Source organism: Arthrobacter sp. YAF34 (assembly GCF_052113245.1).
Classification (GTDB): Bacteria; Actinomycetota; Actinomycetes; order Actinomycetales; family Micrococcaceae; genus Arthrobacter.
This window is the reverse complement of sequence record NZ_JBFRCV010000007.1, coordinates 56086-111450: the sequence shown is the minus strand read 5'-3', so window position 1 is coordinate 111450 and position 55365 is coordinate 56086. Positions and strand designations below refer to the sequence as shown.

At 68.1% G+C, this 55365-nt stretch carries 53 protein-coding genes (2 of these 53 cut by a window edge); 22 read left to right on the top strand and 31 right to left on the bottom strand.

The window, feature by feature from the left end:
• Both AB4Y72_RS10495 and AB4Y72_RS10490 read right to left on the bottom strand, forming a co-directional pair.
• On the bottom strand, positions 1-506 hold the beginning of the coding sequence (locus tag AB4Y72_RS10495) for an aldo/keto reductase (RefSeq protein WP_441426101.1). It extends 526 nt beyond the left edge of the window; only the first 506 of its 1032 coding nucleotides appear in the window; its start codon is at positions 504-506; its stop codon lies off the left edge, out of view.
• Positions 507-557: 51 nt separating this feature from the next.
• Positions 558-1430, bottom strand: coding sequence for an NAD-dependent epimerase/dehydratase family protein (locus tag AB4Y72_RS10490; RefSeq protein WP_441426100.1), 873 nt, complete (start codon positions 1428-1430; stop codon positions 558-560).
• A gap of 185 nt (positions 1431-1615) precedes the next feature.
• Between AB4Y72_RS10490 and AB4Y72_RS10485 the strand changes: the two genes are divergently transcribed.
• Both AB4Y72_RS10485 and AB4Y72_RS10480 read left to right on the top strand, forming a co-directional pair.
• Positions 1616-2089 (top strand): universal stress protein, encoded by a 474-nt coding sequence (locus tag AB4Y72_RS10485; RefSeq protein WP_441426099.1) that lies wholly within the window; start codon positions 1616-1618, stop codon positions 2087-2089.
• Between the two features lie 10 nt (positions 2090-2099).
• Complete coding sequence (locus AB4Y72_RS10480; protein WP_441426098.1) at positions 2100-2795, top strand: SRPBCC family protein; 696 nt, start codon at positions 2100-2102, stop codon at positions 2793-2795.
• A gap of 59 nt (positions 2796-2854) precedes the next feature.
• On the opposite strand, the gene AB4Y72_RS10475 is transcribed toward AB4Y72_RS10480, so the two are convergent.
• Together AB4Y72_RS10475 and mgtA are read right to left on the bottom strand one after the other, a co-directional pair.
• Entirely contained in the window at positions 2855-4219 is a 1365-nt protein-coding gene (locus AB4Y72_RS10475) for a phosphoribosyltransferase family protein (RefSeq protein ID WP_441426097.1), read from the bottom strand.
• A gap of 118 nt (positions 4220-4337) precedes the next feature.
• Positions 4338-7073: a magnesium-translocating P-type ATPase gene (mgtA, locus tag AB4Y72_RS10470; protein ID WP_441426096.1), complete on the bottom strand. Its 2736-nt coding sequence runs from the start codon at positions 7071-7073 to the stop codon at positions 4338-4340.
• A 246-nt stretch (positions 7074-7319) separates the two neighbouring features.
• Here mgtA and AB4Y72_RS10465 point away from each other — a divergent pair, with 246 nt between their 5' ends.
• Entirely contained in the window at positions 7320-8054 is a 735-nt protein-coding gene (locus AB4Y72_RS10465; RefSeq protein WP_441426095.1) for a GAF and ANTAR domain-containing protein, read from the top strand.
• Here AB4Y72_RS10465 and AB4Y72_RS10460 read toward each other — a convergent pair.
• The 6 genes from AB4Y72_RS10460 to AB4Y72_RS10435 form a co-directional block, all read right to left on the bottom strand.
• Positions 8051-10129 carry a putative bifunctional diguanylate cyclase/phosphodiesterase gene (locus AB4Y72_RS10460; protein ID WP_441426094.1) on the bottom strand — a complete coding sequence of 693 codons (2079 nt, stop codon included), beginning with the start codon at positions 10127-10129 and terminating at the stop codon, positions 8051-8053. The two genes, AB4Y72_RS10465 and AB4Y72_RS10460, sit on opposite strands and share 4 nt — an antisense overlap.
• 170 nt (positions 10130-10299) lie before the next feature.
• The gene (locus tag AB4Y72_RS10455; protein ID WP_441426093.1) at positions 10300-11121 is read right to left on the bottom strand and encodes an alpha/beta fold hydrolase; all 822 of its coding nucleotides are present in this window, start codon (positions 11119-11121) and stop codon (positions 10300-10302) included.
• Complete coding sequence (gene glgX / locus AB4Y72_RS10450) at positions 11118-13172, bottom strand: glycogen debranching protein GlgX (RefSeq protein WP_441426092.1); 2055 nt, start codon at positions 13170-13172, stop codon at positions 11118-11120. The genes AB4Y72_RS10455 and glgX overlap by 4 nt, the downstream gene beginning before the upstream one ends.
• 106 nt (positions 13173-13278) lie before the next feature.
• Entirely contained in the window at positions 13279-13488 is a 210-nt protein-coding gene (locus AB4Y72_RS10445) for a hypothetical protein (protein ID WP_441426091.1), read from the bottom strand.
• 8 nt (positions 13489-13496) lie between these two features.
• A complete protein-coding gene (locus AB4Y72_RS10440; protein ID WP_441426090.1) occupies positions 13497-13910 on the bottom strand; it encodes a VOC family protein in 414 nt (137 codons plus the stop codon).
• A 275-nt stretch (positions 13911-14185) separates the two neighbouring features.
• The gene (locus tag AB4Y72_RS10435) at positions 14186-14752 is read right to left on the bottom strand and encodes a type 1 glutamine amidotransferase domain-containing protein (RefSeq protein WP_441426218.1); all 567 of its coding nucleotides are present in this window, start codon (positions 14750-14752) and stop codon (positions 14186-14188) included.
• Between the two features lie 209 nt (positions 14753-14961).
• Here AB4Y72_RS10435 and AB4Y72_RS10430 point away from each other — a divergent pair, with 209 nt between their 5' ends.
• The 4 genes from AB4Y72_RS10430 (at position 14962) to AB4Y72_RS10415 (ending at position 19831) form a co-directional block, all read left to right on the top strand.
• Positions 14962-16836: a Na+/H+ antiporter gene (locus AB4Y72_RS10430; RefSeq protein ID WP_441426089.1), complete on the top strand. Its 1875-nt coding sequence runs from the start codon at positions 14962-14964 to the stop codon at positions 16834-16836.
• Positions 16837-17001: 165 nt separating this feature from the next.
• Entirely contained in the window at positions 17002-17253 is a 252-nt protein-coding gene (locus AB4Y72_RS10425) for a DUF2630 family protein (protein ID WP_441426088.1), read from the top strand.
• Positions 17254-17285: 32 nt separating this feature from the next.
• Positions 17286-18287: a CapA family protein gene (locus AB4Y72_RS10420; protein WP_441426087.1), complete on the top strand. Its 1002-nt coding sequence runs from the start codon at positions 17286-17288 to the stop codon at positions 18285-18287.
• A gap of 227 nt (positions 18288-18514) precedes the next feature.
• Positions 18515-19831 carry an ammonium transporter gene (locus AB4Y72_RS10415; protein WP_441426217.1) on the top strand — a complete coding sequence of 439 codons (1317 nt, stop codon included), beginning with the start codon at positions 18515-18517 and terminating at the stop codon, positions 19829-19831.
• Between the two features lie 133 nt (positions 19832-19964).
• Here the strand turns inward: AB4Y72_RS10415 and AB4Y72_RS10410 are convergent, their stop codons facing one another.
• Positions 19965-21068 carry a hypothetical protein gene (locus AB4Y72_RS10410; RefSeq protein WP_441426086.1) on the bottom strand — a complete coding sequence of 368 codons (1104 nt, stop codon included), beginning with the start codon at positions 21066-21068 and terminating at the stop codon, positions 19965-19967.
• A gap of 321 nt (positions 21069-21389) precedes the next feature.
• Between AB4Y72_RS10410 and AB4Y72_RS10405 the strand changes: the two genes are divergently transcribed.
• The gene (locus AB4Y72_RS10405; protein WP_441426085.1) at positions 21390-22718 is read left to right on the top strand and encodes a S8 family serine peptidase; all 1329 of its coding nucleotides are present in this window, start codon (positions 21390-21392) and stop codon (positions 22716-22718) included.
• A gap of 42 nt (positions 22719-22760) precedes the next feature.
• Here AB4Y72_RS10405 and AB4Y72_RS10400 read toward each other — a convergent pair whose 3' ends face one another.
• Together AB4Y72_RS10400 and AB4Y72_RS10395 are read right to left on the bottom strand one after the other, a co-directional pair.
• Positions 22761-23441, bottom strand: a complete 681-nt coding sequence (locus AB4Y72_RS10400) for a response regulator (protein ID WP_441426084.1) — start codon at positions 23439-23441, stop codon at positions 22761-22763.
• On the bottom strand, positions 23434-24531 hold the full coding sequence (locus AB4Y72_RS10395; RefSeq protein ID WP_441426083.1) for a sensor histidine kinase: 1098 nt from the start codon (positions 24529-24531) through the stop codon (positions 23434-23436). The genes AB4Y72_RS10400 and AB4Y72_RS10395 overlap by 8 nt, the downstream gene beginning before the upstream one ends.
• A 370-nt stretch (positions 24532-24901) precedes the next feature.
• Between AB4Y72_RS10395 and AB4Y72_RS10390 the strand changes: the two genes are divergently transcribed.
• From AB4Y72_RS10390 to AB4Y72_RS10380, 3 genes are read left to right on the top strand one after another with little or no spacing between them, the layout of a single operon-like run.
• Positions 24902-26245: an LssY C-terminal domain-containing protein gene (locus AB4Y72_RS10390; RefSeq protein WP_441426082.1), complete on the top strand. Its 1344-nt coding sequence runs from the start codon at positions 24902-24904 to the stop codon at positions 26243-26245.
• Between the two features lie 51 nt (positions 26246-26296).
• The gene (locus AB4Y72_RS10385; protein ID WP_441426081.1) at positions 26297-26440 is read left to right on the top strand and encodes a hypothetical protein; all 144 of its coding nucleotides are present in this window, start codon (positions 26297-26299) and stop codon (positions 26438-26440) included.
• 47 nt (positions 26441-26487) lie between these two features.
• Positions 26488-27129 carry an NADPH-dependent F420 reductase gene (locus AB4Y72_RS10380; RefSeq protein WP_441426080.1) on the top strand — a complete coding sequence of 214 codons (642 nt, stop codon included), beginning with the start codon at positions 26488-26490 and terminating at the stop codon, positions 27127-27129.
• Between the two features lie 103 nt (positions 27130-27232).
• Here the strand turns inward: AB4Y72_RS10380 and AB4Y72_RS10375 are convergent, their stop codons facing one another.
• The 6 genes from AB4Y72_RS10375 to AB4Y72_RS10350 form a co-directional block, all read right to left on the bottom strand.
• Positions 27233-28096: a phosphogluconate dehydrogenase C-terminal domain-containing protein gene (locus tag AB4Y72_RS10375; RefSeq protein WP_441426079.1), complete on the bottom strand. Its 864-nt coding sequence runs from the start codon at positions 28094-28096 to the stop codon at positions 27233-27235.
• Position 28097: 1 nt separating this feature from the next.
• The gene (locus AB4Y72_RS10370) at positions 28098-28916 is read right to left on the bottom strand and encodes a sugar phosphate isomerase/epimerase family protein (RefSeq protein ID WP_441426078.1); all 819 of its coding nucleotides are present in this window, start codon (positions 28914-28916) and stop codon (positions 28098-28100) included.
• Positions 28913-29806 (bottom strand): triose-phosphate isomerase family protein, encoded by an 894-nt coding sequence (locus tag AB4Y72_RS10365; protein WP_441426077.1) that lies wholly within the window; start codon positions 29804-29806, stop codon positions 28913-28915. The genes AB4Y72_RS10370 and AB4Y72_RS10365 overlap by 4 nt, the downstream gene beginning before the upstream one ends.
• Positions 29790-30260, bottom strand: a complete 471-nt coding sequence (locus AB4Y72_RS10360) for a ribose-5-phosphate isomerase (protein WP_441426076.1) — start codon at positions 30258-30260, stop codon at positions 29790-29792. Before AB4Y72_RS10360 ends, AB4Y72_RS10365 begins: the two co-directional genes overlap by 17 nt.
• Entirely contained in the window at positions 30257-32032 is a 1776-nt protein-coding gene (locus AB4Y72_RS10355; protein WP_441426075.1) for a dihydroxyacetone kinase family protein, read from the bottom strand. Before AB4Y72_RS10355 ends, AB4Y72_RS10360 begins: the two co-directional genes overlap by 4 nt.
• 96 nt (positions 32033-32128) lie before the next feature.
• A complete protein-coding gene (locus tag AB4Y72_RS10350) occupies positions 32129-33487 on the bottom strand; it encodes an MFS transporter (protein ID WP_441426074.1) in 1359 nt (452 codons plus the stop codon).
• A 213-nt stretch (positions 33488-33700) separates the two neighbouring features.
• Here AB4Y72_RS10350 and AB4Y72_RS10345 point away from each other — a divergent pair, with 213 nt between their 5' ends.
• Positions 33701-34456, top strand: coding sequence for a FadR/GntR family transcriptional regulator (locus tag AB4Y72_RS10345; RefSeq protein ID WP_441426073.1), 756 nt, complete (start codon positions 33701-33703; stop codon positions 34454-34456).
• A 57-nt stretch (positions 34457-34513) separates the two neighbouring features.
• Here the strand turns inward: AB4Y72_RS10345 and AB4Y72_RS10340 are convergent, their stop codons facing one another.
• Positions 34514-35224 carry a hypothetical protein gene (locus tag AB4Y72_RS10340; protein ID WP_441426072.1) on the bottom strand — a complete coding sequence of 237 codons (711 nt, stop codon included), beginning with the start codon at positions 35222-35224 and terminating at the stop codon, positions 34514-34516.
• A 244-nt stretch (positions 35225-35468) separates the two neighbouring features.
• On the opposite strand from AB4Y72_RS10340, the gene arfB reads away from it, so the two are divergent.
• The gene (gene arfB, locus AB4Y72_RS10335; RefSeq protein WP_441426071.1) at positions 35469-35891 is read left to right on the top strand and encodes an alternative ribosome rescue aminoacyl-tRNA hydrolase ArfB; all 423 of its coding nucleotides are present in this window, start codon (positions 35469-35471) and stop codon (positions 35889-35891) included.
• A gap of 58 nt (positions 35892-35949) precedes the next feature.
• On the opposite strand, the gene AB4Y72_RS10330 is transcribed toward arfB, so the two are convergent.
• Positions 35950-36555, bottom strand: a complete 606-nt coding sequence (locus tag AB4Y72_RS10330; protein WP_441426070.1) for a J-domain-containing protein — start codon at positions 36553-36555, stop codon at positions 35950-35952.
• Between the two features lie 222 nt (positions 36556-36777).
• On the opposite strand from AB4Y72_RS10330, the gene AB4Y72_RS10325 reads away from it, so the two are divergent.
• Positions 36778-37011 carry a hypothetical protein gene (locus tag AB4Y72_RS10325; RefSeq protein ID WP_441426069.1) on the top strand — a complete coding sequence of 78 codons (234 nt, stop codon included), beginning with the start codon at positions 36778-36780 and terminating at the stop codon, positions 37009-37011.
• A 66-nt stretch (positions 37012-37077) separates the two neighbouring features.
• Here AB4Y72_RS10325 and AB4Y72_RS10320 read toward each other — a convergent pair whose 3' ends face one another.
• Both AB4Y72_RS10320 and AB4Y72_RS10315 read right to left on the bottom strand, forming a co-directional pair.
• The gene (locus tag AB4Y72_RS10320) at positions 37078-38010 is read right to left on the bottom strand and encodes an MBL fold metallo-hydrolase (protein WP_441426068.1); all 933 of its coding nucleotides are present in this window, start codon (positions 38008-38010) and stop codon (positions 37078-37080) included.
• Between the two features lie 9 nt (positions 38011-38019).
• Positions 38020-39708 carry a long-chain-fatty-acid--CoA ligase gene (locus tag AB4Y72_RS10315; RefSeq protein ID WP_441426067.1) on the bottom strand — a complete coding sequence of 563 codons (1689 nt, stop codon included), beginning with the start codon at positions 39706-39708 and terminating at the stop codon, positions 38020-38022.
• Between the two features lie 328 nt (positions 39709-40036).
• On the opposite strand from AB4Y72_RS10315, the gene AB4Y72_RS10310 reads away from it, so the two are divergent.
• The 5 genes from AB4Y72_RS10310 to AB4Y72_RS10290 all read left to right on the top strand — a co-directional run bounded on the left by AB4Y72_RS10310 (position 40037) and on the right by AB4Y72_RS10290 (position 46207).
• Positions 40037-41635 carry a PucR family transcriptional regulator gene (locus tag AB4Y72_RS10310; protein ID WP_441426066.1) on the top strand — a complete coding sequence of 533 codons (1599 nt, stop codon included), beginning with the start codon at positions 40037-40039 and terminating at the stop codon, positions 41633-41635.
• Positions 41632-42576 carry a glutaminase gene (locus AB4Y72_RS10305; RefSeq protein ID WP_441426065.1) on the top strand — a complete coding sequence of 315 codons (945 nt, stop codon included), beginning with the start codon at positions 41632-41634 and terminating at the stop codon, positions 42574-42576. The genes AB4Y72_RS10310 and AB4Y72_RS10305 overlap by 4 nt, the downstream gene beginning before the upstream one ends.
• Positions 42577-42649: 73 nt before the next feature.
• Complete coding sequence (locus AB4Y72_RS10300; RefSeq protein WP_441426064.1) at positions 42650-44164, top strand: amino acid permease; 1515 nt, start codon at positions 42650-42652, stop codon at positions 44162-44164.
• Positions 44165-44234: 70 nt separating this feature from the next.
• Positions 44235-44381, top strand: coding sequence for a hypothetical protein (locus AB4Y72_RS10295; RefSeq protein ID WP_441426063.1), 147 nt, complete (start codon positions 44235-44237; stop codon positions 44379-44381).
• A 98-nt stretch (positions 44382-44479) separates the two neighbouring features.
• Positions 44480-46207, top strand: coding sequence for a thiamine pyrophosphate-dependent enzyme (locus AB4Y72_RS10290; RefSeq protein ID WP_441426062.1), 1728 nt, complete (start codon positions 44480-44482; stop codon positions 46205-46207).
• 152 nt (positions 46208-46359) lie between these two features.
• Here the strand turns inward: AB4Y72_RS10290 and AB4Y72_RS10285 are convergent, their stop codons facing one another.
• Positions 46360-47139: an SDR family NAD(P)-dependent oxidoreductase gene (locus tag AB4Y72_RS10285; protein WP_441426216.1), complete on the bottom strand. Its 780-nt coding sequence runs from the start codon at positions 47137-47139 to the stop codon at positions 46360-46362.
• 68 nt (positions 47140-47207) lie between these two features.
• Here AB4Y72_RS10285 and AB4Y72_RS10280 point away from each other — a divergent pair, with 68 nt between their 5' ends.
• Positions 47208-47864 carry a TetR family transcriptional regulator gene (locus AB4Y72_RS10280; protein WP_441426061.1) on the top strand — a complete coding sequence of 219 codons (657 nt, stop codon included), beginning with the start codon at positions 47208-47210 and terminating at the stop codon, positions 47862-47864.
• 5 nt (positions 47865-47869) lie between these two features.
• Here AB4Y72_RS10280 and AB4Y72_RS10275 read toward each other — a convergent pair whose 3' ends face one another.
• Both AB4Y72_RS10275 and AB4Y72_RS10270 read right to left on the bottom strand, forming a co-directional pair.
• The gene (locus AB4Y72_RS10275) at positions 47870-48409 is read right to left on the bottom strand and encodes a DinB family protein (protein WP_441426060.1); all 540 of its coding nucleotides are present in this window, start codon (positions 48407-48409) and stop codon (positions 47870-47872) included.
• Positions 48406-49173 (bottom strand): DUF2306 domain-containing protein, encoded by a 768-nt coding sequence (locus AB4Y72_RS10270; protein ID WP_441426059.1) that lies wholly within the window; start codon positions 49171-49173, stop codon positions 48406-48408. The genes AB4Y72_RS10275 and AB4Y72_RS10270 overlap by 4 nt, the downstream gene beginning before the upstream one ends.
• A 120-nt stretch (positions 49174-49293) precedes the next feature.
• Here AB4Y72_RS10270 and AB4Y72_RS10265 point away from each other — a divergent pair, with 120 nt between their 5' ends.
• The gene (locus AB4Y72_RS10265) at positions 49294-50022 is read left to right on the top strand and encodes a TetR/AcrR family transcriptional regulator (protein WP_441426058.1); all 729 of its coding nucleotides are present in this window, start codon (positions 49294-49296) and stop codon (positions 50020-50022) included.
• A gap of 31 nt (positions 50023-50053) precedes the next feature.
• Here AB4Y72_RS10265 and AB4Y72_RS10260 read toward each other — a convergent pair whose 3' ends face one another.
• The 4 genes from AB4Y72_RS10260 to AB4Y72_RS10245 all read right to left on the bottom strand — a co-directional run bounded on the left by AB4Y72_RS10260 (position 50054) and on the right by AB4Y72_RS10245 (position 53976).
• The gene (locus AB4Y72_RS10260) at positions 50054-50842 is read right to left on the bottom strand and encodes an alpha/beta fold hydrolase (protein ID WP_441426057.1); all 789 of its coding nucleotides are present in this window, start codon (positions 50840-50842) and stop codon (positions 50054-50056) included.
• 106 nt (positions 50843-50948) lie between these two features.
• Positions 50949-51446 (bottom strand): SRPBCC family protein, encoded by a 498-nt coding sequence (locus tag AB4Y72_RS10255; RefSeq protein ID WP_441426056.1) that lies wholly within the window; start codon positions 51444-51446, stop codon positions 50949-50951.
• Positions 51447-51465: 19 nt separating this feature from the next.
• Positions 51466-51867, bottom strand: coding sequence for an ArsR/SmtB family transcription factor (locus AB4Y72_RS10250; RefSeq protein WP_441426055.1), 402 nt, complete (start codon positions 51865-51867; stop codon positions 51466-51468).
• Between the two features lie 120 nt (positions 51868-51987).
• Positions 51988-53976: an ATP-binding protein gene (locus AB4Y72_RS10245; protein WP_441426054.1), complete on the bottom strand. Its 1989-nt coding sequence runs from the start codon at positions 53974-53976 to the stop codon at positions 51988-51990.
• Between the two features lie 270 nt (positions 53977-54246).
• Here AB4Y72_RS10245 and AB4Y72_RS10240 point away from each other — a divergent pair, with 270 nt between their 5' ends.
• Positions 54247-54819 (top strand): MOSC domain-containing protein, encoded by a 573-nt coding sequence (locus tag AB4Y72_RS10240; RefSeq protein WP_441426053.1) that lies wholly within the window; start codon positions 54247-54249, stop codon positions 54817-54819.
• Between the two features lie 93 nt (positions 54820-54912).
• On the opposite strand, the gene AB4Y72_RS10235 is transcribed toward AB4Y72_RS10240, so the two are convergent.
• Positions 54913-55365, bottom strand: partial view of a hypothetical protein gene (locus tag AB4Y72_RS10235; protein ID WP_441426052.1) — the 3' portion only. The gene runs 231 nt beyond the window's last position; the window shows 453 of its 684 coding nt (coding positions 232-684); its start codon lies beyond the right edge, outside the window; its stop codon occupies positions 54913-54915.

Sequence of the window (55365 nt, the reverse complement as noted above, 5' to 3'; positions counted from 1 at the left end):
TGGGCCTTCGCCACGTGGACGGCCTTGGTCAGCTGCCAGCCCAGAAAGTTGGAGAAGCCGTAGTAGGCAATCTTGCCGCTGCTGACGGCGTCGTGCAGGAACCGGAGGGTCTCCTCGAGCGGCGTGACCGGGTCCCAGGCGTGCAGCTGGTAGAGATCGATCTGCTCCACGCCCAGCCGGCGCAGCGAATCATCCAGCGCGCGGACCAGGTGCCGGCGGGAAGTCCCGACGTCGTTCGGGGCCTGGCCCATCGGGAAGCGGCCCTTCGTGGCGACGACAGCCCGGTCTCGGACCTCGGTCCGGTCTGCCAACCAGCGGCCGATGATTTCCTCCGAAACCCCGGAGCTGTACACGTCCGCGGTGTCGATGAAGTTGCCGCCGGCCGCGAAGTAGTCGTCCAGGATGGCGCGGGACTGCTCCTCGGTGGCCTCGGCGCCGAAGGTCATGGTGCCCAGTGCGTAGGTGGAGACAACGGCGCCGCTGTTGCCCAGGGTGCGGTATTGCATGGAACTCCTCAGTGGTCGGGATCGGTCTGCTTGGTGGATGAGCCGGGTGCTTCAGTCTTCGGTCGGGGTGGTCCGGTTGGGGTGGTAATTCCGCCAGCTGTGCTCCGGCGCATAGCCCAGGACCCGTTTGGCCTTGTCGATCGAGAGCAGCGTCTCGTGCTCGCCCAGGTCCTTGACCACTTTGACGTCGGGGAAGACCTCGGCGGCCAGGCTGGCACTGGAACGGCTCATCACGGTGTCCTCGTTGGCGATGATGAACGCCTCGAAGCCGGGCTGGGCATGCTCCAGTGCCCGGGCCACCGCCTGCGCGCCGTCGCGGCCGTCAATGTAGCCCCAGAGGTTCCACTTGCGCAGCCTCGCGTCGTGGTCGAAAGAGGGGAACTCCTCGTAGTCCTCCGGGTCCATCACGTTGGAGAAGCGCAGGCCCGTGATGCTCAGTTCCGGGTCCCAGCGGGTCAGCTGGATGGCCATCTGCTCCTCGAGGTGTTTGACCAGGGAGTAGGTGCTTTCCGGCCGCGCCGGGTATTCCTCGTCCACCGGGATGTAGGGAGGGTCGACGTCGAACGGCAGCCCCAGCACCGTCTCGCTGGAGGCGTAGACGATCTTCTTGATCCCGGCCCGGCGGGCGGCCTGGAACACGTTGTACGTGGACTGCATGTTGTTCTCGAACGTGGCGGCATCGGGCGCGTGCCCCGGGGCGGGAATCGCGGCCAGATGCACGACGGCGTCGAAGCCGGCATGGCGGTCCTCCAGGCCCAGGAGCACATCCACCGCCTGGCCGTAGTTGCGCAGGTCCACTTCCGTGAACCCGCGGCCGCGTGCGCCCGTCCGGTCCAGGTTGGTCACCTCGTGGCCGTCGTCACTGAGCCGCCGCACGACGCTCCGTCCCAGTTTTCCGCTTCCTCCGGTAACAGCAACTCTCATCAGGATCTCCTCGGTTGGCAGGCTCTGCGGACCGTCATGGTCCGGCAGGTGGTCCGGTGGCGGGCCGGCGCCTGGTCCGGCACCGGCAGTCACTGTTCCACCCTAAGGGGAGGCCCGCGCGGGGCCCAGCCCCGCGTGACTTTCGGCCCTAGGCAGGCCCGGGAGCAGGGGGAAGGCTGGGGAGCATGAACGGTGATCAGCGCATTGTCGTGGGCGTGGACGGTTCCGAGTTTTCGACGACGGCGCTCCGCCTCGCCGGGCGCATGTCCACGGGGCTGAACGTCCCTCTGGAGGTCATCACGTGCCTGGGCACGTCCGATTTCTTCCTTGCCTCCCATCTGCCGGAGGACAGCATGCCAACCACGACGCAGCTGGAGGAGACCGCCAAACGCCTCGTGGACCAAGCCTTGGAGCGCGCGTTTGGTGACTCGCGCCCGGAAGGGCTCACCCGCTCGGTCAAGTTCGGGCCGCCGGCCAAGGTCCTTATCGATGAAAGCCAGAACGCCGAAATGCTCGTGGTGGGCAGGCGCGGGAAGGGCGGTTTCCTCCATCAGGTCATGGGCTCGGTGAGCGGGGCCTGCGCGGCCCACGCCCACTGCCCGGTGGTGGTGGTCGGCGAGGGACCGGACGACCGTCAGGGCGCTCCGGCCGCCGGATGAGGTCCGTCGCGTGAACGGCCCGCACGTTCCGGAACGGATGCGCGGACCGCTCGCGGCACTCGTTGCGGCGGGGGCCGGGGCCGCGTACGTTCTGGCTGTCCGGCCGCGGCTCCTGCTCTGGGGCGCCACCACCCAGGAGGCTGCGGGGCCGCTCGCGGGGGACGAGTTCGTGCCCACCCCGCGCATGCAGAGCACCCGCGCCGTGACCATCGCGGCCCCGGTGTCAGGCGTCTGGCCGTGGCTTGTCCAGATGGGCGCCGGACGCGGCGGAATGTACTCCTACGACTGGCTCGAGAACGCCGCGGGCCTGGGCATCCACAGCGCAGACAGGATTCACCCCGAGCTGCAGCAGCTGAAGGTGGGCGACACCGTTGCGCTGTCCCCCGACGGCGGCCTGTCGGTCCGGCTTCTCCAATCCCCTACAGTGCTGGGCCTGGGCGGAACCATCGATTTGCGCACGCGGAGGATGTCGCCCGACGGCGTGCCTCCGGCCGGCCCCCGGGTGGAGGTCGGCTGGACGTTCGTGCTGCGCCCGGTGGGGAGCCATGCCAGCAGGCTCGTCTCACGCACCCGGTACGACTATTCACCCCTGGCCGCGGGGCTGGTCCTCCGCGCGCTTCTGGAACCGGCGCAGTTCCTGATGGAGCGGCGGATGCTGCTGGGCATCCGGAACAGGGCTGAAGGCCGCAAGACGCGCCGCATCTGACAGTTCAGACAGTTCAATTCAGACAGTTCAGTTCAGGCAGCTCAGACAGTGCAGGCAGTTCAGACGCCCGCAGCCCGCGGACTGGCCCCGTCCGGGAGCAGCATGTAATCGACAAACCAGTCCCGTGCGAGGATGGCCGCCGCAGCGAGCGTGCCGGGTTCTTCGAACAGGTGTGTCGCGCCCTGCACGACGGCGAGCTGGCTGGGGCTCCGCATCATGGCCTTGGCCTTGCGGTTGAGTTCCAGGACCTCGTAGTCCAGGCTCCCCACGATCAGGAGCGTGGGCGCAGTCACGGCGGAGAGCCGCGGGCCGGCGAGGTCGGGGCGCCCCCCACGCGACACGACGGCCGCGATCCGCGCCGAGGGCTCGGACGCCGCCCACAGCGCCGCTCCAGCGCCCGTGCTGGCACCGAAGTAGCCGACAGCGCACGAGGCCGTGTCCACCCGGGTGGCTAGCCAGTCCGTTGCCGAGGACAACCTGCGGGCCAGGAGTTCGATGTCGAAGACGTTGGCGCGTTGGCGTTCCTCCGCGGGCGTCAGGAGATCCAGCAGCAGCGTCCCCAGGCCGGCCTGCTGCAGGACCCCGGCCACGTAGCGGTTCCGGGGGCTGTGGCGGCTACTGCCGCTGCCGTGGGCGAACAGCACCACGGCCCGGGCCGGGACCGGGAGGTGGAGCTGGCCCTGGAGCCGCACCCCGCGGGACGGGATTTCCACTTCCTCGTCGACGTCGGCGGCGCTCCCGGCGCGGGTCCCCGGCGCGGTCCGGTATGGCTGCGGCGCAGTTTCCAGCCGTTTGGCCGCGAGATCGAGCAGCCGCACCACCTCGTCGTCGTCGGTGGGCGAGAAGTCCCGGTAATGGTAGCCGACGGCGGTGAACTGGCGGGGGGTCGCCAGGCAGACCACCTCATCCGGTTCGGCCAGGGTCGCAAGCGTGTCCGCCGGGGCGACCGGAACGGCCAGAATCACCCGGGCCGCGCCCAGCTTGCGGGCGATGCGGCAGGCGACGCGGGCCGTGGAGCCGGTGGCGATCCCGTCGTCGACGATCACCGCGATGCGTCCGGTGAGGTCCTGCCGGCTCCGGCCCTTGCGGAACAGCACCACCCGGTTTTCCAGCACAGCGCGTTCGCGCTCTTCAACCGCCTGGAGTTCGGCCTCGCTGACCCGTGTATGCGCCAGGACCTGCTCGTCCAGGACCTTGGCTCCGCCCTCGCCGATCGCCCCCATGGCGAGTTCGGGCTGGTAGGGAAGCCCGAGTTTCCGCACCACGATCACGTCCAGGGGGGCGTCCAGTGCGGCGGCCACTTCAAAGGCGACCGGGACGCCGCCGCGCGGCAAGCCCAGGACCACAATGTCCTGGCCGCGCAGTTCCGCCAGACGCCGGCCGAGTTGCCTTCCGGCGTCGACCCTGTCTCCAAAAATGCTCATGGGCTATGGCTTTCCAGTCGAGACGTCGGCCATCGGCCCCATCAGTTCCTGTACTGCGGAACTGGCGTCCCGACGGGCCCTGCGGGACCGAAATGGACGACATGGCCGCTCAATCCAACTATCCGCCAGCGGCCTTAACCCGGTGAGGGCCTTTGTGCCCGGTTTTACGTCGGCGGCGCCAGCCCGGTCCGCGGTTGACGAGCAGGGGCCTTGCCGCGGGGACGCTGAAGCGTGCGGCCCGCCGCGCGATGTGGTGGCTGCGGCCGCGGCGCCGGACCGGGGCGGCCCTGGGCGGGAGGGGCTGTTGCGCGGCGCGGGCGTAGAACCAGACCTTGGCCAGTTCCACCAGCACCAGGTACACCGCAGCCATCCCGAGCAGGGCGAGGAAGAACGGGACCGGAAGCGGATCGAAACCCAGCACGCCGGCCAGGGGCGAGAAGGGCAGGTAGACCCCGAGGGCCACCACGCCCAGGGAAGCGCCGATGAGTCCCGCCGACGGCCTGCTCCGGAAGAACGGGACGCGCCGGGTCCGGATGACAAAGATGATCAGCGTCTGCGTGACGATGGACTCGATGAACCAGCCGGCGCGGAATTCGCCGGGCACCGCGTCGAAGACAAACAGCATCAGGGCGAACGTTGCGAAGTCGAAGATGGAGCTGATGGGGCCGAACAGGAACATGAAGCGCCGGATGAAGCCGATGTCCCAGTGCGACGGGGCCACCAGCTGCTCCTTGTCCACCCGGTCCCCCGGGATGGCCAACTGGCCGGCGTCGTAGAGGAGGTTGTTCAGCAGGATCTGGCCCGGCAGCATGGGCAGGAAACTCAACAGCACCGAGGCAATGGCCGCGCTGAACATGTTGCCGAAGTTACTGGAGGTGCCCATCAGGACGTACTTGATGGTGTTGGCAAAGATCCGGCGGCCTTCCATGACACCCTCGGCCAGGACCCCCAGGTCCTTGTCGAGAAGCACGACGTCGGCGGCGTCCTTGGCGACGTCCGTGGCGCTGTCCACCGAGATGCCGATGTCCGCGGCGTGCAGCGCCAGGGCGTCGTTGACGCCGTCGCCCATAAACCCCACGGCGCCGCCGCTTTGGCGCAGCAGCCGGATGATCCGGGCTTTCTGCTCGGGCGAAACGCGGGCGAAGATGCTGGCCTCCCGCGCGGCGGCGGCCAGCTCGGGATCGGACATGGCCTCCACCGCGGCGCCGCTGAGCGTTCCGCCGGAGAGAACCCCGAGTTCGTCGCAGACCTTTTCGGCCACCCGGGCGTTGTCGCCGGTGGCGATCTTGACCATGATGCCGAGCGCCTCGAGCTGGTCCAGGGAGGCCCGGGCGTTGGCTTTGGGCCGGTCCAGAAAGATGAGGAACCCGGCCAGGACCAGGTCCTTTTCGTCAGCGGGCGTCAGGTCCTCCAGCCCGTCCGCGCGCCGGGTTCCGACCGCCACCACCCTGGATCCGGCGTCGAACTGCCGGTCCAGCACCGTCTGCACCTCCGCCGGCGTGCCCACGCAGAGGGCGAGGACGTCCTCCGGCGAGCCCTTCGTGATGATGCGGGCGGGCCCGCCGGCCTCACGCACCAGCACGCTGGTCCGGCGCCGCTGGTGGTCGAAGTCGATGACGTCCAGCCGTTCGTAGCGCTCCGGCCGGAACTCCGCGGCATCGGCTGATTCCCAGAGGGCGGCATCCAACGGGTTCAGGCCGACGGTCGAGCGCCTCGCCTCGGCGTAGTCGGCCTCCGTGGCAAGCAGACCGAGGGTCAGCAGTTCAGCCGGCGGGATGCCGGGGCTGGCGGGCAGCGCGGCGGTGAAACTGATCTTGCCTTCGGTCAGCGTCCCGGTCTTGTCCGTGACCAGAATGTCCATGTCGCCCAGGTCCTCGATGCAGACCAGGCGCTTGACGAGGACCTTCCGGCGGGCCAGCTGCCGGGTTCCCGTGGCCAGGCTGGTGCTGACCACCGCGGGCAGCAGCTGCGGGGTGATGCCGACGGCGATCGCCAGCGAGAACAGCAGCGATTCGATGACGGGCCGGTGCAGCAGCAGGTTCGCGACAAAGATCAGCGACGTCAGCCCGATGGCCACCTGCAACAGCAGGAAAGAGAAGCGTTTCAGGCCCAGCTGGAACTCGGTCTGCGGCTGCCGCTCGCCCAGGCCCAGCGCGATCCGGCCGAATTCCGCCCGCCCGCCGGTGGCGACCACCACTGAGGTGCAGCTGCCCGACTGGACCACGGTCCCCATGAAGACGCAGCTGCTCAGGTCCCCCAGCGGGGCATCCGGCGGGACCGGCGCAGGATCCTTGGCGGCCGGCAGCGATTCACCGGTCAGGATGCTTTCATCGCACAGCAGGTCTTTCGCCGCGAGCACCCGCATGTCAGCCGGCACGATCGCCCCGATCGCCAGGTGGACGACGTCGCCGGGCACCAGCGCGGTGACGTCGATTTCCCCCGGCGTCCCGTCGCGGACGACGACGGCGCGGTGCGTGACGCGCGAATGCAGGGCCTCAGCGGCACGTTCGGCCCGGAATTCGTTGCTGAACCCCAGGCCGACGCTGACCAGCAGGATCACGCCGATCACGATCGCGTTCGTGGCGTCCCCTAGGAAAAGCGAAAGCCCCGCGGTGATGAGCAACAGGATCAGGATGGGGCTGGCCAGCTGCCGGCCCAGGACCGACCACCCGCTGGCCATATGGGTCCGCACCGCGTTCGGCCCCACTTCCGCCAGGCGCCGGGCTGCTTCGGCACCGCTGAGTCCGTTCTCGCCGGAGCCCAGCTCTTCCAGCACGGCGGCCGCGGGCCGGCCCGCGGCGCGGGAGATCGGCAGAGGAGCGGACTGGGAGTCCTTGAGGTCGAGCTCTGGCATGCGGAATCCGTTCGTGACGATTCGTCTAAGCCACAGCCTACGTCCCGGGCAAATAGTTCAGGAGGCTTCGGGCCCGATCACCGGGTGGAGCCCGCGTGTCCGGATGGATATACTCTCCCGGTACGGTTTTGCAGCAAGCCGTTGGATTGTTCTTCGATCCGGCCGGCAGCTGCCGTATCCGCCACTTGCCGCGGTGGGAAGCGCCGCCGGGTCGTCTTGACCTGAGTGAAACGGCGCAACAGATAAGTGGCCAGCGAGTCAACCGCAAATTCAATAAATCAGCACCTGCAGGAACTGGTGCTCAGCAGCTCCGACGTCGAAGAGTTCCTTAGCGAGCTCGCCCGCATCTCGGCGCGCAGCCTGTCGGAGCCCGGCGACGAGATCCTGTGCGGCATCACGCTCCTGCGGCACAGGAAGGCGGCCACCGTCGCCAGCAGCAGCCTCGCCGCGCAGGCCATGGACGAAATCCAGTACGCCTACGGCGACGGCCCGTGCATGACGGCGTCCCGGGAGCAGGAAACCGTCCACATCGAGGACGTTGAACGCGACGGCCGCTGGCCCCAGTACGCGGCGACGGTCCGCGGGCACGGGGTCCGCTCCATCCTGGCGCTGCCGTTCCTGCTGGAAGGCGAAACCCGCGCCGCCTTGAACCTGTATTCGCACCGGCCGGGCCGGTTCGATCACCGCGCCACGGAACTGGCCCGTGATTTTGTCCACCAGACCTCCATGGCCCTGCGGCTTGCGGTCCGGTTCGCGCACAACAGCGATACAGCTGCCAACCTCATGGCCAGCCTGGAAACCCGGACCGGGATCGACGTCGCCGTCGGGATCATCATGGCGCAGAACCGCTGCAGCCAGGACGAGGCGTTCGAGCTCCTGAAGTCGGCCTCCAGCGCCCGGAACGTCAAGCTCCACGCGGTCGCGGCCGGCGTCGTTGAGGCGCTCGGGCAGGGCCCCACCCGGACGCACTTCGAGGTCTAACGCCCGGCGCGGATCTCCCGGACCAGCCAGTCAACAATCATTTGGCCGGCGCCGAAGCTGCTCTCGGCCCGGTGCTGCTGCTCGTGCCAGCGCCCGACGTCGGAGTTCACCGCGCCGCGGATGTCCAGATAGCCGGTCAGCGGGCAGTCGTGGACCGCGTGCGGATGGGGCGATCCCAGCCGCATGAACTTCCAGTGGAAGGCCAGCGCGCCCAGGCCGGTCTGGAGTTGCCGCCCGACGCCGGGTCCGGCGAAGTCCTCCATCCAGCCGGGCACCTCGGCCGCCGGCATCGGCCGGGCGAGATGGTAGCCCTGGCCGTATTGGGCACCGAGCACCGCCGCCGCCTCCGTCATGCCCAGGTCCTCCAGCCCCTCGGCGACCACCGTCATGTCAAAGTCCCGCCCGATCTGCACCAGGGTGGCGATCAGGCTCAACGTTTCCAGGGGGTTCGTCCGCAGGCCGGTGAGCATGTCCCTGTCGATCTTCACGGTGGTGAAGGGCAGCATCGAAAGGCGTTTCAGGCTGCTGTAGCCGGCGCCAAGGTCATCCATGGCCACTCCCACGCCCAGCGCGACCAGGCGATTGAGCGGACCGCTGAGCAGATCCCAGTCCGTCGTCTCGGTCTCCAGCAGTTCCAGCACCAGGCGTTGGGGCACGATCCCGTGCCGCAGCAGCGCCTGTTCGATGAACCGGGGGCACTCGGGGTCAAGCAGCGTCGAGGGCGCAATGTTGACGGAGACTTTGGCGGCGAGCCCCGCGCTGTCCCAGGTCGCGAGCTGGGCCAGCACCTGGTCCAGACCGGTCCGGAACAGCTGGTCCGTCTCTGCGGCGGCCAGATCCGAGAGAAACGCGGCCGGCGGCAGGTGGCTGCCGTCGTCGAGCTTTAGCCGGGCAAGGGCTTCAAAGAGATAGACGCCCCCGTTCAACAGATCCACCGCCGGCTGCATGAACATCTCCAGCCCGCCGCCGAACAGGCGCTCCTTGTACCGGGCCGCCGCGTCCGCTGCCGCCGCCGGCCCGGTATCCGCGGCACGGCCAGGTTCGGTTCCCGCCGCCTGCCGGCCCGGGGCCGGCACCGGCGAAGCACCGGCGCCGCCGGCGTCCGGACCAGCGCCGCCGGCCAGTTCCCACCAGCCGCCCTCCGCAGCGCCCCGCGACTTCGCGGCCCGCAGGGGCGCATCGGCCTGGCGCAGCAGTGCCTGCAGGGTGGTTCCGTCCCGCGGCGAGAGGACCACGCCCGCGCTCATGGCTATGGAGATGCCCTCTCCTCCCCCGTCGAACGGGGCATCAATGCTGCCGCCGAGCCGTTCGAACACGGCCGGCAGCGCGGCCTGCGCCCGGGCCTCGGGAAGGTCCTCGATCACCAGGACGAACTCGTCTCCGGCGATGCGTGCCAGGAATTCCCCTGGCTGGAGACGCGCCTGCATCCGCGCGGCCCAGCTTGTGAGGATCAGGTCGCCCGCCTCGTGTCCCAGCCGGTTGTTGATGTCTTTGAACCCGTCGAGGTCCACCAAGCCCACGGCCAGGTTGACCGGGGTGCCCGGGGTGCCCGGGTGGGTCTCGGCGACGCGCGAGAAGTGGGCGTCGAGGGCTCCCCGGTTGGGCAGCCCGGTCAGGGCATCGTGGGTTGCCTGGAAGCGGAGCTGCTCATGCAGGGCCATCCTCGCGTTGATGTCCCGCTGGACGCTCACGAAGTGGGTCACGCGGCCGGACTCGTCCCGCAGTGGCGTGATCTTGAGGGCGTTCCAGAACGGCGATCCGTCCTTGCGGTAGTTGAGGATATCGCCCTGGAATATTTCACCCCGGGCCAGGGCCGCACGGATTGCGGCCGCCGTCTCCGGCGCGGTGCCGGGGCCCTGGAGAATCCGGCAATTACTTCCGAGCACTTCAGCCTCGGAATAGCCGGTGATGGCGGTGAAGGACCGGCTGGCGTGCAGGATGTTCTGTGCTGCGTCGGTGATGAGGGAAATCTCGGACGTGGCCGCAAGCGCCCGCAGCAGCAGCTCCCGGGGGACGCCGTCGGCAACGTGCGGCAAGGCAGCCGGATCCACGTTTATCATCCCGCGAAAGGACATACAGACCACCTTGAGAAGTTCAGTCCGGGGACAGAGATTGATAAGTTCACTGACAGACTAACCGCGCGGGAGCTCCCGCGGCCCGAGGCCACGCCTGGCCCGGGGCGGGCCAGGGGCCCGCGGCGGACCCGCCGAGGGTCCGCCGCGGGAATGCCCCTGCCCCCCATCGTTTACGCCGGGTTCCCCGGCAGCACCTGACCGACCGCAGCGTTCAGGCCCGCGAAAGCCAGAATCGCGTCCCGCACTTCGACGGCCCGGTTGTGCTGCACGACGTGCCCGGTTCCCTGCACTTCCAGCAGTTCCCCCCGGCGCGCGAGCCCGGCCAGCCGGCGGCTCCAGCCCGCATTCGCCACGGGGTCGTTGGCTCCCCGCACCACGAGGACCGGCGCGGTGACACCAGTGATTTTCTGCTCCGTCGGGTACTCCATCATGACCCGCAGGGTTTTGATGTACCAGACGGGCCCGCACCTCAGGTAGTCGGTGAAGACGAGCGCGTTCGAGGAGGGGCTTTCGTAGAACAGGCAGTCCCGTCCCAGCGCCAGGGCCTGCTGCGCCACCGTGCGGCGTTGGGGGTCCACCACCGGTCCCATCAGCACCAGGTGGGGAATCCGGCCGGGCTCCTGGAGGGCTGCCTCGGTCGCGAACTGGGTACCCATCGAGTGGCCTACCAGAACGAATTCGCTCACGCCCAGCTGATCCATGGCGCCCAGGATGTAGCGGGCGTACTCGGCTACGGAGAGCGTGCGCCCGGGCCTGGGCGTGGCGCCGAAGCCCGGCAGATCAATGGAATAGGTGTCCATTGAGCCGGCCAGGAGCCGGTGCAGGCGGCGCAGGTAACGGTGTGAGGCGCCGATCCCGTGGATGAGCACGACGGCGGGCGCAGTCGGACCGCCGTCCCGGGTCCCGCCGTCCCGGGACGCGACTCCCCGGGACGCGAAAACGTGGCCGGTGTGGCCCGCCGCGTGGACCTCCATGCGGACGGGGCCGCTCATGCCGTGCGTGAGCGCAGCACGGTGACGGACCGGTCCCGCACAATCAGCGAGGTCACCGGGGCCTCCACGTGCTGCTCCGGGTCGGTGGAGAGCACGAGTTCCCATTCCTGCGCGGGGGCGGCCGGGACGGTGAACTCGACGCCGTTTCCGGCCGCGTTCAGCAGCACCGCGAATGCATCGGCGCCGTCGTGCTCCAGCACAAAGGCGATGGCGCGGTGGTCCGCCGTCCAGTCCTCGGCGGTGAAACCCTCGGCGTCCGCGCGGAGCACCCGGACGGTATCGGCGCCGCCGGCCTCGGGCGCGTGCCGGAACCAGGCCGGACGGAGCGCCGGGTTCCCACGGCGGAGGGCGATCAGCTCCGTCGTGAACTGCAGCAGCCCCTCATCGATCTTGTTCCAGTCAAACCAGGAGATCTCGTCATCCTGGCAGTAGGCGTTGTTGTTGCCGCCCTGGCTGCGACCGATCTCGTCGCCGCCGAGAATCATGGGCACGCCGGTGGACAACAGCAGCGTTGCGAGGAAGTTCCGGCGCTGGCGGTCACGCAGCTCGTTGACCGCGGCGTCGTCGGTGGGCCCTTCGACGCCGTGGCTGGCCGAGCGGTTGTCGCTCTCGCCGTCGTTGTTGTCCTCGCCGTTGGCCTCGTTGTGTTTCTCGTCGTAGGCCGTCAGGTCCGCCAGGGTGAAGCCGTCGTGGGCGGTGATGAAGTTGACGCTGGAGACCGGGGCCCGGCGGCTTCCCTCGTAGACATCGGGGCTGCCGAGGAAACGCTGGGCGAAGTCACCCAGGATGTTTTCGCCGCCGTGCCAGAACTCGCGGGCGTCGTCGCGGAACTTGCCGTTCCATTCGGACCAGTCGGCCGGGAACCCGCCCAGCTGGTAGCCGGCAGTGTCCCACGGTTCGGCGATCATCTTCACGGGGGCCAGTACCGGGTCCTGTTCAATCAGGGTCAGGAAAGCGCTGTGCAGTTCGGCACTGCCGTCCTGGCGGGTCAGCGTGGTGGCCAGGTCGAAGCGGAACCCGTCGACGTGCATCTCGGTCACCCAGTAGCGCAGCGAATCCATGATCAGCCCCAGGGCCGCCGGGTGTCCCACGTTGAGGCTGTTGCCGGTGCCCGTCGTGTCGAAGTAGGCGGACTCCTCGCCCTCCACCAGGCGGTAGTAGGCCCCGTTGTCGAGGCCCTTGAAGGAAAGCATCGGGCCCATGTGGTTGCCCTCGGCCGTGTGGTTGTAGACGACGTCGAGGATCACCTCGAGGCCGGCCGCATGGAGTGCCTTGACCATCGATTTGAACTCGGCGACCTGGCCGCCGCCGTCCCCCGCGGCGCTGTAGTCCCCGTGCGGGGCGAAGAAGCCGATGCTGTTGTAGCCCCAGTAGTTCCGCAGGCCCTTTTCTTCCAGGTGGCTGTCCTGGACGAATTGGTGCACCGGCAGCAGCTCGACGGCGGTGACGCCCAGATCGGTGAGGTGCTTGATGGCGGCCGGGTGGGCCAGGCCGGCGTAGGTGCCGCGGATCTCTTCCGGAACGTCCGGGTGCTGCTGCGTGAAGCCCTTGACGTGGACTTCGTAGACCACCGTGTCGGCCAGCGGGGTCCGCGGCCCGGCGTCGGGGGTGCCCTCGTCCCAGTCGAAGGCACGGTCCGTGACCACACAGCGCGGTACGGCCGGGGCGGAGTCGGTGGGGTCGAACTCGGCGGGATTGTTCAGATCGTGGGCGAAAACCGCCTGGCCCCAGTCGTAGCCGCCCTCAATGGCGGTGGCATGCGGGTCTAGGAGCAGCTTGTTGACGTTGTGGCGCAGCCCGGCGTCGGGGTTCCAGGCGCCGTCGACGCGCAGGCCGTAGCGGGTGCCCGCGGTGACGCCGGGAATGACGCCGTGGAAGACATGCCCGGTCCGCTCCGGAAGCGTGGTCCGGGTCTCCCGGCCGTCGTCGTCGAAGCTGCAGAACTCCACGGAGTCCGCGGTCTGCGAGTAAATGGCGACGTTGGCGCCGTCGTGGCGCAGGGTGACGCCCAGCGGGTACGGGAGGGAACGCGTGGCGGCTGCCGGGGTCATGAGGGCTCGTTTCTCTGCAGGATGGTCAGGCCATTCTAGTAAGCATGCTGACTAAATGGCTGACGCCATGCGGAACGCCGGAGCCGCCGCGTCTGGTTGCGGAGGGTCAGGTGTCCCGCTTGTCCCGCTCTTCGAACTCCTCATCCAGGTCGTAGTGCCGGAATTCCGTCTCCGGGTTCGGTTCCCCTTCGGCCACATACTCGTGGTCGAGCTGGCGCTGGACCTGGCTGTCGAGGACCTGCAGGTCCTTGTCCCCGACCTTGCTGAGGTCCTCAGGGAAATCATCATCCGGGGTGAGGTGCAGCTTCTCGGTCATGGCATTGCCTAGGCGACCTCGGGCCCGACGTTGACCAGCCAGTCCACGCCGAACTTGTCCTTGCACATGCCGAAGATGTCGCCCCAAGGCGCCCTGTCCAGCGGCATGGCGACGGTGCCGCCGTCGGCCAGTTTGTCGAAGTAGCCGCGGAGCTCAGCCTCGTCGGACCCGGTCAGGGACACGGAGAAGTTGTTGCCGGGGGTGTAGTCCATGCTGTTGGGCGTGTCGGCCCCCATGAGGACCAGGCCGGCGTCGGTCCGGAGCTGGCCGTGCATGATCTTGTCCTGCTCGGCCGGGTCCTCGCTGGCGTGGTACTCGGCGAACGTACTCATGGTCAGTTCTCCGCCGAACACCGACTGGTAAAACGTCATGGCGTCCTTCGCGTTGTCGCGGAAGCCGAGATAGGGATTGAGCGTGGTCATGTCCGGGACTCCTTGCTGCTGGGAGCGTCGGCCGGGGCGGCAGCGACGACCGTGCACATTACACGGCATATCCTGCCCCAAAACCGGCACCGTGGGTAGGTGCCCTGCACATGACCGCTTCGCCCACGGGCTCCTGCGCTCCTGCCCGGTTCCTGCCTGCGCTCCTGCCCGGTTGCTCGCGGCCGGGACCGGCGCCGGCCGCCGGAAAGGCCGGAAATCCGGGCGTCGCCGTGCCTGGGCGGCGGAGCAACCGGGAAGGAGCGCGGCCACAGGAGTCAGGCCGTCTGACCCGCGTGCTCGCCCTCGGCGATTTCCTCAAGGAGCTTGGCGTTGAAGGCCGGCAGGTCGTCCGGATTACGGCTCGTCACCAGGCCTTGGTCCACCACGACCTCCTGGTCGGTCCAGTTCGCGCCGGCGTTCTTGAGGTCCGTCTGGAGCGTGTAGTACGAGGTCAGGTTCCTGCCATTGACCACGCCCGCCTCGATCAGCAGCCACGGGCCGTGGCAGATGGACGCGACCGGCTTGTGCTGGTCGAAGAACGCCCGCGTGAAGGCCTGGGCATCCTTGTCCGCGCGGAGGTGGTCGGCGTTGACCACGCCGCCGGGGATGACCAGGGCATGGAAGTCGGCGGCATCGGCCTGCCCGACGGCGAGGTCGACGGCGAACGTCTGGCCCTTCTCGGTGCCGTCGTAGCCCTGCAGCTCCCCGCTCTTGGGCGAAACCAAGGTGGGTACTCCCCCGGCTTCCTTCACGGCGTCCCAGGGGCTGGTCAGCTCCACTTGCTCCACACCGTCCGTCAGCAGGAACGCGACTTTCTTGCCCGAAATATTGTGCTGTGAAATATGCTGCTGTGAAATATCGTGCTCTGACATGTGTCCTCCTCGTGCCGGGGCGCGGGGCCGGGCCGCGATTGTCCGCAACCGGCGTCCGCGCAAAGACTCACTTCGCTTGCAGTCCCAACTCTAGGAACCGGCAAAGTAATAAGCAAGCTGATCATTAGACGTGGCCGGACGCGCCAGTCGGGGGTCCGGCGAGCTGAGAGAATGGGCCAATGAAAGTTGCCTTCGGACTGCTGGCCCTGGTCGCCATTGTTTGCGCCGGCAGCGCGCTGGGCCGCAAGATCAACGTCTCGGTCCCCCTGCTGCTGGTGCTGGCCGGCGTCGTGTGTTCCTTCCTCCCGTTCGTCCCAACGGTCGAGCTGAACCCTGAGCTCGTGCTGATCGGGCTGCTGCCGCCGCTGCTCTACGCGGCGGCCCTGCAGACCTCGCTGTTCGATTTCGGCTCCAACCGCCGCGCCATCGGCCTGCTGTCGGTCGGCTACGTCATCTTCGGCACCGTCGCCATCGGCTTTGTGGTCGCCTGGCTGTTTCCCGAAATTCCCCTGGCGGCGGCGATGGCCCTGGGCGCCGTCGTCGCGCCGCCGGATGCCGTGGCCGCGACCGCCATTGCCCGCAAAGTGGGCATGCCCCGCAGGATTGTCACCATTCTGGAGGGCGAATCGCTGGTCAACGACGCCACGGCTCTGGTCTGCCTGCGTGCCGCGATCGCTGCCATCGCCGGAACCGTGTCCGCCGCGGCAATCGCCGGCGGCTTCCTGCTGGCGGCCGGCGGGGGCCTGGCCGTGGGCATTGCAGCGGCATACGTGCTCACCGGGCTCCGCAAGCGGATCCGCAACGTGGCCATCAACACCTCCACCTCCCTGGTCGCGCCGCTCGTGGCCTACCTCCCGGCGGAAGCAATCCATGCCTCCGGCGTCCTGGCCGTGGTGGTGACCGGGCTGATCATGGGGACCAAGGCGCCGTCCATGCCGAACGGCGCCGCACGGCTGAGCCAGCGCAGCAACTGGCACACGGTCCAGTTCCTGCTGGAGAATTCCGTCTTCCTCCTGATCGGGCTGCAGGTCCGGACCATTATCGACGGCGTCCAGGGTGACTCGTTGGGGCAGGGCCGGATCTGGATCGGCTGCGCCGTGGTGCTGCTGGCTGTACTGGTCCTGCGCCCGGTCTGGGTCTTCCCCGCAACGTACCTGCCGCGGCTCATTCCCGCGGTCCGGCGCAAGGATCCCTCGCCGCCCTGGCAGTTTGCCGCGATCGTGTCCTGGGCCGGCATGCGCGGCGTGGTCACGCTTGCCGCCGTCCTGGTCCTGCCGGAAGGGCTGGAGCACCGGTCCGTCCTGATCCTGATGGCCCTCGTGGTGGTGGGCGGCACCCTGACCCTGCAGGGCTTCACGCTCCCGGCCCTGGTCCGGCTGCTGCGGGTGAAGGGACCGGACCCGCGCGAGGACGCGCTCAACCAGGCCTCGCTGATGCAGCTGGCCACGGCCGCGGGGGTGCAGCGGCTGCAGGAACTGCGCTCCGACGCCGACCCGCCGGAAGTCGTGGCGATGCTGAAGCGGCGCACGCAGGAGCGCGGGCTGGCGGCGTGGGAGAAGCTGGGCCGCCCGTCTGCGGAGGCCGCCACCCCCAGCCAGCGCTACGCCCAGCTGCGGCTGGCGATGCTGGACGCCGAGCGCGCCAAGGTCCTCGAACTGCGGCGCGGCGGCGAATACGCCCACGAGGTCCTGGCCGGCGTCCTGGACCGCCTGGACGTTGAAGAGTCCATGCTGGATGCCTCGCTGGAGGAACCGGACGCGGGCGGCGGTGGCGGCGGCGAGGGAATCGCCCGGCCGGGCGGGGTGTGCCCGCATCTGGAGTCAGCCCCGGACCCGGCGGTCCCGGCGGGCGCCTTCTGCGCCGCGTGCGATCGGGAAGGAACGACGACGGTACACCTGCGGATGTGCGTGCACTGCGGCAACGTGGCCTGCTGCGATTCCTCGCCGGGCACCCACGCCTACAAGCACTTCCAGGCCACGGGCCACCCGGTGATGCGCAGCATTGAGCCGGACGAGGACTGGCGCTGGTGCTACGCGGACGAGCTCCTCGGCTAGGCCGGCGGCTCCGGGCTCCCCGTCCGTACGGCGGGCCCCGTCCGTACCGCGGGCGCGGAAGCGTGCCGCGGGCGTGCGCCAGAGAGGCCCTGTTCACGGACGATTGCCGTCCGTAGGCTGGGAAGGGACCTGCACCCCGCCGCCGTCGGACGAAAAGAGGACATCGTGGACAACCAAGACATCCTGGAGCGCATCAAGGCACTGGTGGAGGAAGAACATGTCCTCCGCGAAGGCCCGGCCCAGCCTGCCGCGGCCGGGACCGGGGCCCCGGACATCCTGAGGCTGCAACAGGTGGAACAACAGCTCGACCAGTGCTGGGACCTGCTCCGCCAGCGGCGCGCCAAGAGGGACTATGGCGAGAACCCGGACGAGGCGGAGGTGCGGCCGGTCAGCGAGGTGGAGGGCTACCAAAGCTAGCCTTCGACCGGGGCCTGACGGCCGCTAAGACCATGCAGATCGCGCTGTTGGGAGACGTCATGCTGGGCCGGCTCGTGAACCGGCACCTGGCAACGGCCAGTCCCGCCGATCCGTGGGGTGACACGCTGGAGCTCCTCGGGCGGGCCGATCTGCGCATCGCCAACCTCGAGTGCGTCCTGGCGTCCGGCGGGGTGCCCGAGCCCGGCAAGGTCTTCCACTTCCGCTCGGACCTGAAGAACGTGGCCAGCCTGCTCGCCGCCGGGATCGACGTCGTTTCGCTGGCCAACAACCACGTCCTGGATTTCGGCCAGGACGCGTTCCGGGAAATGCTCCCGGCCCTTGATTCCCACGGCATTCTGCATGCCGGGGCCGGCCCGGACCTGGACGCGGCCAGGCGGCCGGCCGTGCGGCGCGTGGGCGCCGCCGACGTCGGCGTCATTGCCTTCACGGACAACCAGCCCGACTGGGAGGCCGGCGACACGAACCCCGGTATCTACTACGTCCCGGTGGAGGAGGATGCCGCGGACGGCGCCCGGCGCGGCGCGGGGCTCCTCGAGCTGGTCCGGCGGACCAGGCCCGGCGTCCAGCTCCTCATTGTGTCGGCACATTGGGGCGGCAACTGGGGCTCCGGGGTCCCGGACCGGCATCGGAGCCTCGCCCGTGACCTCATCGAGGCCGGCGCCGACGTCGTGTTCGGCCACTCGCCGCACATCTTCCGCGGCGTCGGTATCCACCGGAGCCGCCCCATCATCTATGGCGCTGGAGACTTCGTTGACGACTACGCTGTGGACCCGGACGAGCGCAATGACCAGTCGTTTCTCTTCATGCTCGAAACCGACGGCAGCGAGCCCCGCACGTTGCGGCTGTACCCCACTGTCATCGCCGGTTTCCAGGCCCGCCTGGCCGGACGGTCAGCGCCCGACATTGCTGCCCGGATGCGGCGGCTGAGCATGCACCTGGGCACGTGGAGCGAGTGGAACGCGGCCGAACGATGCCTGGAGATTCCGCTGCAGCAGTCCGGAAGCCCAGGGTGAAGGCGGCCGGTCCCAAGAGGTTCCGTTTACATTCCCGAAACATGGCGGTCACGCGATCTTCACGCCGCCGCGATTCCTGTAACGTGCCCGCAACTTTTCGCCTCATTGCCGGAAACATGGCTCCGCGAGGATTAAGTCCGGATCGGGGGGCCGGCGGCGACGTGTCCCGGTTCGGATGAACGACGAGAAGGGACTCACCGGTGGAACTCACTGCTGGAAGCGTCTGGATGATTGTGTCGGCGGCGCTTGTTCTGTTGATGACCCCCGCACTGGGCCTCTTCTACGGCGGCATGACGCGGGCGAAGGCCTCGCTCAACATGATGATGATGAGCTTCGTCTCGATCGGAATCGTTGGCGTCGTGTGGGTCCTCTGGGGCTACTCGATGACCACGGGCCAGGGCGTCCTCGGCGTGTTCGGCAATCCCTTCGCGAGCTTCGGCCTGAGCAACGTCATCGGCTCGCCGGACTTGATCAAGGCCGGGTACAGCGCCACGTTTGCCATTCTCACCGTCGCGCTCATCAGCGGCGCCATCGCGGACCGCGCGAAGTTCACCTCCTGGGCCCTGTTTGTCCCGGTCTGGATCACCCTCGTTTACTGCCCGCTGGCCTTCATGGTCTGGGGCGGGGGCCTCATGAGTGCGGGCGGAGCCGTCAGCGCCGTCTTCGGCCAGGTCATCGATTTCGCCGGCGGCACCGTGGTGGAAATCGCGTCCGGCACCGCGGCACTGGTGCTGGTCCTGATCCTGGGCAACCGGCACGGCTTCGGCAAGGACCCCGGCCACCGCCCCCACAACATTCCCTTCATCATGCTCGGCGCGGGCGTCCTGTGGTTTGGCTGGTTCGGCTTCAACGCCGGCGCCGCCACCACCGTGCAGCAGGCCGGCCTGATCTGGGTCAACACCCTCGCGGCGCCCGCCGCGGCCATGATCAGCTGGCTGGTCACGGAGAAGGTCCGCCACGGCCACCACACCTCCCTGGGTGCCGCGTCCGGCGCCGTCGCCGGCCTGGTGGCCATCACGCCGTCGTGCGCCAACATCAGCCCGCTCGCCGCGCTGGGCCTGGGCCTCGTGGCCGGTGCGGCCTGCGCCGTGTTCGTGGACCTGAAATTCAAATTCGGCTTCGACGACTCGCTCGACGTCGTCGGCGTCCACCTCGGCGGCGGCCTCATCGGCACCCTCGCGCTGGGCCTCATCGCCCTCCCCGTGGACGGCACGGGCGGCGGGCTCTTCTACGGCGGCGGCCTTCACCAGATGATCGCGCAGGCCGTGGCCGTCCTCATCACGGTTACGGTGTCCGGGCTCGGGACCGCGGTGATCGGCCTCGCCATCCACAAGACGCTCGGATTCCGGGTCAGCCGCGAGGACGAACTCGCCGGAGTGGACCGGTCCGAGCACGCCGAGACCGCCTACGCCTTCGCCGAACTGGGCTTCAGCCGGTTCAGCCCGTTCGGCCACCACGTCCGTGCAACGCACGCCGAGCACACGGCGGCGCCGGCCCGTGCAGTCCCGGCAGCCCAGCGCGAGAAGGAAGACAGCCTGGTCTGACGGCCCGGCTGACGGCAGGGGACGGATTGCAGAGGACGACGGCGGGACCTCCCGCCGTCGTCCTCGTTCGTGGCTCTTGTTCGTGGCTCTTGTCCGTTGCCGAAGCCCGCTGCCGGGGCGGCTGCGGCCCCGCTCAGGATGCGGGGTGCGTGTACGCGATCCGCTCGAAGGAGAGCACGTCAGGGGTTCCGGCCGGGTTGCTAGTGACCTTGAGCCAGTCCCGGGCGTTGCTGGAGCCGTCCACGGTGACCCGGGTGAGGTTCGTGGCCGCGGCTGCCTGCCCGTAGAAGGAAAGCCAGGAGGAGCCGGCAGCCAGCGGGTGGTCCTGGTTGTAGACGTGGCTGTCGCCGTTGATCAAGTAGACGGGACCGCCGAAGGCGTTCGATTCCTCGATTAGCGTCCGGACTAGCGGCTTGTAGGCCCCGAAGTCCGCCTGGGACGGGTTGGTGACGGTCGGGTCGAACATGTCGGCCTGCGTCATCACGACGACGGCCCGGCTGCCGTCCTCGCGTGCCTTCCGGAAGGTGTCCTTGAGTTCGCGGATGTCAGCGGCCGTGCGCCCGCGCACTTCGCTGGCCTGTTCCGCGGTGGGCGCCGTCTTGCCGAGTCCGGACCAGGGCAGCATGGAGTTGTCGCTGCCCGGAATGTTGACGGTGGTGAATGCGATGCCGCGCTTCTGGAAGGCGACGTTTTCCGGATACCCCTGGCGGGCCTGCGACGTGACCTTCATCGGCTGCCCGAGGGTGGTGCCGGGCCGCGGGAAAAAGGTGTCGCGGACCTTTGCCAGGCGCTCGAGCGGGTTGTAGGCCCCGTTGTTCGGCCGGTGGCAGTCGGTCCACTCGTTGTCTCCAGGCGTGTAGACGAGCGGCAGGTCAAAGGCGTCGAAATTCTTCCGGATCGCCTCGAAGTACTGGTCGGTGCACTGTGAGGAGCCGTTCTTGATATCCCCCACGTGCCCGACGAAGGACAGTTCCTTGTGGGAGTTGAGGTCCTGGATGTAGGACGGGAACGCCTGGATTTCAGCGTCGCCGTACGGGACGTCGCCAATCACGGCGAAGCTGAGCCGGCCCCGGGAGCCGTTGACTCCATTGCCGCGCTGGTCCTGGCGTGCCTGGCCCGATTGTCCGCGGCCGGCGGCGCTGCTGTCATCCGCTGCCAACGCCGGGGCCGCCAGCAGCGACGCCGACATCATGGCTGCCGCTGCAGCAGCCATCATCAGACGGTTCATGGGGCGCATCTCGTTCTCCTTAGTCTGGTCTTCAGCTTCCGGGCCAAGGCTAGGGTGCTGATCCGAACGGAAGTGGTCCCTAAGGTGAACTCTGTCTCCGGTGCCCGCAGCGCAAGTTTTTCCAAAGGTCCCTGTGTATCGCATGGCCTGAGGCCTAAGATGTTGGGCGGGGGGCACTCGATTTAGCGAACTCGCTTATGGGAGGCCACGATGTTCAGCCAAGCCAGCCGCAAGGCGTCAAAACCGCAGCTAACATCGGTGGCGCGGGCCCCGCGCAAGTACCGGCGGCGGGCCCTTCCCAGACCGGACGGATTCTGGTTCGGGCGCACCATGGCCGCCATTGCAGCCTTTGCCCTGGTGATCGCGGGCAGCCTGGCCGTGGCAGCGCCCTCGACCGCGGCTGAGACCCCGCACAGCTACATTGTGGTGCTGAAGGACGGCGTCGTGGACCCCGGTGCCGCCGCGCTTGCCCAGCAAAGCGCCTACGGCTTTACGGCATCGAAGATCTACCGCCATGCCGTGAACGGTTACGCAGCCACCATGACGGCGTCCCAGGCCCAACGCGTCCAGGCCAATCCCAACGTCGACTTCGTGACGATGGGCCGAACGTTCCAAAAACCGCAGGAATCCCAGTCGCCGGGCACCCAGAAGACCCCGTTCTGGCGGCAGCGGATCGCGGGAACGGACTCCGATGTCCGGAGGTCCCTCGACAATGGGCCGGACCGGATCAATGTCAACGTCGCCGTGATCGACAGCGGCATCGATGCCACCCACCCCGACCTGAACGTCAAGGGCGGCGTGGACTGCCAGTCCGGCTCACCTGTGAATGTAGCCCACCCCGTTGACGTTTTGGGGCACGGAACGTTTGTGGCCGGTGTGATCGGCGCCCGGAACAACCGCCTCGGCGTCGTGGGGACCGCCCCGGGCACCCCGCTGTGGTCCGTCCGCGTGGTTGACAACGCAGGCCTGATCTCCGAGGAAAGCCTGATCTGCGCCATTGACTGGGTGACCTCGACGCGCACTGACGACAACGAGAACAACGACATCGCGGTGGCCAACATCAGCATCGCCGGCGGCGGCCCGGACACGCCCAACTGCGGCAAGGGCACGGACCCCATGCACTACGCCATCTGCCGTTCGGTCCGGGCCGGTGTCACCTACGCGGTCGCAGCCGGAAATGCCGGCGAGGACTTCGCCAACACCGTGCCGGCAACCTATGACGAGGTGCTGACCGCGACGGCCATGGGCGACTTCAACGGAAAGGCCGGCGGCGGCGCCGCCCCCAAGTGCGGCACGGAGGACTGGACGAGGTTCGGACAAAAGGATGACCAGCCGGCGTTCTTCTCCAACTTCGCCACCACCGCCGCAGACGAAGCCCACACTGTGGCGGGCCCCGGAATGTGCATCCTCTCCACCACGCCTGGCGGCTACGGTGTGGAGGACGGCACCAGCTTCGCCAGCCCGGCGGTGGCAGGATCAGTGGCCTTGTGCATCAGCCAAAATGAATGCACGGGCTCGGGCGAGGACGTCATGGAGCAGTACCTGCACGCGACGTCGTCGTACACCGAGCGGCACAACGACTACGGCTTCGTCGGCGATCCCGTCCACCCGATCGCATCGCACTTCTACGGATACCTGACCCAGACGGTGAGCTTCTGACGGACCGCCCGTGCTGCCGCGTCTCAGCCCCACAGGTCCGTCTCAGCCCAACAGCCGGCGCTCGTACGCGAACGCCACCAGCTGAAGCCGGGTCCCGAGCGCCAGTTTGTCCAGCACGCTTCTGAGGTGCGTTTTGACGGTCGCCTCGGACACGAAGAGGCTTTCGGCTATGTCGCCGTTGGCCAACCCCTTGGCCGCGAGCAGGAACACGTCGCGCTCCCGGGCCGAGAGTACTTCCAGCACGGACAGGTCCGGTCCCCCAGCCGGCAGGGTCCGGGCCGCGTGCTGGAACAACGCCTGGACTGATCCGGGGGCAATCACGGAGTACCCCGAGTACACCGTGCGGATCGCGGCGAGCAGGAACTCCGGTTCGGCGCTCTTGAGCAGGTAGCCGCTGGCCCCGGCGTGCACGGCGTCGACCACCGCCTGGTCGCGGTTGAAGGTGGTCAGGGCGATGATCTTCGGCGCGCCGGTCCCGGCCGCCTCGGCCTGCTGCACGATCCGCTGCGTCGCGCCCACACCGTCCAGCACCGGCATGCGCAGGTCCATGAGCATCACGTCCGGGCACCGTTCGACGGCGAATGCCGCCGCCTGCGCGCCGTCGCCGGCTTCCCAGGACACCGCCATGTCCTGCTGGCTTTCCACGAGCATCCGGATTCCCGCACGGAACAGCGGCTGGTCGTCGACGATTGCCACGGAGATGGCCGACCCCGGATCAGCCACGCTGGCCGGCTTCTTCCAGCGCCATCTGCGCGTGCGCTGGCGTTCTTCCCGCGGGCACCGCGGGCACCGCCCGGGAATCTTCGCCGGTGGCAGCGGAACCGGCAGTCATGGCACCGAAGGGGATAAAAACGGTCACCCGGTATTGCTCACCGTCCGGGCCGGCCGTCAGCCAGCCCCCTGCGAGATGGGCACGCTCCCGCATGCCGGCCAGGCCGCGGCCCACCCGCGTCTCGGCGGCGGGGTCGGGGCCTTCTGCCGCGGCCGGGATCCCGGACGCCACATGCAGCGTCAGCCCGGGGCCGCTCCAGTCCAGGTGCAGCCGCACTGTGGTGCCGCGGCCGCCGTGTTTCAGCGCGTTGGTCAGGCATTCCTGGATGATGCGGAAGACCGCGAGCTGTTGACCGGCGGAGAGCTCCACCGGTGCCCCGGACTCGCTCTGTTCGATGGCGAGGCTGCCCTGCATCCGCTCGACCAGCAGGGCAACGTCGTTGAGCCCGGGCTGGGGCGTGACCATGCCGTCGTCGCGCACCCCCTCGATGACGCGCTGCGCGTCCACCAGGGCGCTCCGCGCCGACGTCGAGATGTTTTCCAGGGCGTTCAACACGGCTTTTGGCTGGTCCGTGCTCAGGTAGCGGGTGCCGTCCGCCTGGGCCGCGATCACGGCGAGCGAATGGGCCAGGACATCGTGCAGGTCCCGGGCGATCCGGGTCCGTTCCTGTTCAACGATCAAGTCCACCTCGGCTTCCCGGAGGCTGGTCTGGGCCATGGTCCGGGCCCGGAAGAGGCTGCCACGCTCCTGGTAAAGGGCCAGTGCCAGGCCGACGGCGGCACTGGCTGCGGCGATCAGTAGGAGGAGCGCAAAGAGCTGCCAGCCGAAGGCCCGAATCGTCCACCGGTCGCCCATGTACAGCGGTGGAAACCACCCCACGCCGGCACTGTAGCGCCACGACAGCAGCAGGAATGTCATGGCGCCGGCGAACACCACGTTGGCGGCCGCCGCGATGTACCGCATCCGCCGAGTTGCCGTCCAGAGAATGAAGCCAAGAGCGATGAACGAGCCCAGGTAGATGGCCCAGTGATTGGATTCCATGGGCGACACCGCGTGGCTTAACTGTCCGACGAGGAGTGAAGCCGTGAAACCAAGGGACGCCAACGGCTTCCAGGCGGCCGTGGCAATCGCCAATGTCATCAAGGCCAGCGGGCAGGTCCCTGGCCAATTATCGAGACCAAGGCCAGGACCGGGTCCCATCCTGCCGGCCTCGGCCGCCCACCACAGGATGAAGAAGAGAACGGCCGCCGCAGGGGCGCCCCAATGCCGCAAAACTTTCAATAGTGGTTCCATGCCTGTCACCCTATCCACGGCGGCGGGCACCAGCCGGTCAATCCGTCCGCGCTCAACCTGCAGGCCAGAAGATTCATCTTTCGAGCCAGCGTGCGCCGGTGCGCGTAGTATGGCGGCCATGACCAGGGCAGCGGTTGAGGTCACAGCCCCCGCCGGCACGGTGCCGTACTCCTTGCTAGACACCGTCTTCTTCGTGGTGGGCGGCGTCTCGGCCGTGTGGCTGACCTCCCTCTTGGTGGAGCTGAGCTTCCAATGGGGCTGGGCGCAGGTCTGGTTCCTCTTCATCTTCTGGGGCCTGCTGGCCTATCTGGTGCTCCCGCGGCTCCACCGGATCCTGACCCGGCTCTACGTTCCCGACTACTTCATCGGCCGCGCCCGCACCAGCGACGGTCTGCTGGGCGACCCAGTGAACGTCGCCCTCATGGGATCCGAAGCGCAGGTGCACGGGGTGATGCAGGCCGCGGGCTGGACCCTGGCCGATGACGTGACGCTGGCCAGCAGCCGGAGGATCGTCTCCTCCACACTCTTGGGTCGCAGCTATCTCGAGGCCCCGGTGAGTCCCCTGTTCCTGTTCGGCCGCCAGCAGGATTTTGCGTATCAGCAGGAGGTCGATGGCACCCCGGGCAAACGCCACCACGTCCGTTTCTGGCGGTGCCCGCCCGGCTGGCTGCTCCCCGGCGGGGTGGCAGTCGACTGGCTGGCCGCCGGCACCTACGACCGCAGCGTCGGGCTGTCCCTGTTCACCCTGCAGATCACCCACAAGATCGACGAGAACACCGACGCCGAACGGGACCACGTCGTCGCGGCCATCACCGCCGCCGACCCCGCGGCCGAAGTCCGGGTGATCCGCGACTTTTCGACCGGCTACCACGCGCGCAACGGCGGGGGCGACACCATCACCACCGACGGCGACCTGCCGATCGTCGATCTCGGCAGGACGGCGCCGGCGCCGGCCGTGTCCGTCCGGCTCCCGAGTGACAGCCGGAACAGGCGTCCTGCGCCTACGGTTGTCGGCGCGGTGTTCGTCGGTGGCCGTGCGGCAGCTGCTGCCCTGCTGGCCCTGTCGATGGTGCTTTTCAGGGAGGAGCACGTGAACTCACTACTGCAGCCAGGCACCGGCCCTGTCCTCACGGAGGCCCAGGCGGAAGTGGGCCTCACTGCCGCCACGGTGGTGGTTCTGCTCTTTGCCGTGGCCTACACCCTTCTGGCCTGGTTTGTGTTCGTCGGCCGGAACTGGGCCAGGACTGTGGTCATGACGCTCAGCACGGTGGCCATCTGCATGCAGGGGTTCGATGTCCTCCATGGCGGTCCCGACATCACACTGGCCTACAACCTCCCCGGCCTGACCTTGGACATCCTGCTGATCCTGGCCCTCTCCAGCAAACGTTCCCGCGATTACGCCCTGCGGCCCGCGCGGGCCGCGGCGGATCTTGACAGCCCGGAAGGTCCGGGAGCTAGATAAAAGTAGCCGACGGCGGGTGTTCAGTGCAGCATTCGCAGCAGAGGAGCGGACATGACCAAGAATTCACAGCCGACAGAGCGTGCCCACAGCGAGGCCGCTGCCGAGGGCGACGCTACGGATCTACCCCTCGTGGACCGGGCCCACTCCCAGGACGCGGCAGAGGGGCCGGACCCCGACGAGGAATCTGGTCCGTAGCAGGGGTTCGCCGAAATTTCTTCGCCGGCATGGGCGTTGGCCCAGACATGACAACAATCGGAATCATCGGCGCAGGACACATCGGCGGCCAAGTCGCCCGCAAGGCCGTGGAGCTCGGCTACGACGTCGTGATCAGCAACTCGCGCGGGCCGGAAACTCTGGCGGACCTCGTCGCGGAACTGGGGCCGAAGGCCCGGGCCGCCACACCGGCCGAGGCGGCAGCCGCCGGTGACTTCGCCGTCGTAGCCGTGCCGCTCAAGAGCATCACGGCCGTGCCCGTGGAGCCGCTGGCGGGCAAGATCGTCCTAGACACCAACAACTACTACTGGGAACGCGACGGACACTTCCCTGCTCTGGACACCGGCGAGGCCACCACCTCCGGCCTGCTGCAGGAGCATCTCCCCACATCCAAGATCGCCAAGGCCTTCAACCACATCCTGTTCTCCCAGATCACCACGGACGGCACGCCGGCCGGCACGCCCAACCGCAGGGCTTTGGCCACGGCAAGCGATTTCCCCGAAGCGGTGGAGCTGGTGACCGGCCTCTACGACGAATTCGGCTTCGACACCGTCAACATCGGCCCGCTGTCCGAAAGCTGGCGCGTGGAACGGGACCGCCCGGCCTATGTGCTCCGACAGACCGCGGCCGAACTCACCGAGAACCTGGCCAAGGCGCCCCGCACCATCTGACCCCGGCCCAGACCCGGACGCGCGAATTGGCGGAAGCCCGCGAGGTCGCCGTACTTTTCCGGCGGCCTCGCAGCCTTCCGGCGAATTCGGCCGGAGTTAGGGGTCAGCGCTGGACGACGGGCTCGAGCTTGAGCATCTTGGCGATAACGTAGTCGAGCTCGGAGTCGTTGAAAATCTTCTTCCAGTCGTCCTTGATGATGGTGTCCTTGCCGTACTGGATGGCGATTTCGCACGCCTCGGAGAACGGGTTGGAACCGCGCAGGGCGTTGGTCAGGGCGATCTGGACGTGCCCGAACAGCATGGCCTTGGCTGCTTCCTCGGGGACGCCGGCGGTGTGCACAGTCTCGTGCAGGGCTTCCTTGAGCAGGGTCCCGATCATGCAGGCTACGGTCTCCACGAGGGTGGGCTCGAGGATGGCTAGCTGCTTGACGGTGACCCAGTGGACGTCGATCACCGGGGCGTAGATGACCTTGATGGTGGCCTCGGCGGCGGCACGGGCGGCCTCGGTGGCATCTTCGTCGATCGCGGCAACCACGTTCTGCGGGGCGCCCTGGCCGCCGAAAGTGTCGGCCCATTCCTCCTTGGTGGTGCGCTCGAGGAAGACCGAGGGGTGGCACGGGTGGGCCACGGCCTGAACGACGTCGTCGCGCTTGGCGAGCAGGCCGGCGTAGGCGGCAGCCGGGTCGAGGGTGAGCAGGATGGCGCCGGACTTCATCTGCGGGACCACGCCGTGGGACACAACGCCCAGGACGGTGTCCGGGACCGCGAGGATCACGACGTCGGCGTCCTTGATGGCGTCCTCGGTGGTGCTGATTTCCCGGCCTTCGGCGCGGACGCGGTCCTGGCCTGCCGGCGAGTTCTCGCTGTAGTAGACGGTGTGGGCGCTCTTCTGGAGGTTGGCTGAAACACGCAGCCCCATTTTGCCTCCGGCTCCGATGACGGCCACGGTCAATTGTTCTGCTGACATTTCAGTTACTCCTTAGGAAATCGAGGCTTTGCTGGGTCCACTGCTTTTCGAGGCGGATGGTCTCTTCTTCGGAGGCCTGCCACGGTAGCCAGTGCTCGATGATCTGGTTGATGTTTCTTTCTTTGGGCTGCAGCTTCCGGGCCATGTAGGCATAGTCCAGGAGGCCTTCGCCGAGGGGAGCGCCGGAATACGTGAACCCGACCCACCCCTCCTTGCGGCTGAACGCAAAGTCTTTGATGTGCATGTTCAGGACATGCGGCGCGACGGCGTCAATCACCTCGCGCGGGGATTCCAGCGCCGCCACGGTGTTGGCGGGATCGCTGCAGATGCCCAGGTTCGGGCTGTCTACCCGGGCAATGACCTCCAGGACCCGGGCGGTGGGGACCTGTTCGTAGGTCTCGACAGCGATCTTCACCCCTGAGGCCTCGAATTCGGGCAGGAGACTGGTGAAAATCGCCACGGCCTCGTCCGCGTCCGGGGTGTGGCCCGGGACGTTGAACATGGTCCGCAGCAGCGGCGCGCCCAGGATCCCGGCGATCCGCAGGAACTTCTTCAGATGCTCCGGCCGGATGCCCTTGGTGCCGAGCTCCAGGGATATCCCCAAGGCATCGGCCGTGGACCGGACGGCGGCCAGTTCCGCGTCCGTCATTCTCTCCAGCGGGGCGTAATCGCAGATCTGGAAGAGGTCCACGCCCAGTGCCGCGGTCGCGGCGAGCGCCTCCTGGAGGGTCAGCGGCGCGGAGACCTGGTCCGAGAGTTGCCAGAAGAAGGCGTAGCTGCTGAGACCGATTCGTGAACCCTGCCCGGTCGTGGAACTCACGGCCGGCCTCCCGCCATCACCAGGAGTCCGAGGCGGACGGCCGTTTCGTCCAGGATGGTCTTGAGCGCCTGCGGGTCGTGGGCAAAGCGGCCCAGGAACAGCCCGGCGACGGCGTCGTCGAGCCGGCCAATCAGGCCGGGGCCGGCGCTCCCGCCGTAAATGACCCGGCTCTCTGCCTGGCCAGGCAGGCAACGCACGTGCGTATCGAGTCCCATGATGACGGCGCTGATGTACTCCGGGGTGGCCGGTTCGGGCGCACCGATGGCCCACTGCGGTTCGTAGGCCACGATGGTCCGGGCCGCGGGTCCCAGGGACCGCGCCCGGTTGAGGGCGGCGTCGATGTCCGCAGTGCAGTGACGGACAGCCTCCTCCACGGAGCCGGGCTGCAGTTCCCCGACACATAGCACCGGGGTAAGGCCGTTGCGGTAGGCGGCGGCGGTCTTGAGGCCGATTGTCCGGTCATCCTCGCCGAAGATCCGGCGCCGTTCTGCGTGGCCCACTTCGGCGTAGCGGCCGCCGAGTTCGGCGACGGTCCGGCCGGAGACCTCGCCGGTGTAGGCGCCCTCGTCTTCCCAGAAGATGTCCTGCGCGCCGGCGCCGACCCCGGACACTCCGAGGACTCGAGCAGCCTCGGGCAGCGCGGGCAGCGCCGGGAGGACAAACAGTTCGATCTCGCCGCTCTGCACGGCGGGGTGTGCCAGTGCGACGGCGGCGACCTCGCGGCAGTAGTCCAGCGTGCGCTGGTAGCCGAAGTACATTTTCAGGCTGACGCCGATGACGGCCCGTGGCTGCGTTGTGCGGGCGGCACGGTCGGCGGGTTCGCCTGTACCGGCAACGCCTGTCCAAACTGCGCGTGTATCGCCTGTGGCGGGGCTAGCAGGAAGTGACACCCTCGTAGTCCTTAATCAGTGTGACTTTCTCGGCCGAGGCGGAGGTTTCGTCGAACGTGTAGGTCAGCCATTCCCGGGCCAGCCGGCGGGCCAGTTCCAGGCCGACGACGCGCTGGCCGAAGGTGAGGACCTGGGCGTTGTTGCTCAGGATGGCCCGTTCCACCGAGAAGCTGTCGTGCGCGGTGACGGCGCGGACGCCCGGGACCTTGTTGGCGGCGATGGCCACGCCGAGGCCGGTGCCGCAGACCAGCAGGGCGCGGTCGGCCTCGCCGGAGGCGATGAGTTCGGCCGCCGCGATGGCTACGGAGGGGTACGGGGTGTGGCTGGTGGCGTCGACGCCGACGTCATGGACGGACTCGACGAGCCCGCTGGCTTCCAGGTCTGCCTTCAGGGCTTCCTTGTACTCGAATCCGGCGTCGTCGGCCCCGATGACCAGGCGCAGTTTGGCGCTCATGCGTTCTCCTTGACTGTTTTTCCCTCGACTGTTTCCTCGACTGTTTCCTCGAGGAGAGTGTTGTGAATGGCTCGTACGATCAGCGCCATGGACACGGCACCCGCGTCGGGGGTGCCAAGGCTCTTCTCGGCGTGCGGGCGTGCGCGGCCCATGAGGGGCAGGAGCTGAGCGGTGTCTTCTGCCGCCTGCTGCGCAACGGTGGCCGCGGCGCCCCATGCCTTGGTGAGGGATCTCCCGGCGTCCACGCCGCCGGCGAGGGCGTCGCGGAACGGGACCAGGACGTCCACGAGGGTTTTGTCGCCCGGCGCGGCCTTGCCGAAGTCCATGATGGCGGCCGCGGCGCCGGCGACTCCGGCGGCGACAGCGCCGGCGTCGGGGGCGGCAGTGTTGCCGAACGCATCCCCGACGGCCCGGAGGGCCATGCCCCAGAGAGCGCCGGAGGTGCCGCCTGCTTTGTCGGCCCAAGCGTCGCCGGCTAAATGGAGGGTGGTGGCCGCGCCGGCTCCGCGGGCGACGGCGGCTGCCGCGGCGTCGACGGCGGCGCGGACGCCGCGCTCCATGCCGATGCCATGATCGCCGTCACCGGCGACGGCGTCGATCCGGCCAAGTTCCTCGACGTTGGCATCCACTACGTCCTTCGCGGCGCCCAGCGCGGCCACGACCCGAGCGGCCGTGGCGCGGGATTCGTCGGAGGAATACGGGATCGCCGCCTCGATCTCGGCGAGGTCGGTGAAGTCCGTGGCTTCCAAGGCCGCCGCCGTGACGGCGCCGCGGCGGAAGGCCGGGGCGTCGGCGGGTGCGTGCCAGAGGGACTCAAGTTCGTCGTCGAGCCAGAAGAGGGTCAGGGAGGTGCCGGCCATGTCGAAGCTGGTCACGAGCTCACCCACCTGAGGGTCGACGGCTTCCAGCCCGGCCTCGGCCAGGAGTTGGGCGACGCGGCCGTAGACCACAAACAGTTCCTCGTATTTGACGCTGCCCAGGCCGTTGAGGATCGGGACAACGCGCCGTGCCCCGCCGGAAGCCATGCCGCCGTCGGGAATTTCGGTGAGTAGTTTGGCGACGAGGAGTTCGGCGAGTTCGTCCGCCGTCGGGACATCTGTTTCTTCGATGCCGGGCTCGCCGTGGATGCCCATACCGACGGCCATGCGGCCCTCGGGGACGGAGAAGAGCGGGTGGTCCGCTCCCGGCAGGGTGCAGCCGGAGAATGCGACACCGAAGGAGCGGGTGCGGTGGTTGGCGCGCTCGGCGATCTCGACTGTCTGGTCCATGGTGTACCCGGCCTCGGCGGCGGCGGCGACGACCTTGAAGACCGTGAGGTCACCGGCGATCCCGCGGCGCTTGGCGTGCTCGGCCGGCGGGGCGGAGGAGACATCGTCGGTGACCGCGATGCTGCGGCAGTCGATGCCCTCGGCGCGGAGCCGGGCCTGGGCCTGGTTGAAGTGCAGGACGTCGCCGGCGTAGTTGCCGTAGCCCAGGAGGACGCCGCCGCCGTTGCTGGCGGCCTTCGCCACGGTGTAGATCTGCTGGGCGGATGGGGACGCGAAGAGGTTGCCCATCGCGGCACCGTGGGCCAGGCCCTGGCCCACGAGTCCGGCGAAGGCAGGGTAGTGTCCGGAGCCGCCGCCGATCACGAGCGCCACGGCGCCCGGGGTGCTCCGGCTATTTCGGACGACGCCCCCGGAGACACGCCTGACCCAGCGGCTGTGGGAGGAGACGAAGCCCTCGATCATTTCGTCAGCGAAGGCTGCGGGGTCATTGAACAGGCGGGTCATGGGGTACTCCTGGAAGAGGGAAAGCTATTTGGAGGGTGCCCGCCGCGGCTGGATGGCGCGCGGCGGGCACCGGTTGTTGGGAGCAGGCTGCGTCCGTTAGTGGGCTGCTGCGGACTCCGCGGCTTGAGGGGCGGTCGCCGTGGCCCTTCCGTTGGCGGCGCCCTTGCGGGCCAGCACCACCATGAGGATGGCCGAGAGGATCATGAAGCCGCCCACCACGAACATGGGCACGTTGTAGCTGCCGGTCCAGTCCTTGAGCCAGCCGGTGATGTAGCCGGCGCTGAACCCGGCCAGGTTGCCGACGGTGTTGATCAGGGCGATCCCGGCCGCGGCCGCGGCCCCGGTGAGGAACTGGGTGGGCACAGTCCAGAAGTTCGGCAGCGCCGCGAAGATGGCCATGGCCGTGATCGTGATGACCGCAATCGTGGCCGCCGGCGATCCGGCGAAGAGGGCCAGCGGGATGCTCAGGCCGCCGACCAGGGCCGGGACGGCGATGTGCCAGGTCTTGACCCCGCGCTTGGTGGCGTCCTTGGACCAGAAGTACAGGGCAAAGGCGGCGGGCAGGTACGGGATGGCCGTGATGAGGCCCTTCTGGAAGATGTCGAACTTGGTCCCGTACAGGCCCTCGAAGCCGGAGATGATGGTCGGCAGGAAGAAGCCGAGCGCGTACAGGCCGTAGATGAAGCCGAAGTAGATCAGGGCGAGCATCCAGACCCGGCCGTTGCCGAAGACAGTCCGGACGCTGGCGTGCTTGTTGCCGGCGGCGGTTTCTTTCTTTTCCTTTTCCAGTGCGTCGATCAGCCAGGTCTTCTCGTCCGCGGTCAGCCACTTGGCCTTGGCCGGGGAGTCCGCGAGGTAGAACCAGGCTGCGATGCCGATCAGGATGGCGGGGATGGCCACGCCGAAGTACATGACGCGCCAGCCTTCCAGGCCGAAGAGGCCGTGCTGCTGGATGAGGAGTGCGGCGAGCGGCGCTCCGATCACGGTGGTGAGCGGCTGGGCCAGGTAGAACAGGGCCAGGATCTTGCTGCGGTGACGCGATGGGACCCAGAGGCTCAGGAAAAGGATGGCCCCGGGGAAGAAGCCGGCCTCGGCCACGCCCAGAATGAAGCGCAGGATGTAGAGCTGCTCCACATTGGCTACCCAGGTGAAGAGCAAGGAGACAATGCCCCAGCTGACCATGATGCGGGCCAGCCAGCGGCGGGCGCCGAACTTGTGCAGGGCGAGGTTGCTGGGGACTTCCAGCAGGATGTAGCCGATGAAGAAGACGCCTGAGGCGAAGCCGAACTGGGCCGCCGAGAGGGCAAGATCGGTGTTCATGCCGTTGGGGCCCGCGAAGGAGATGGCCGTGCGGTCCAGATAGTTGATGAAGAACATGAAGGCGACAAACGGCACCAGCCGCACTGCCACTTTCTTGATTGCAGATCTTTCGACCACTGATTGCGTGGTGTCCACATTGACTCCTTGATGTCGGGATCCCGGAGGCCTCCTGCGCTGGAAGTTTGGGGATTGGTCTCATCGCATAGTTCCGGCGGACTGGCCAGGCCCTAACTAAGCGTGTGATAGAAACCATAAGGCGTTCATCCTGAATTGGTCAACCGGTTGACATGTTTGTTTCAGCGACCGAAGCCTGCATGGCCGGGCGGCGCGTGTTGTTACGCTTTGAAGGTGTCCGTTAACTCCGCCGCTTCGACGGCCAAAATCAGTGCCGCGCTCGGTTCCATGGAGCAAGGTTCGGTTGTCTCCGAAGTCGCGGAACGCCTCCTGGGCTACTTCACGAGCGGTGAAATCGCTGTCGGGACCCGCCTGCCGGCCGAGCGCCAGCTCGCCGCATCGCTGGGGGTCGGCCGCTCCGCGGTCCGCGAGGCCCTCGCAGCCCTGGAGATCCTCGGGATTGTCATTGTCCGGCCGGGGTCCGGAACCTACCTGCGCGACGGTATTTCTGAGCTCCTCCCCCGCACACTGAGCTGGGGTCTCATGCTGGGCGCCCCCCGCACGCGGGAACTCGTGGAACTGCGCGGCGGACTCGAGGTACAGGCCGCCCAGTTGGCGGCGCAGCGGATTAGCGACGACGCCTTGGACCGGATGCGCGCCAACCTGGCCACGATGGACGGCAGCCTCGACGACCTCGCAACATTCGTGGAGGCCGACGCCGCCTTCCACCGCGAAATCGCGGTCGCTTCCGGAAATCAGGTCCTGCAGGAACTGCTGCAGAGCATCCGCTCGCTGCTGCGCATCTGGGTTGACCGCGCCTTGACGGATGAAGGGCACGCGGCGTCGGCCCTGGCTGAGCACCGCGGGATCTTCCTTGCCTTGGAATCACGCGACGAGGCCGCCGTGACGGCGGCCATGCGCTCCCACATGGACACGGCCTCCCGGCGCCTTCTGGCCGGATTCGACGCGGACCAGGCCGCCGCGGAGTAACGCCTTCGCCCCCGCCCAGACGCGCGAATTCGCCGGGTTAGGGGTCAGCGCTGGACGTCAGCCGCGTTGCCTGTCGCGGGCGGGCGCGTCCTTGCCGAACCAGGCGCTCACCAGCAGCCAGCCGGACCACACCAGAATCAGGACAATCCCCGCCAGCGTGGGAATGGTGTTAGCCGGGGAGAAGCCTTCGATCCCGAGGATCCAGCCCTGGGCCAGGTACGCCAGCCCGGACAGTGCCATCGCGTAGCCGGCCAGGCGCGAGACGCTACGGGCCCCGACCACCACCGCCCCGGTCAGCACCAGGGCCGTACCCAGCACCACGCTCTGGTAGCTGCGCATCCCCCACTCCAGCCACCGCATGCCCTCGGCGGTGGCAAACCGAACCGCTTTCTCCGGTTCCGCGGCGGCAGCCCAGGCGTCCACGGCCTGTTTGAGGGCAACTCCGTCGACCGCTTGGAGCGCCGCGTACAGGGCCAGCGCCGCGACCGCCGCCGCGGCGCCGAACCGTGCCGTCCAGGCCAGGGAGCCGCCCGGCGCTTTCAGAACGAAAAGCAGGACCAGCAGCCCGGCGATGAGAAGCGCCATGCCGGCGAACTGACCCAGATGGACGGCCGTCCAGATGCCGCTGCGGGCGTACTCCGCGAACGTCGCCGGGTGGTCGTTGGCATTGGCCGAATCGGCATGGAGCAACCCGGCAACCAGGGACACCACGAATCCGGCAAACGTCAGCGTGGCGGCCAGCCGCAACTGCGAACGGGGTGGTGGCACGCGCGTCGGCTCAGCCGAAGCTGCCGTCAACGGGTTTTGACGGTCATCTGTTCCAAACTTCTTCATGGGCATCGCCCGTTTCATCCGACGCGCAGGTGCGCGACATCTGCGATATCTGCGATGGGTCTAAGCGCAGGCTACGCCGATTGCGGCTGCCAAGCCACGGCTCAGGGGAAGCTCCCACCTTGACACCAACCGGCCCGTCCCGCGCTGCCCGCAGCCAGATCCGTGTAACGCTTATTGCATGGATCTGGAGGTGTCGCCCGCACTCACAATTCCCGCGTCGGAACTGGGCTGGCGGTTCTCGCGTTCGTCGGGGCCAGGCGGCCAGCACGTCAACACCTCGGACAGCCGCGTCGAGCTCTCGTGGAACGTTGCCGACTCGGCCGCGCTTTCGGATCAGCAACGCCTCATGCTGGTCACGCGGCTTGGCCAACGTCTCAACGCCGGAGTGATCACCGTAACCGCCTCCGAGCGGCGCTCGCAGCTGCGCAATCGCGAGATCGCCCTGGCAAAGCTCGCAGAGCTCGTGGCGGAGGGCCTTGCTCCCGAGGCTGCCCGGCGTCGGGCAACAAAACCGACGCGGGGCTCGACCCGTCGGCACCGCGCTGCAAAGGAACAGCGCGCGGCGACGAAACAACAGAGACGACGGCCGCCCGCCGAGTAGCGCCGTCCGGTCGAATCCGACGGCGAGCACCTTCCGCCGAGCACGCCTTGGAGATCCCTCAGCCGGCCCCGCTCCAGAGCCGGCGCCACCAGGACCGCTTCGGTTCCGGCCCGGGTGGGGCAGGGACTGCCGCGGCAGCCCGGCGCTCCCGCCAGCGGTCCAGTTCGACGTCGACGTCTCGGGTCTTGGTGATCACCGGCGGCCCGCCCTGAAGCTGCCGCCGGGCATCGATGACCCGGGCGTTAAAGTCCTCCACGATTTCGCGCACCTGCTTTTCGCTGAACTGGGCATCGAGCCGGGCGTCGAGTCCGGCGTCTTCGGTGCGGAGCAGGATCGCTTTCGGGCCCAGGCCGGCGATGTTCTCCCGCTGGATCAGGCCCTTGACCCACCAGTCGGGGTCATACGCCTCCCCCAGCCCTGGGATCGGCTTGCCGGCGTACTTGAGGGTGTCGAACTTGCCCTGCGCCATGGCGTCACGGATCAGGTATTCGGCCTTGGCTGCGTCGTCGATCTTGGCACGCTTCTGGCGGAGCTCTTCTTCGGCGGCACTCAGCTCGTCATTCTCCTGGGCGGTGCTGCCGGTCGCCCGGACGGCACGGAGCTCCGCGGCGCGCTCCACCCGGCGCCGGAACGCACTGCCCGAACCACTAACCCCGCTGCTCATCAGCCACCACCATCCTCGCCTGCCGGCATCGCGGATCTGCCTTCCAGTATGGGGAACAGCCGCGCGGTGGCCAAGGGCGGCCTGTCGGCCTTGGCCGGCGGCCGCGCCGCGACGGGAACCTAACACCGCCGTAACACGGTGTTAACCCACCCGTGCGAGGCTGGGACCTTCTTATCATAAGCACCCTTCCCATGTGCACGACAGATCCGAGGAGTTGCAGCCGTGAACAGCCACCAGCACGATTCAGCCGGAAGCCCCCGGCCCGACAGCCAAGAGCAAACCGCGCAGGATCTCAGCAGCACCCACGTCACGCATGTCCGGGAAGACGTGGCCATGGCGGGGCGGTGCGCCAACGTCCACTTGCCCACCGGGCGCACCTGCACGTTGCCCATGCGCCATCCGGGCTCGTGCAATTTCGTCGGGCCCGAGGACGCGGAGGACGTCGCGGTGCACTAGTCCGCCTGACGCCGTCCCGCGTGGAGGCCCCGGCGCCCCGCCGTCAGGGCTAAGGCCGCCTCACCCTCACTCCCCGTCGAGGCAGAGGATGAAGCCGGGAAACACGTGCCGGCCGGGGCGCCCGCCGGCCTCGTCGATGGCGCGGCGGATCTCCCCGAGTTGGTTCGGGGTCATCTCCAGCGGCGGTTCGTCCGGCTGGTAGGTGGTGAAGATCGGGTAGTCGACGCCGGGCTCGCGCGTCATTTCGATGTGGCAGCCCAGGACGTGGGTGACGGGTCGCGTTCTGCAGAAGCCGATCAGCCGGTCAATGGTGCGGACAAAGGCGGCCCAGTCCTGGATATAGATCCGGCCGGGATAGACCGTGTCTCCGGTGAGGAGGCACCCGGTGTACGGATCGTAAAACGTTACGGCCGCGTCGTGATGCCCCGGACTGGGCCAGCACTCCAGGATGCGGCCGCCGAGATCGACATGTGCCGGCTCCACCCGCGACGGCGGGCCGCCGTCGTCAGCTGAACCGCCGTCGTCGCCTGAACCGCCGTCGCCTGCCCCGCGCGCGAATCCGAAGAAGTCCCACGCGGTATCCCGGTTGGCGTCCACCAGCACGGTGCCGTCACGGCCGACGAACTGGGCGTCGCCGGCCACATGGTCGCCGTGCGGATGGGTATGGAGGACAAGGAGTCCGTAGCCGTCCCGGGGATGCGCGGCGAGCCACGCATCCATGAGACCGTCGACAACGCGGCGCAGCGGGAAGTAGTCCGCGGACGCGGTGGCCCCGGTATCGATCAGCACGGCCCGGGCATTGCCGAACAGCAGGAACATGAACGGCGCCTCGTAGTTGACCGCCATGTTCTGGCGCAGGATGAACGTGTCCTCGTCGTAGGCGTGGACCTGGATGTCCGGGTCCGTGTTGTGCTTAGCGGATTCCGAGCCGTGGATCCAGGCCACGTCCAGATCACCGGGACGGGGAACGCCTGCGGAGAAGTCGATCTCAGCGTGCATGCGTTCTCCTTACAGCCCCGGCAGCACGAGCTCGCGGACCTGTTTCCGCAGGATCTTCCCGAGCATCGACCGGGGCATGTCGCCGATCGCCACAATCCGCTTGGGGACTTTATACCCGGCCAGGTGCTCGCGGCAGTAGGTGCGTAGCGCCTCTTCGTCGAGGGCGGCGCCCGGGGCGAGTTCGACGGCGGCGACCACCATCTCACCGCCGCGCTCCAGCGGCTTGCCGATCACGGCGGCGTCGGCGATGTCCGGGTGCAGGCGCAGCGCGGCCTCCACCTCGGTGGGCGAGACGTTGAAGCCGCCGGTGATGATGAGTTCCTTGGCCCGGTCAACGATCGTGGTGAAGCCGTCGGCGTCCACGGTGACGACGTCGCCCGTGCGCAGCCAGCCGTCGGCGGTGAGGGTCTTGGCGGTTTCCTCGGGGTTGTTCCAGTAGCCTTGGAAGACCTGCGGTCCCCTGATCAGCAGCTCCCCCGCCTGGCCCTGCGGCACCTCGACCTCCGGGTTGTCTATGTCCACCACCTTCATGAGCGTGGAGGGGAACGGCACGCCGATGGTGCCGGTGCGCCGGGTGGGGAAGAACGGGTTGCCCATGGCCACCGGCGAGGACTCGGTCATCCCGTAGCCTTCCACGAGCAGGCCGCCGGACACGGATTCCCACAGCTCCACGACGTGGCCGGGCAGGTTCATGGCGCCCGAGATGCAGTATTTGCAGGACCGCAGCGAGACGCCTTTTTCCTTTGCGGCCATCGCGGTGCGCTCATAGATCGGCGGGACGGCGCAGTAGACGGTGGCGGGCGACTTCTTCATGGCCGCCAGGATCAGGTCCGGGTCAAACTTCGGGAAGAGCACCAGCAGTCCCTGCTTGCGGATGCCGTACGTGAGGTAGAGCGTCATGCCGAACGCGTGGAACATCGGCAGGATCGCGTAGAACACCTCTTTGCGGTACTCCGCGCCGTGCATCCAGGCCTCGCCCTGCAGTGCGTTGGAGTACAGGTTGAAATGGGTCAGCATGGCGCCCTTGGGCCGTCCGGTGGTGCCCGAGGTGTACTGGATCGCCGCGAGGTCGCCCACGGACGGCCGCGGGTGAGCGGGGTCGATCCGCCCGTGGCTGAGCAGGTCCTGCCACGGCGTGGTGCCCGGCGCCGGGTCGGTGAGCGAGGCACGGGTTTCGCGCAGCTTCTTCACCGGCAGGTGCAGCGCGAGGCGTTTGAGGGCCGGGAACGCCGCCAGCAGGTTGACGGAGACGACGTGGTCGATCTCGACGTCGGCCGGGAAGTCCCGGACTGCCGCCGCGGCCTTGTCCCAGGCGATCACAATCCGTGCCTGGTGGTCCTCGAACTGGTGGCGCAGTTCCCCGGAGGTGTACAGCGGGTTGTGTTCGACGACGACGGCGCCCAGGCGCAGCGCCGCGTAGAACGCGACGACGTGCTGCGGGCAGTTGGGCAGGATCAGGGCCACCCGGTCGCCGGCGCGGACACCGAGCCGGCGCAGCCCCTCGGCCGCCCGGTCCACCTGGTCGCCGAGTTCGTTGTAACTGGTGCGCCGGCCGAAGAACTCCATCGCGGGTGCGCTCCCGGCCTCGGCCACGGACCGCTCCAGCATGTCCACGAGCGACTCCGTGGGCAGTTCGATCTCCGCCGGGACGCCCGGCTGGTAGTTCTTCACCCAGGGCTGCACGTCAGTATTCTCCATGGCCCCATCATTTCTTGAAGTTCCTGCCGGGGCGAATCCGAGTGCGGTTCCCAGCCGTGACCGACGGCGGGTGCCGGGCGGCTGCGAAGGGCCAAACCCCATCGATTGCTCCGTAGCCGCCCTTTTGAGGAGTCATAACGGCAGTTCTGGAGCAATCGATGGAGTTGCAAGGGCACGCGCAACAGCCGGGCGCCCTTCCCTTGGTCTACAGACCTAATACGAGTCACGTAACTTAGGAAATTTTCCATATTTTCGGACATAGCCGCTCGATAGCATGAGGTGTCCGGACAGAGCCGTCCGGAAGGGTGCCAATGTCAGAAGGAAGCCCATGGCCGCAGCTACAGTGGACGACATCCTCGCGGATCTCCCGTTGGGCTCCGCGACCCTGATGCTTCGGCCCGCCCGCACGGATGCGGCGATCGAGCGCTTCCTGATCGTGGACGCCGACGACGAAAGTTCCGACGGCGGGGCCGCGTTTGTCCTGTTGGTCGGCGTTCGCGGACGCTCCGCGTTGCCGGCAGTTCGGCGCCTGCTGAAGAACCCTCCGCTGGTCCTGGCCGTCAAGGGAAGCCCGGAGGAACTGGCGGAAGCCGAAGAACTGCTGCGCGCCGCCGGAACCGGCCTGCTGCTGGTGGACCCGGCCGCGGACTGGGACCGCCTCCTGTCCATCGCCAAGGACCGGATCCAGCCGCCCACTTACCAGCGCGAAGTGCTGACCCTGCTTGAAGAGGACCTCTTCGCCATCGCCCAGACCACTGCCCGGCTGACCTCCAGCCACGTCGTGATCGAGGACGCCGCCAACAAGGTCCTGGCATATTCCACCGTCACCAACGCCATTGACGAGCTCCGCAAGGCCTCCATCCTGGCCCGGCGCGGCCCGCGCAAATACGAACTCCTGCTCAAAGACCTTGGCGCCTACCGCGAGCTGCACCGGACCCGCCTCCCGGTCCGGGTACCCGCCCGGCCCCAGGACGGCCTGCGGGAACGCGTCGCCATCACCTTGTTCGCCGGCAACCGCATCATGGGCTACATCTGGCTCCAGGAAACCGGCGCCGGCTTCGGCGACGACGTTGATTACGTGCTCACCGGCTCTGCCGCGCGTGCCTCCGCCGAGCTCATCCGGTACCGCAACCAGCAGTCCGTGCACATGCGCGAGGACCGCATCGCGCGCCTCCTGTCGGGTCCGGCGGAGGCTGCGGCAAGCGCGCACAGTGAAAAGATCCCGGCGGACCGTCCCTCGGCCCTGATCCTGCTTGGTCTCTCAGCGTCTGAAGCCCAGGAGGACGACGCGGCGCTTAAGCACGGGGAGCTGGCCAACCTCGCGTCGATCCACGCGGCCGCCTACAAATCGTCAGCCATCGTGGGACAGTTTCACGGCGACACCGCCGTCGTCATTCCCGGTCTCCAGTCCGCCAGCGCCGACGCCGGGCTGCGGAGTCTGGCCGATGCAATCGTCAAGGACGCCGCCAAGCACCTCGGCATCAGCCCCTTTGCCGCCGTCGGACCCGTCGTCCCCGATCTGCTTTCGATTCATTCCGCGATCGGAATAGCCGAAGCCCTGCTGGGCTGCATGCGACGGTCCGGCAAAGTTCCGGTAGCCACCGTGGACGACTTCGAGGCGGAAATCCTCTTCCACGACGCCGTCAAAAACTTCACGACGGCGGCCTTCCGGCACCGCAGCCTCTGGGCCCTCCTCCGCGGCGATGCGGAACTGGCCGAAACCCTGCGTGCATTCTTCGACGCCTCCCTGGACGTGGCCGAGTGCGCCAAGCGGATGCAGCTGCATAAGAACACCGTCTACTACCGGATCAACAAAGTCAGCCGGGTCACCGGGCTGAACTTCGGCAATCCCCGCGATTCATTGGTCGCCCTGCTTCATGTTCAGGAGTGGGCCGGCACACAGAAGGAGCACCTGGGCAAGAAATGATGACAGCACTTGATTCGCCGCCGCTTGGCCCGGTCCTGGAAGACCTTGTCCGTAGCCACCGGCCCCGGAGGGAAGCGGGGTCGGTTCCCGCCAATATTCCCCACCTGCAGTCCCCGCCATTTGACCGGTTCGGCATCGCGGTTGCCACGACGTCCGGAGAAGTCTTCAGTTCCGGCGACGCCGATCTTCCGTTCTCGATCCAGAGCATTTCCAAGGTCTTCACCCTGGCGATGGCGCTCAGCGCCGACGACTCCGGCTCGTTGTGGTCCAGGGTTCTTCGCGAGCCGTCAGGGACGTCCTTCAACTCCCTGGTCCAGCTTGAAGTCGAGCACGGGATCCCGCGGAACCCCTTCATCAATTCGGGTGCACTGGTGGTCACCGACCACCTGATGGAAAGATCGCCCGACGCCGCCGCTCAGGTCCTGCGCTTCCTCGCCGACCAGGTGGGTCACCAGAATGGAAGACAGGGTCCGTTCATCGACGAGGCGGCCGCAAGGAGTGAGCTTTCCAGCAGCAGCCGCAACCTGGCCCTCGCCCACTTCCTGAAGGAATTCGGCAACCTGCGGCAGCCCGCACAGGCCGTGGTGGAGAACTACGTCAGGCAGTGCTCAATCATGATGACCTGCGTGGAGGTGGCCAAGGCGGGCCTGTTCCTCGCGCAGGACGGCCGCGGGGCGCAAGGCGCGGTGGTCTCCCGGAGCGAGGCCAAGCGCATCGGCTCCATCATGCTGACCTGCGGCATGTATGACGCCGCCGGCGAGTTCGCCTACCGCGTGGGACTTCCGGGAAAGAGCGGTGTGGGCGGCGGCATTCTGGCGATCGTCCCCGGCGAGTGCGCCATCTGCGTCTGGAGCCCGCGGCTGGATTCCAAAGGAAATTCCCTGGCAGGCTCGGCGGCTCTCGCCGACCTGTCCGACCGGACCGGGTGGTCGATCTTCTGATCTGACGCCTCACTGTCCCCACAATCTCTCTCCAAACCCCATTTAGATCTCCAACAGATCGAAAGGAACACCCATGCCCAAAAACCCCAATGACGAGGTTGGCTTTTACGAGGCCGATGGTGGCCACGCCCATGCTTCGGATGCCCTGATCCATGCGGAGGACTCTGGCTACCACAAGAGCTTGAAGCCACGGCAGATCCAGATGATCGCAATCGGCGGGGCCATCGGAACCGGCCTGTTCCTGGGCGCCGGCGGCCGGCTCAGCGCTGCCGGCCCGTCACTGGTCATCGCCTACGCCGTCTGCGGCTTCTTCGCGTTCCTGATCCTGCGCGCCCTGGGCGAACTGGTCCTGCACCGGCCCTCTTCAGGATCGTTCGTGTCCTACGCCCGCGAATTCTACGGAGAGAAGGCCGCGTTCATTTCCGGCTGGTTCTATTGGATCAACTGGGCCACCACCACGATTGTGGACATCACCGCCGCGGCCCTCTACATGAACTTCTTCGGCAAATACGTCCCCTGGATGGGGACCGTTCCACAGTGGGCGTGGGCGCTGATCGCCCTCATCGTGGTCCTCTGCCTGAACCTTGCCTCCGTCAAGGTCTTCGGCGAACTCGAGTTCTGGTTCGCCCTGATCAAGGTCGCCGCCCTCGTCGCGTTCCTGCTGATCGGCAGCTACTTCGTCATGTTCGGCACCCCCGTGGAAGGCCAGGAAGTCGGCTTCAGCCTCATCACCGACAACGGCGGCATCTTCCCCAACGGCCTGCTGCCCATGATCATCCTCATGCAGGGCGTGCTGTTCGCCTACGCCTCGATCGAACTGATCGGCACGGCCGCGGGCGAAACCGAAAGCCCTGAAAAGATCATGCCCAAGGCCATCAACTCCGTGGTCTTCCGCATCGCCGTGTTCTACGTCGGCTCGGTCATCCTGCTCGCCCTGCTGCTGCCCTACACCTCCTACCAAAAAGGCGTCAGCCCGTTCGTGACGTTCTTCGGATCCATCGGCATCCAGGGCGTGGACGTCATCATGAACCTCGTGGTCCTCACGGCCGCCCTGTCGTCGCTGAACGCCGGCCTGTACTCCACCGGCCGCATCCTGCGCTCCATGTCAGTGGCCGGGTCGACCCCGAAGTTCGCCCAGCGGATGAACAAAGCCGGCGTCCCTTACGGCGGCATCGCCATCACCGCAGGCGTCTCCCTCCTCGGTGTCCCGCTGAACTACCTGGTCCCCGGCCAGGCCTTCGAGATCGTCCTGAACGTCGCCTCGGTAGGCATCGTCGTCACCTGGGCCACCATCGTGCTCTGCCAGATCCAGCTCAAACGGTGGGCAGACAAGGGCTGGCTCGAACGTCCCTCGTTCCGGATGTTCGGCGCCCCCTACACCGGATACCTCTCCCTCGTCTTCCTGCTCGGCGTGCTCGTCATGGTCTTCATCGATTCCCCGCTCACCCTGCTGGTGACCCTGGTGGCCTGCGCGCTGATGGTCGGCGGCTGGTACGCCTGCCGGAAACAGATCCACGACATCGCCGAAACCCGCGACGGCTTCACGGGCGCCGCGCCCGTGCTGGCCAACCGGACTCCGATCCACTAATCGAACCTGGCCAATCGACCATTCGACCGCTGACCGGTCCCACGATCCGACCTACAACCTGAAAGCCTCCATGAAGCCACGAAACCCGCTGAATCCCGGCCGCACCAGCGCCCTGCAGGAGCGCCACCCGCCAGCCGTGCGCACCAGCAACCCGCCGGCGTCGAAGGACAGCTGCGAGGACGGCTGCTTCTTCTGCACCGGACCGGAAACCGACTAGGCGCCACCATCCGTTCCGCTGGATTCAGCGGACATGCCTTGCCCGCCAAACCAACCCAAGAAGACAACCAAGTGATGAAAACGGAGTCTGCATCCACCATGACCGCAACCGACACGTACCCAGTCGACGGCGACACCCTCCCACCCCTCCAGACGGTCCCGGCGGCTATCCCGGACAGCTTCAACGGCAGCGGGACCCTGAAGTCCGCCGGCCACGTGATCGTCGATTCCCTCGTGGCGCACGGGGTTGAACGCACCTTCGTTGTGCCGGGGGAAAGTTTCCTGGACGTCCTCGACGGGCTGCACGGCTCGGACATCGAGACCGTGGTCTGCCGGCACGAGGGCGGCGCCGCCTATATGGCCGAGGCCGACGGCAAGATGAACCAGCGCCCCGGCGTCGCCATGGTCACCCGCGGCCCCGGGGCGGCGAACGCCCACGTCGGCCTGCACACCGCGTGGCAGGATTCCACCCCGATGCTGCTCTTTGTCGGTCTCATTCCGTTCGCGCACCGGGACCGCGAGGCGTTTCAGGAGTTCGACATCAAGGCGTGGTTCGACACCGGCGCCAAACGCGTGATGGTCCTGGACCATCCCGAGCGGGCCTCCGAGATTGTCGCCGAGGCCATGTTCGCGGCCATGAGCGGCCGCCCCGGCCCCGTGGTGGTCGGCCTGCCGGAGGACATCATCCGCGCGCAGATCGATCCGGCCCTGCACCCGGCCATCCCGGTGGCCGCGGGCGGCATGAGCAGCACGGATGCCGGCGCCCTTGCCGACGCCCTGGCACAGGCCAAGAGGCCGCTCTTTGTCACCGGCGGGAACGACTGGACCCAGGACGCCGCCACTGAGCTCACCGAATGGCTCGAAAAGCACCACATCCCGGCCGCGGCGGAATGGCGCACCCAGGGAACCGTCTCCTTCGACTCCCCCAGCTACGTGGGACCGATCGGCTACGGCCGGCCCCGCCCCACCTACGATCTCCTGGAGGAAACCGACCTGCTCGTGTTCGTCGGGACGGTCCCGGGCGACGTGATCACGGACGGCTTCGTCTGCAGGCAGGACTGGAACAAGAAGAACTTCCTGGTCACCATCGATCCCTCGCTGCGCGGCCGCTCCGGCCCCGTCTCCCGCCAGATCCTGGCCAAGCCGGAGGCCTTCGTCCGGGATCTGGTGAGCATCGACCTCCCGGTTAAGGAGGAGTGGAAGGCGTGGACGGCCCGGATGCGTGCCGAGCAGCAGTCCTTCGCCAGCCTGCCGCCGTCGACTCCGGACGAGGGGGCCGCCAAAATGGACACCCTCATGGCCAACCTCGTGCCGCTGCTGCCCGAGGACGCCATGGTCACGTTCGGGGCCGGCGAGCACACCAACTGGGCGCACCGGTACTTCCCCACCCGGCGCTACGCCTCCATGATCAGCGCCCGGAACGGCTCCATGGGGTACTCGATTCCATCGGCCATCGCCGCGTCGCTGGCCAGCCCGGAGCGGCGGGTGGTCACCATCGCCGGCGACGGGGAATTCCTGATGAACGGCCAGGAGCTCGCCACGGCCGCCCAGTACGGAGCCACGCCGCTCATCATCGTGATGGACAACCAGGAGTACGGCACCATCCGCACCCACCAGGAACGCCACTACCCGTCCCGGGTATCGGGCACGCAGCTGAAGAATCCCGACTTCGGCATGATGGCCCGGGCCTTCGGCGGTTTCGGCGTCACGGTCACCGAGGACCAGGACATCCCGGCCGCCATCGAGTCCGCGCTGGCCGCCATCGACCGCGACGGCGTGTTCGCCCTGGTCCACCTCGTCGTCGAACAGCGGGTCAAGGCCTACTAGATTGCGGTCCGGCCAGTAAGCAGACGGACGACGACGGCGGGAGCCTCCCGCCGTCGTCGTGTCCTCCTGGTTGCGCTATCAGGTCTGGTTGTCATTCGGCGCCGATGGCCGCGATACCTGAAAGTGCAACGGGTGGTGGGGTGGACGGACCCTTAGACCGCCGACCAGCCGCCGTCGGAGGCGAGGACGGCGCCGTTGATGTTGGTGCCGTCGTCGCTGAGCAGGAAGGTGATCGAGGCCGCGAGCTGTGCCGCGGTGGCCGGCGCGGGGATGTTCGCGCCCATGAGCGGCTGGAGCCGCGCGGCCCCGAGCTCGGACCCCCAGGGCGCCTCGATGTTCGTGATGGTGGCGCCCGGGGCCACGGCGTTGAACCGCAGGCCCTTGGGCCCGTACATGACGGCCGAGTTCTTGGTCAGTCCGATGACGGCGTGCTTGGAGGCCGTGTACGTGGCACCGGCGGCGGACCCGCGGAGTCCGGCCTCGGAGGAAACATTGACGACGGAGCCGACGCCCGCCTCGAGCATGAGCGGCACGACGGCGCGCGTCAGCCGCATGAGGGCCGTGACGTTGATCCGGAAGACCCGCTCCCACGTTTCGTCGTCCACCTCGTGGATCGGCGTGAAGTTGTCCATGATTCCCGCGACGTTCGCCAGCGCATCCACGCGTCCGCCGGCCGCGGCCAGGACGGCGGCGACGGTTTCCTCGGTTGAGATGTCGCCGGGCACGGGAACCAAGTCCAGGCCGGCGTTCTCCTGCACCAGGGCGTCCAGGCGGTCCTTACTGATGTCGGCCGCGATCACCCGGCCGCCCTCCCTGGCGACGCGGAGGGCCGTGGCCAGCCCGATGCCTGATCCCGCGCCCGTAACGACGACCGTCTTGCCCGCAAAGCGGCCCGCGGTGACGGTTTCCTGCCATGAAGCTTCGTTGCCCATGATGTCCTTCCCAGACGTTGACGACACTGACAGCCCCACCTTATGACACCCTGTGTCATTATGTAAGGGTGACTACCGGCCAGCTTTCCGAGGACCCCCAGCCCGCCGTCGAGCGCCCCACCGGGCGGCCCGCGACGATCGACCCCGACGCCGTAGCCCGCGTCGCTTTGCGCCTGTTCGCCGAGCGGGGCTACGAGCGGACCTCCATGGAGGACATTGCGGGCGCGGCCGGGATCGGACGCAAGAGCCTGTACCGCTACTTCGCCAGCAAGGCCGACCTCGTCTGGGGCGGGATCGGGCCGGTCGCCGAGGCTGCGGGCCGAGCACTGGACGCGGCGACGGACACGCCGGGTGACGCCAGCGCGGCGACGGACGGGCTCCGGGCCGGGCTGGGTGCCGGACAGATCCGGGCCGGGCTGAGCGCGGCGGCCGCGGCCGGGGCGGCGGCCCTCCCGGACCTCGCCCTCACGCGCGGACGCCTGCGCCTGATCGCCGAACATCCAGAGCTGGCCAGCCGGAGCTACGCCGCACTGTCACCCCAACGTGAGCGCGGACGCCGGCACCTGGTCGCGCTTGGCATCCCCGAGGACAGGGCCGGCTACCTCTGCGCGGCGTATCTCGCGGCAACGTTCGAGGCCTGGATGCAGTGGGCCGCCGGCACTGCATCCGATCCCGTGCCGTACCTGCTGGCCGCCATGACCGTGCTGCAGATCCCGGACGACTAAGGCGCCTACTCCCCCGTCTGCCCGTCCACGGCCTCGCGAAGGAGGTCGGCGTGACCGTTGTGCCGGGCATACTCCTCGATCATGTGGCACAGGATCCAGCGCAGACTCGGCGCCGAACCGTCCGGCCACGGGCGACGGGCCAATTGATCCAGGCCGCCGCCGGCCAAAGCTTCCGCCACCCGGGCCCGGGACCGGTCCACGGCATCCTGCCACAGCGCGTGCAGCTGGTCCGGGGTGTCCTCGGCAGCGGACTCCCACTCCCAGTCGGGATTGGCCTTCCAATCCACGGCGTCGAAGGGGGCCTCCCGGTCCCGCGCGTGCAGGGAGTGGGAAAACCACGCGCCCTCAACGTAGGCCATGTGCTTCAGCAACCCGCCCAGCGTCATCGACGAGGCGGCGGTCCTCGCCCGCAGGCCCGCGGCGTCCAATCCGGCACACTTCCAGGCCAGCGTGGCCCGCTGGAAGTCCAAGAAGCCCAGGAGGGTCGCGGTTTCATCGGCTGCCAGGGGAGGCTCCGGGCGTCCCTGATCGTCCACAATTGTCATGCGCGAGAGTCTAGCGGGCCGCTTTCCGGCGTTCGCACCGCCGTCGTCCGCTTCACCGGCTCGAGGCCCGCCGCGGCAGTGGGCCCGGAAGCCCGCGGCGTCCGCTTGGCCCGTTGCGCGCGGCGGCGGATGACGTACTCGGCTATCGCAACGTTGATCACCCAGGCCGATCCCAGGAGCGCCGCCCGGGTCGGTTCGTCGGGCGGGCCCACGAGCAGCATCCACGGCAGGCCCGTCAGCGCCTGCGTTCCCGCGGCGACGCCGATCGCGTAGCCGCGCGTCATCCACGCGCCGTGCCGCACGAAGTCCCGGCGCGCAATCGCGGCGATTCCCAGGACGATGCTCGCCGCCATGGCCGAGCCGAAGACGAGCCGCAGGACGAAAAGGGCCCGGCCATCACCGGGCGGCAGCGGATAGAAGAGGGTCATCCACAAACCGGACAGCGCGGCCAGCAGGCCAGCCGGCGCCAGGACGCGGCCGGCGACGCGGTGCCAGCCGCGGCGGCCGCGCAGCGAGGGCAGGAACTGGAACGCCCCGAGCAGGCTGTAGGTGGTGACGCTGACAATGTGCGTCACCACGGGCACGGGCGAGGCGAAGAACCGGGCATTCTGCGGCGTGACGGCGGCGCCGCCGGTCAGCTCCGTCAGCCGCGCCGCCCCCGCGATCACCGGAATGAGGCTGAGCAGGATCAATCCGGCGGCCACGGGCCACTGCGGACGACGGCGGACGCGGGACACGGGGGCGCTGCTGACTTGAGTGGTCACGGCGTGCTCCTTGAGTGGAGTGGCTCACGGCTTGGGGTGTACGGCGTACACCTGATGCGGATAACGCTAGGTGTACGCCGTACACTTGTCAATAGAGGACCGTTAGGGAAAGGTGGCCGGATGACCCAGCAAGCGGAGCGCACGCGCCGGATTCCGTTGAGCCGGGACCGCGTGCTGACGGCCGCCGTCGCTCTGACCGATGATGTGGGGATCGAGGCACTGAGCATGCGCCGGCTGGCCCAGGAGCTCGGCGTCGTGCCGATGGCGCTCTACAAGCACGTTGCCAACAAGGAGGAACTCCTCGACGGCATGGTGGACGCGCTGGTCAGCGAGATCGATCCTCCCGTCAGCGGTGCCGGCTGGCAGAATGCCGTGCGACTAAGGGTGCTCTCGGCCCGGGCGGCGCTCCTGCGCCACCCGTGGGCCCGGCAGGTCCTGGAATCGCGCACCAACAAGACGCCGGCGGTTCTTGGCTACATGGATTCCTTCATCGGCATGTTTCTGGCCGGAGGCTTCTCCGTCGACCTGACCCATCACGTCATGCACGCCCTGGGCAGCCGCATGTGGGGGTTCACCCAGGAGCTGTTCGACGACGCGGGCGGGGCGGCGCAGGGGCCGGTCGATCTTCCGCCCGAGGCCCAGGCTGCCATGTTCCGCGAGATGGCCGAGCGGTATCCGAACATCCTGAAGGTCGCCACCGCCTCTGCGCACGAGGACTCCGTGGTGGGGCAGGGCTGCGACGACCAGTTCGAGTTCGAGTTCGCGCTGGATCTGCTCCTGGCGGGCTTTGAACGTCTGCACAAGCAGCGCTGGACCTCCATGCCGAAGAAGACCTCCAAGCCCGAATAGGCCCTGACGCCGGCAAGGCCCGGACCGCCGCCTATTCCTCGAGGAACCGCAGCAGATACGGGATCGCGGTCCGCATGGCCCTCAGGTCGCCGCCGCTCACAGACAGTTCGCCGAGGTAATCGCCGTGGCCGCCCGGCACGATCATCAGGCGCGCCCCGGGAATGACGCGGGACATCCGCACGGCGTGTTCGGGACTCATGACGTCGCGGTCAGCGGCCAGGACCAGGGTGCGGGCCGTGATGCGGCGCAGGTCATCGTCCGGCCAACCGGGGAAGGTCAGCATCCGCTGGCGGTCCAGCTCGAACATCCGCTCGAGGTGCCCGGGCTCCGGATTGAGCCGGCGGTCCGCGTCCTTCAGCGCCTCCGGCATCTCGCCGAGGGTGGCCGCTGCCATTCCGTCCCAAAACTCGCCGCCGACGGCGTCCCGGCTGGCGAACGTGGAGGCGGCAATCAGGCACCGCACGGAGGCCGGATACCGCATGGCCAGCGCCAGCGCGGTGTGGCCGCCGGCGCTGAAGCCAAGCACGTCCACGGTGTCCACGTTGAGCGCATCCATCACGGCCTTGACGTCGTCGGCCGAGTTTTCGGCGGTGAGCGGACGGCCGGTCGCCTGTGTCCGCCCGTGGCCTTCCTCATCGACGGCGATCACCTGCAGGCTCTCGGCCAGCAGCGCCGGAATGAGGCCGGCGAAGTTGGTCTCGATGCTCGAGCCTCCGCCGGGAATCAGCAGCAGCGGGGGCTCGCCGGCCCGCGGGTGGCCGTGGACCTCGTAGTACATGCGGACGTCGCCGTTGGCCGCGTAACCATGGGTGAAAGTCACACGGCATCCTAACCCCGCGCGCACCGGGCTGAACAGGGCATTGCGGACGAGACGGCACAGCGGACGACGGCGGGAGGTTTCCGCCGTCGTCCGCTCGCGGTGCAGTTTAGGCGTTGACGGATTCGGCGAGGATCGCGTCGACCTGGCCCAGCGCCTGGTTCATGCCCTCTTCCATGCCCATGGCGACAATCTGCTCCATCTGCTCCTCCGCGTCGAAGGTGGACATGACGGTCATCCGGGTGCGGTCGCCGATTGGCTCGAGCGTCACAACGCCGTGAATGGTGCCCATGTCGGCCACGGGGTCGCCGTTGTCGTCGGCGAACCCGTCGTCGAACTCGAGGCGGTGCGGGGCGTCGATCGTGACGAACCGCCACCAGCCGCGGGCTTTCTCCCCCTCGGGTCCGGTCATGAAGTAGCTGGCCTCGCCGCCGGGGACAAAGTCGTGCTTCTCGAAGGTGGCGGGCCAGGTGGGCGGACCCCACCAGCGTTCGAGCTGGCGCGGGTCTTCCCAGATCTGCCAGACCCGGTCCACGCCGGCGTCGAACTCGGCCACCACGGTGAGGCTCAGCGCCTCAAGATTATTCACTGAACTGATAACGGTCATGACAAACCTTTCCTATCCTTCAGTTTTCCTGGTTTCTGCCTTGCTGGTTTGTTTGGGCGTTGCTTGAATCCGCGGCGGCTGTCTCGGCGAGCAGGTTTGCGATCCGCTCGGTCCGCTGCCGCCAGATGACCTCGTACTCGTCGAGCAGCCGGCGGGCCTTTTGCAGCCCGTCGTGGTTGGCCCGCACGATCTGCTCCCTTCCCCGCTTCTCCTTGGAGACAAGGGAAGCGCGTTCCAGCACGGCCACATGCTTCTGGACGGCCGCGAAACTCATGGCGTAGAGGGCAGCGAGTCCGGAAACCGAATACTCCCCCACGGTCACCCGGCGCACGATGTCCCGGCGCGTCGCATCGGCGAACGCCTGGAACAGGCGGTCAAGGTCATCGTCGCTGAGCGGTTTCCTGAGCTGATCTACAACCATTTGGTTGTAGAATAGACCGGGGTTTCGGAGGTGTCAATGGGTGGCGGAGGGACCGGTGTGCCGGCCGGGATCGCGCCGCGGCGCGAGTCCGCTCCGGCCGCGCCCCTTCGACGACCCCAATTAGCCCAGGAACGTGCGGTGGATGTCGCTCCCGTAGCGGCGGATGATGTCCCGTTTGGCGGCGTGGAAGGCCTCGAGGTTGCCCGCATGGCTGTGTTGCGCCACGCGGCGCGTGGCCAGCTCGTCGGAGATGACGTCCAGGAAGAGCTCGGCGAGCAACAGCCGGGCGGAATCCCGGAAGCGGCCGCGGCCGTCGACATACAGCTGGACCGTCGGGGCACCGGTGTTGATGATGACCTTGCGCTCCGCGGCACTGTAGACGGCACGGTCCGCACTGTTGTGCAGATTGCGGAACTCGTAGCCGATGAAGAGGTCGACGCCGTGATCCCGGCTCGGCCGGTGGACCTCGCGGTGCGCCGCTGCTGGCCGTGCCGTGGCATTGGTGGCGATGGCATGGTGCGGCGGCTGGTCGGCGCTGCGGTGGGAGGCGTGCTCGGCGATGACGATTTCACAGAGCGCCCAGTAGTCCCCGGCCCGGACGGTGATCTCGCCGCGGTCGCCGTCCCGGTCCCCCGTCATGGTCCATTCGATCCGCCGGGTTTCTCCGAGCGCGCTGACCGGGACAGGGACAGGGACGGGGTCGATGCGCAGGGAACCAGGCAGCCCGAACTCAAAAGTGAGCGTCCCGCCGTCGGGCAGCTGGGCCGGATCCAGCAGCAGCGCGACATGGAACGGGTGCCCCGGCGGCCGGTAATAGAAGGGCGTGGTGAAGCGCAGGGCCGCGGGCGGCCCCCCGGCCGACGGCGAGCCGTCTCCCGTCCAGAGCGCCGCCGTCTCCAGCCCCAGATCGACGACGGCTGCCTCGCTCATGTGGTGCAGCAGGTGCTCAATCATCTCGGCAGTGCGCCCGGAGGTGGTGGCACGTTCCAGGTGGGTGAGTTTTTCCTTCTCCGCCTGCACGGCGTCGGCGATCATCCTGCTGACGGCCCGGGAGAAAGCGGCGACGAAGGGATCCTTGGGGTTCAGGCCCTCCCGCTCGTCGCTGATGATCGCTTTGCCCCGGCCCAGCATTTCGGTCAGCGCCGGGCACCGCACGGTGCCGAAGAGGTATTCCGTGCCCACCTGGTTCTCGAACTCGAACAGCTGGCAGTCGAGCACGGCCATGCCGGACTCAACCACCAGGCCGGCGGTGCGTTCGTCTCCCTTCAGCGTCAGCTCCACGTCTTGGGCCCGCTTGAGCGTGAGCGTGAACGGAAACTCCTCACCGTCGAGGCTGACGCTGCCCGGCCGGTCCGGGCCGAGGAGCACGGTGGCCGGCGGCTCCCGGAACCGGATGGTCTCGCTGGTGTGGTCCTCGGCTCCGGGGCGCCCGTGCACCAGTGCCACATCCCGGCGGTCAAGCACGTCCCGCAGGTAGATGTTGTCCGAGAGCGACTGCAGCAAGGTGGCGTGCTGGGTGATGGTGACGTGGGGATTGTCGACGACGATCGTCACCCGGGTGCCGTTCCCGGCGAGTGCGCCCGGAGTGTCGGGAGTGTCCGGAGTGTCCGTAGTGTCGCCCCAGGTGATCCCCAGCCGGGTGTAGTCTGCGGGGAAGGCACGGCGGTCCGCGCCGTCGTCGTCGTAGAGGTATCTGCCGTTCTCGCCGCGGAAGACGTCGATGCGGGTGAACCGGCCGTCTTGGATGGTCTCGATCCAGCCGTGGCCCAGGCCGAAGATGGCCTGCTTGAGCCCGCGGCCGAAGTACCCGCGGCCGGTGCCCTCGCCGCGGGAGAGCGGACTGTGCGCACCGCCGTAGCTGAGGATGCGGCCGGCCTCCTCGAAGGACATGCCCTGCGCCTGGTCGCTGACCATCAGCACGGCCCCGGCGTGGTGCCGCTCGTAGCCGACGCGGATCCGGCCGGTCACGGAAGCGCCGGACTTTTCCAGCCGGGCGTAGCTGTCGTCGCTGTTGGTGATCAGCTCCACCAACGCCTTCTCCACCGAGGCGAAACGCCGGGAGTCGATGCCGATCACCCGCTGGTCCACCTGGATTTCGGCAACCGTCATGCTGTTTACCTCGCTCACAACTGAAGCTGTTGCTGCGCTCTGCCCCTTGAGCCGCACCGCCCTAACCAGCCGGCACCGGACAGGGCCGATACGTGGAGCGTAGCAGTCTGGGCTTCTTGTGGCACGAGCCTGCGAAATCTTGTGCATGGCTCGGACAACACGGCATCGGCTGCTCCAGTACCGCCGTTATAGGGGGATCAAAGGGCCGTTAGGGACCAGCCGATGGCCTCGGAACCTGCCTGGGCCCTGCGCTGGAGGTAGTTTTAGGGCATGACGGCAAGCTACAGATACGACGTCGAGGTCCTCCATCTCCTCGTCTCGCCGGCGCACGCCTACTTCGGCCGGGCCCGCGATGGTGCGGCCACAGTCCACACCGCGGACGCGGACCGGGTCGACGTGGTGGCCGGCAAGGGCATCGTGGGCGACCGGTTCTTCGGCAAGGCCGCGCACATGGACGCCGCTGTCACCCTCCTCGCGGTCGAAGCCCTCGAAGCGATGGCCGCAGAGCTGGGAGCAGGGCCCTTTGACCCGCTCCTGACCCGGCGCAATGTGGTCCTTCGGGGCGCCCACCTGGCTCCCCTGCTGGGTCACGATTTCGCGCTCGAATCGCGCGGGGAAACGGTTCACTTCAAGGCGGGACGGCCCGCCCATCCCTGCGCGTGGATGGACCGGATGCTCGCTCCGGGGGCGCACGCAGCCATGCGCGGGCGGGGCGGCGTGCGCTGCCAGCCGCTCTCGAACGGCATTCTGAGCCGCGGGCCGGCCGTGCTGGTCAGCCCGGTGGAGCTCGATCCTGAAAAGGCCGGCCTCGCCTCCGTCCTGCGGCCGACGCGTCTGCCGTAGCAGTCACCCCGGCGCCAACGGGGACGACGGCGGCGGGAGCCTCCCGCCGTCGTCGCCCTCGGCGCCCGGAGGCCTAGAGGTGGGGCCGCGGCGCTACGGCAGGGCTGCGCCGACGGGCGCGGCGGCCCCAGGCAGGGCCCGGTCCAGCCGGTTGATGCGCCGGTAGGCGACGCGCGCGAAGCGCACGCCGTTGGAGGCGATACTGACCACGCCGAAGAAGGCGAAGCCAAACACCGGGTCACCCGTCTCGGCGATCCTCAGCACGGCGATCCCGGCCAGGAAGTAGATGCTGCCTTCCAAGGTGTTCACGCCCAGGGACAGCAGGCTCAGGCCGCGGGTCGACGCGCTCGCCAAGCCCTCGTACGCCGCCGGAATGGCGTAGAACAGCGTGGATATGCCCAACATGAGGCCAAGGGCGTCCTGCAGGGGCATGAAGTACAGGTCTCCGGCCGTGGCGAGCGCCAGAACCGCCGCCGAGCCGGCCGCGGCCAGGAGGATTTCGCGCCTCTTCCGGGCCCCGGTCCTGGCCACTTCCCGGCACAGGAA

Excerpts from the sequence above, each read along its gene's own strand:
- AB4Y72_RS10490 (WP_441426100.1), bottom strand. The coding sequence starts at position 1,430 with ATGAGAGTTGCTGTTACCGGAGGAAGCGGAAAACTGGGACGGAGCGTC.
- AB4Y72_RS10485 (WP_441426099.1), top strand. The coding sequence starts at position 1,616 with ATGAACGGTGATCAGCGCATTGTCGTGGGCGTGGACGGTTCCGAGTTT.
- AB4Y72_RS10475 (WP_441426097.1), bottom strand. The coding sequence starts at position 4,219 with ATGAGCATTTTTGGAGACAGGGTCGACGCCGGAAGGCAACTCGGCCGG.
- mgtA (WP_441426096.1), bottom strand. The coding sequence starts at position 7,073 with ATGCCAGAGCTCGACCTCAAGGACTCCCAGTCCGCTCCTCTGCCGATC.
- AB4Y72_RS10460 (WP_441426094.1), bottom strand. The coding sequence starts at position 10,129 with ATGTCCTTTCGCGGGATGATAAACGTGGATCCGGCTGCCTTGCCGCAC.
- AB4Y72_RS10455 (WP_441426093.1), bottom strand. The coding sequence starts at position 11,121 with ATGAGCGGCCCCGTCCGCATGGAGGTCCACGCGGCGGGCCACACCGGC.
- glgX (WP_441426092.1), bottom strand. The coding sequence starts at position 13,172 with ATGACCCCGGCAGCCGCCACGCGTTCCCTCCCGTACCCGCTGGGCGTC.
- AB4Y72_RS10445 (WP_441426091.1), bottom strand. The coding sequence starts at position 13,488 with ATGACCGAGAAGCTGCACCTCACCCCGGATGATGATTTCCCTGAGGAC.
- AB4Y72_RS10440 (WP_441426090.1), bottom strand. The coding sequence starts at position 13,910 with ATGACCACGCTCAATCCCTATCTCGGCTTCCGCGACAACGCGAAGGAC.
- AB4Y72_RS10430 (WP_441426089.1), top strand. The coding sequence starts at position 14,962 with ATGAAAGTTGCCTTCGGACTGCTGGCCCTGGTCGCCATTGTTTGCGCC.
- AB4Y72_RS10420 (WP_441426087.1), top strand. The coding sequence starts at position 17,286 with ATGCAGATCGCGCTGTTGGGAGACGTCATGCTGGGCCGGCTCGTGAAC.
- AB4Y72_RS10415 (WP_441426217.1), top strand. The coding sequence starts at position 18,515 with ATGATTGTGTCGGCGGCGCTTGTTCTGTTGATGACCCCCGCACTGGGC.
- AB4Y72_RS10410 (WP_441426086.1), bottom strand. The coding sequence starts at position 21,068 with ATGCGCCCCATGAACCGTCTGATGATGGCTGCTGCAGCGGCAGCCATG.
- AB4Y72_RS10405 (WP_441426085.1), top strand. The coding sequence starts at position 21,390 with ATGGCCGCCATTGCAGCCTTTGCCCTGGTGATCGCGGGCAGCCTGGCC.
- AB4Y72_RS10395 (WP_441426083.1), bottom strand. The coding sequence starts at position 24,531 with ATGGAATCCAATCACTGGGCCATCTACCTGGGCTCGTTCATCGCTCTT.
- AB4Y72_RS10390 (WP_441426082.1), top strand. The coding sequence starts at position 24,902 with ATGACCAGGGCAGCGGTTGAGGTCACAGCCCCCGCCGGCACGGTGCCG.
- AB4Y72_RS10385 (WP_441426081.1), top strand. The coding sequence starts at position 26,297 with ATGACCAAGAATTCACAGCCGACAGAGCGTGCCCACAGCGAGGCCGCT.
- AB4Y72_RS10380 (WP_441426080.1), top strand. The coding sequence starts at position 26,488 with ATGACAACAATCGGAATCATCGGCGCAGGACACATCGGCGGCCAAGTC.
- AB4Y72_RS10375 (WP_441426079.1), bottom strand. The coding sequence starts at position 28,096 with ATGTCAGCAGAACAATTGACCGTGGCCGTCATCGGAGCCGGAGGCAAA.
- AB4Y72_RS10360 (WP_441426076.1), bottom strand. The coding sequence starts at position 30,260 with ATGAGCGCCAAACTGCGCCTGGTCATCGGGGCCGACGACGCCGGATTC.
- AB4Y72_RS10355 (WP_441426075.1), bottom strand. The coding sequence starts at position 32,032 with ATGACCCGCCTGTTCAATGACCCCGCAGCCTTCGCTGACGAAATGATC.
- arfB (WP_441426071.1), top strand. The coding sequence starts at position 35,469 with ATGGATCTGGAGGTGTCGCCCGCACTCACAATTCCCGCGTCGGAACTG.
- AB4Y72_RS10330 (WP_441426070.1), bottom strand. The coding sequence starts at position 36,555 with ATGAGCAGCGGGGTTAGTGGTTCGGGCAGTGCGTTCCGGCGCCGGGTG.
- AB4Y72_RS10320 (WP_441426068.1), bottom strand. The coding sequence starts at position 38,010 with ATGCACGCTGAGATCGACTTCTCCGCAGGCGTTCCCCGTCCCGGTGAT.
- AB4Y72_RS10315 (WP_441426067.1), bottom strand. The coding sequence starts at position 39,708 with ATGGAGAATACTGACGTGCAGCCCTGGGTGAAGAACTACCAGCCGGGC.
- AB4Y72_RS10310 (WP_441426066.1), top strand. The coding sequence starts at position 40,037 with ATGGCCGCAGCTACAGTGGACGACATCCTCGCGGATCTCCCGTTGGGC.
- AB4Y72_RS10305 (WP_441426065.1), top strand. The coding sequence starts at position 41,632 with ATGATGACAGCACTTGATTCGCCGCCGCTTGGCCCGGTCCTGGAAGAC.
- AB4Y72_RS10300 (WP_441426064.1), top strand. The coding sequence starts at position 42,650 with ATGCCCAAAAACCCCAATGACGAGGTTGGCTTTTACGAGGCCGATGGT.
- AB4Y72_RS10295 (WP_441426063.1), top strand. The coding sequence starts at position 44,235 with ATGAAGCCACGAAACCCGCTGAATCCCGGCCGCACCAGCGCCCTGCAG.
- AB4Y72_RS10290 (WP_441426062.1), top strand. The coding sequence starts at position 44,480 with ATGACCGCAACCGACACGTACCCAGTCGACGGCGACACCCTCCCACCC.
- AB4Y72_RS10285 (WP_441426216.1), bottom strand. The coding sequence starts at position 47,139 with ATGGGCAACGAAGCTTCATGGCAGGAAACCGTCACCGCGGGCCGCTTT.
- AB4Y72_RS10275 (WP_441426060.1), bottom strand. The coding sequence starts at position 48,409 with ATGACAATTGTGGACGATCAGGGACGCCCGGAGCCTCCCCTGGCAGCC.
- AB4Y72_RS10265 (WP_441426058.1), top strand. The coding sequence starts at position 49,294 with ATGACCCAGCAAGCGGAGCGCACGCGCCGGATTCCGTTGAGCCGGGAC.
- AB4Y72_RS10255 (WP_441426056.1), bottom strand. The coding sequence starts at position 51,446 with ATGACCGTTATCAGTTCAGTGAATAATCTTGAGGCGCTGAGCCTCACC.
- AB4Y72_RS10250 (WP_441426055.1), bottom strand. The coding sequence starts at position 51,867 with ATGGTTGTAGATCAGCTCAGGAAACCGCTCAGCGACGATGACCTTGAC.
- AB4Y72_RS10245 (WP_441426054.1), bottom strand. The coding sequence starts at position 53,976 with ATGACGGTTGCCGAAATCCAGGTGGACCAGCGGGTGATCGGCATCGAC.
- AB4Y72_RS10240 (WP_441426053.1), top strand. The coding sequence starts at position 54,247 with ATGACGGCAAGCTACAGATACGACGTCGAGGTCCTCCATCTCCTCGTC.